We start from the raw sequence: 57,671 nt of genomic DNA, 5'->3' as shown, positions 1-57,671 counted from the left end.
GCGTTCCAGCGAACCTTGCTCGCCGCCCATTTGCGCGAGCAAGCGCTCGTTTTCCGGCGTGGTTTCGGTGTCGCACCAGAGCTTGGCCGGGCGCAGCGCTGCGCCTTGCTCATCGAGCAGGACCAAACCGTGTTGCTGGCCGGAGACGCCAACGCCGAGGATCGCCTGGCCGTCGACGTTCGCCGCTTGCAAGGCCTGGCGGGTGGCGCTGACGAACGCGTCGAGCCATTGCTGAACGTCTTGTTCGCGGCGGCCGTTGGCGCCACTGATCATCGTGTGTGGCGCCGCGCCCAGACCGAGCACCTGGCCGCTGCCGGCATCGAGGATGATCGCTTTGGTGCCTTGGGTGCCGCAGTCGATACCCAGGAAGAGCTTTGTTGTTGTCATGTATGGGCCTGTCAGATTGCGCTGAAGATCAAGAGCTACCCCCTCACCCCAGCCCTCTCCCCCATGGGGGCGAGGGGGAAAGGGAGCAGATTTTCATGCCTTTCACACTCTGTATTCGACTCGGAATTTCAGGTCGATGAATAACGGAAGAACCACGCGGTCGGTTCCCTCTCCCTCCGGGAGAGGGCTAGGGTGAGGGGCTTTTCAGCCGAGCACCCGTTCCAGAGTCCGCGAAACTCCAACCTCGCGCAGACTCTGGCAGCACCACTCGAACGCCGCAACAAACTCCGCCGACTTCGGTATCGCTGTGCCGAAAATCTCTTCAACACCCAGCAACCGCTCCGTGATCAACCCATCGTCCGCCACCAGCCCCTGGCAAAACGCCGCTCGCGGATCCGGAATCGAATACGTATCGCCATTCTCATCCACGCCCTTCAAATACAGCGCCCACGCCGCCACGACCAGCGCTGCACGTTTGGTCTCGCGGCCATCGGCGATCAGGCGATTGATCGTCGGCACGGTGAACTTGGGAAATTTCGACGAGCCATCCGAACACACACGCTCCAGTTGATCGGCAATCGCCTGATTGGAAAACCGCGCGACCAGCGTGTCCTTGTATTCGCTCAAATCAATGCCCGGTACCGGGGCCAACTGCGGCGTGACATCCAGATCCATATAAGCGCGCATGTAACGCACGAACAGCGGATCGTTCATGGTCTCGTGGACGAAGCGATAGCCCTTGAGGAAGCCCAGATAAGTGAGCGCCAGGTGACTGCCGTTGAGCAGTTTGATTTTCATCTCTTCGTACGGTGATACGTCGTCGGTGAACTGCACGCCGACCTTTTCCCACGCCGGGCGGCCGTTGACGAATTTGTCCTCCAGCACCCACTGCACAAACGGTTCGCAGACCACCGGCCAGGCATCGTCGACGCCGTGTTTGTCGGCCAGTTGCAGGCGATGCGCGGTGCTGGTCATCGGTGTGATGCGATCGACCATGGCGTTGGGGAAACTGACGTTCTGGTCGATCCAGTCGCGCAGATCCGGATCACGCAGGGCGGCGAAAGCCAGCAGCGCCTTACGGGCGACGGCGCCGTTGTGGGGCAGGTTATCGCAGGACATCACAGTAAATGCCGGAACGCCCGCCGCACGCCGTTTGGCCAACGCGGCGCAGAGGAAACCGAACACAGTGCCCGGCGCCTCGGGATGGGCCAAGTCGTGTTGAATCTGCGGCAGATGCGCCATGAACTCGCCGTTGCTGTCGTCGATGCAGTAGCCGCCCTCGGTGATGGTCAGCGAGACGATGCGGATCTGTGGTCCGGCGAGTTTGTCGATCAGCGTCTGGGCGTCATCTTCGGCCAGCAGCATGTCGCGGATCGCGCCAATCACGCGCACTTCGGTGTCATCGCTGTCGCCCAGCTCAAACAGGGTGAACAGGTAATCCTGCTCGCGCAGATCATCGCGGGCACGGCGATCTTCCGGGCGCAGGCCGACGCCACAGATTGCCCAGTCCAGCGCTTCGCCAGTGTTCATCAAGGCATCGGTGTAATACGCCTGATGCGCGCGGTGGAACCCGCCGACGCCAATGTGGGCGATGCCTTGGCGGGTGTCGCCGAGGTTGTAGCCCGGCAGTTGCACTTGGGCGGCGAGGCGATTGAGGTTCTGTTGGTTGAGTTTCATCGGATAGTCTCGAAATCAGGCCGCAGCACGCAGCGGACGGGTCAGCGCCACACCTTCGGCATCGAACAGATGGCAGTGGGTCGGGTCCAGACGCAGGCTCAATTGCTCGCCGTAACGGCTGGCCAGATCGCCGCGCACGCGCATGGTCAGGGCTTCGCCAGCGCTGGTGGTGACGTGGCAGAAGGTGTCGCTGCCGAGGCGTTCGCTGACGTCGGCAGTCACCTGGAACGTGCAATCGCCGGGTTGCGCCAGCTCCAGATGTTCCGGGCGAATGCCCAACGTGACTGCGCTGCCGACACTGAGGCTGGCAGCGTTGAACGGCAGGGTGATGCGCGTGCCGGCGTCCAGCGAAACTTCACAGCTCGGGCCGTCGATGCGGGCAATCTTGCCTTTGAGGAAACCCATTTTCGGCGTGCCGAGAAAGCCTGCGACAAACAGGTTGGCCGGGTTGTGATACAGGTCCAGCGGCGAGCCGACCTGTTCGATCCTGCCGCCATTGAGCACCACGACTTTATCGGCCATGGTCATCGCTTCGACCTGATCGTGGGTCACGTAGATCATCGTCGCTTGCAGGTCTTTGTGCAGGCGCAGCAGCTCCAGACGCATCTGCACGCGCAACGCCGCGTCGAGGTTGGACAGCGGTTCATCGAAGAGGAAAATCTTCGGGTTGCGCACGATGGCACGGCCGATCGCCACGCGCTGGCGCTGGCCGCCGGAGAGCTGTTTCGGCTTGCGCTCGAGCATCGGCCCGAGTTCAAGAATGCGTGCCGCTTCGCCGACCTTGCGCTCGACTTCGGCTTTCGGCACGCCGGCCAGATCGAGGGCGAACGACATGTTCTTTTTCACCGTCATGTGCGGGTACAGCGCGTAGGTCTGGAACACCATCGCCAGATCGCGCTTGGCCGGGCTGACTTCGGTGATATCGCGGCCATCGAGTTCGATAGTGCCGCCGCTGACCTCTTCCAGCCCGGCGATCAAGCGCAGCAGGGTGGATTTGCCGCAGCCCGAGGGGCCGACGAAGACCACGAATTCCTTGTCGTTCACTTCAAGGTCGATGCCCTTGATGATGGAAAAGCCTTCGAAGCCTTTTTGCAGATTCTTGATTTTCAGGTTGGCCATGAGATGGGCCTCCGCAATTTATTATTGGGTTAAACCAGATCGGCTTTTCTGTGGGAGCGAGCCTGCTCGCGAAGGGGCCGTGTCAGTCGACATCAGGGTTGAATGACACTCCGCTTTCGCGAGCAGGCTCGCTCCCACAGGGGATAGGGTTGGATTCGGGATGTTCATTTCACGGCGCCGAACGAGAGACCGCGCACCAGTTGCTTCTGGCTGATCCAGCCAAAGATCAGAATCGGCGCACAGGCCGGGTCGATACGGCCGACAACTTGGCCCAGAACAGCCCTTCGGGACTTGAATACGAGGCGATCAGCGCGGTCAGCGGTGCGGCATTCGATGAGGTCAGGTTCAGCGACCAGAACGCCTCGTTCCAGCACAGGATCAGCGACAGCAGCACGGTCGAGGCGAGGCCGCCCTTGGCGATTGGCAGCAGCACGCGGACCATCTCCTGCCACAGCGTCGCACCATCGAGGCGGGCGGCTTCGAGGATGTCCTTGGGGATGTCCTTGAAGTAGGTGTAAACCATCCAGACCACGATCGGCAGGTTGATCAGCGTATAGATCACGATCAGCGCGATGCGCGTGTCGAGCAGGCCGAAACTCTTGGCCAGCAGGTAGATCGGCATCAGCACGCCCACCGGCGGCAGCATTTTGGTCGAGAGCATCCACAGCAGCGTGCCTTTGGTGCGCTGGGTTTCGTAGAACGCCATCGAGTAGGCCGCCGGCACCGCGATCAACAGGCACAGGGCGGTGGCGCTGAAGGAGATCACCACCGAGTTCCAGGCGAAGCTGAAGTAATCGCTGCGCTCGTTGATGTGCAGGTAGTTCTCCAGCGTTGGCGTGAAGATGAACTGCGGCGGCGTGGCGAAAGCGTCGATTTCGCTCTTGAAACTGGTCATCACCATCCAGAAGATCGGGAAGAAAATCACGATCGCGATGGCCCAGGCCAGCGTGCCGAGCAGCAGGCTTTGCAGGCGGCGGGATTGTTGGAGGGTCATGGCAGGCCTCACGCTTTGTCAGTCAGGTTTTTGCCGATCATTCGCACCAGAATGATCGCGGCGATGTTGGCGATGACCACGGCAATCAAGCCGCCCGCCGAGGCCATGCCGACGTCGAACTGCACCAGCGCCTGGTTGTAGATCAGGTAGGCGAGGTTGGTCGAGGCGTAGCCGGGGCCACCGTTGGTGGTGGTGAAGATTTCGGCGAACACCGAGAGCAGGAAGATTGTTTCGATCATCACCACCACAGCAATCGGCCGCGCCAGATGCGGCAGGGTCAAGTGCCAGAAAATCGCGATCGGGCCGGCACCATCCAGGCGCGCGGCTTCTTTCTGTTCCTGATCCAGTGACTGCATGGCGGTCATCAGAATCAGGATCGCGAAGGGCAGCCATTGCCACGAAACAATGATGATGATCGACAGCAGCGGGTAGTGCGCCAGCCAGTCCACCGGTTGCGCACCGAACAGCTTCCAGATGTAGGCGAGGATCCCCGAGACCGGGTGGAAAATCAGGTTTTTCCAGATCAACGCGCCGACGGTGGGCATGATGAAAAACGGCGAGATCAGCATCACCCGCACCAGGCCGCGCCCAAGGAATTCGCTGGCCTCGAGCAACGCGCTGATCAGCACGCCGAAGACCACGCTGATCAGCAGCACACTGCCAACGAGCAACAACGTATTGGTCGCGCCGGGCATGAAACCCGAATCAGTGAGGAAATAGGTGAAGTTCTCCAGCCCGACGAATTCGTTTTCGCCGGGATAGAGCAAGTTGTAGCGGATCATCGAAAAGTACAGGGTCATGCCCAGCGGCACGATCATCCACAGCAGCAACAGCGCCACCGAAGGACTGACCAGAAACCAGCCGGGATTGCGCACCCGCAGCTTGCGCTGCGGTGGCGACAGGTCGATGTGGGCTTTGGCAGTTGAAGTATTCATGGCATTCACAACCGAGTCATACAGACCTATGGAGATCCCCATGTGGGAGCGAGCCTGCTCGCGAAAGCGCTGGGTCAGTGTCATGTGTGTTGGCTGACACGACGCCTTCGCGAGCAGGCTCGCTCCCACAAGAGGCAGGAGCAAGGCATTCAGCGGTTACTTGGGATAACCCGCGCGCTTCATCTCGCGTTCCGTGGTCTGCTGCGCCGCCGCCAGCGCCTGATCCACCGTGGTCTGGCCGATCAGCGCTGCCGAGAACAGCTTGCCGACCTGGGTGCCGACTGCCTGGAATTCAGGAATGGTCACCAGTTGAATGCCGATGTACGGCACCGGTTTCAGCGTCGGTTTGCTCGGGTCAGCGGCTTTCAGCGATTCCAGCGTCACTTTGGCAAACGGCGCGGCGTTCATGTACGCGTCGCTGTAGGTCGAAGCGCGGGTGCCCGGCGGCACGTTGGCGATGCCATCGGTCTTGGCAACCAGTTCGCCGTACTCTTTGGACGTGGCCCAGGCGCTGAAGGTTTTTGCTGCGTCCTTGGCCTTGGAGCTGGTCGGAATCGCCAGCGCCCACGAATACAGCCACGCCGAGCCTTTATCCGTGACTTGATGCGGAGCGAAGGTGAAACCGACGTGATCGGCGACCTTGCTCTGGGTCTTGTCGGTGACGAACGAACCAGCGACGCTGGCGTCGACCCAGATCGCGCATTTGCCGCTGTTGAACAGGGCGAGGTTTTCATTGAAACCGTTGCTGGATGCGCCCGGCGGGCCGGATTTCTTCATGGTGTTGACGTAGAAATTCAGCGCGTTTTTCCACTCCGGGCCGCTGAATTCCGGTTTCCATTGCTCATCGAACCAGCGCGCGCCATAAGCATTGGCGACCGTGGTGACCAGCGCCATGTTCTCGCCCCAACCAGCCTTGCCGCGCAAGCAGATACCGTACTGCTCTTTGTCTTTGTGGGTGAGCTTTTCGGCAAACCCGGCGATCTCTTCCCAGGTCGGCCGCTCCGGCATGGTCAGCCCGGCTTCCTTGAACAGGTCGGTGCGGTAATAGGTGATCGAACTCTCCGCGTAAAACGGCAGCGCATACAGCGAACCCTTCACCGACAGGCCTTCGCGCACCGACGGAAAGACATCGTCGAGGGCGTAACTGGCCGGCAGGTCCTTCATCGGCTCCAGCCAACCCTTGCCGCCCCAGAGTGCGGCTTCGTACATGCCGATGGTCAACACGTCGAACTGGCCGCCCTGAGTGGCGATGTCGGTGGTCAGGCGCTGACGCAGGACGTTTTCTTCCAGCACCACCCAATTGAGCTTGATGTCCGGATGCTCGCTCTCGAAGGTTTTCGAGAGTTTCTGCATGCGGATCATGTCGCTGTTGTTGACGGTGGCGATGGTCAGGGTCTGGGCGCCAAGGCTGACGCTGCTGAGGGTCATGCAGGTGAGAGCGAGCAGAGCTTTTGCAGTGGGTTGCATCGTGCACTCCTTTTCTGACACCCGACGGGGCAGAAGGACAGTTATTGTTTTTGTGTCTTCCGAATGCAGGAAGAATCTGCGCTGATTACAGCCTTCCACGGCGGAGCTGACAAATCATCCCTAGCACTTTTGTCGATACTTTTTTGCACTGGGGTTTGAGCGGGTGAACGCAGGGAAGGGGTTTTGCGCGAGGGGGCGTTAGCGAATGCGTACAGATTTCGCCAGCCGGGGCACGGTTTTTTTTTGGGAGCGAGCCTGCTCGCGAAGATGGTGTGTCAGCCACAGGATTTTTCAATGACAGACCGCTTTCGCGAGCAGGCTCGCTCCCACAGGTGGCGTGTCGTCAGAGATGGTTCTGTTCTGTCAGCCGTTGCACCGCCAGCCGTCGATAGTGCGACGGCGTCATGCCCTTGAGTTGCTGGAAGCGTCGATTGAAGTTGGAAATATTGTTGAAGCCCGACTCGAAGCACACCTCGGTCACCGGTTTGTCACCATCGGCCAGCAGCTCACAGGATTTGCTGATGCGCAGGCGATTGACGAATTCGATGAAGTTGCGCCCGGTGGCCTGCTTGAATACCCGGCTGAAATAGGTCGGTGTCATACCCAGGTGTTCGGCCACTTCTTCCAGTGAGATGTCCCGCGCGTAGTGGCTGAAGATGTAGTCGACCGCGCGGTTGGTGCGGTCGATGTTGTGTTCGTCGGCCAGTTGCGGCGTGGTGGCGCCGGACAACAACTGGAAGTCATCACTGGCCGCGAGCAATTCCATCAGGATGAAAAAGTGCCCGAGGCGAGTGATGCCGGTGCTGTCGGCGATCCGCTGCATCAGTGTCATGGCCTGACGGATCGTGCGCTTGCAACGAAATTCGATGCCGTACTGCGCACGCTCAAGCAGTGGCGCCAGGGATTTCAGCTCAGCGAACACCTGGTGCCCGCTCTCGAACAATTCGTCGGTGAAGTTGACCAGCATGTCGCGCTTCTCCACCACTTCATCCTCGGCGACCTGGCTGATCCAGTTGTGCGGCAGGTTGGGACCGGTCAAAAACAAAGTCTCTGGATAGAAGTTGCCGATGTAATCGCCGATGAACACCTTGCCGGAGCTGGCCACGATCAGGTGCAGCTCGTACTCCTTGTGGAAATGCCAGCGCACCAGCGGGCAGGGGAAGCCGTGCTGGCGGTAGATGATGGACAAACCGTTATGGTCGTCCATCAACTCGTAGGAAGGGTCGGTCACGCGAGCGGTTCGGGTCATGACGGGGCACTTTTTTATTATCGCTGCGCGATCATGCCTCGTTTTTTGCCATTTGTGCCACTTCCGACCGGCCGTCCGTGGTGACCGCTCAACTGAGCTTGTCGCGCGCCTTTTGCAGGTTGGCCATTTGGCAGAAACGCACGATGTTGGAATTTTTGATGAAGTCGAAATTGATAATGTTGCACTTGCGCGCCCAATCGGATTTTTCCGGGTCGAACCACTCGTCAAGACTGTCGAGGATTCGCTGCGGCCCGCCGAGTGTGTAACTGGTTGCCGACAGCGACCATGGGCGAAGCGTACTGACAGGTGTGCTCAGTACGTTGTCTATATAGCCATAAAGATCCGAGGTGCTGACCTGTGATTTGCCGATCCACTTGTGATTGATTGGTCTGTAGAAACGAAAGTCTTCGCTTTCCCAGGTCATCGGCGCGGCCACCATAATGCGTTGCAATGGATTGATGGCTTTGAGTTGGCCAATTGTCAGATGCAGATTGTCGGTGGGAATGATCCGTTCCCCAAGGTGCTCCAGCAAAGCTGTTTTGAATTCCTCATGGTTGAATGGATCTGTAGCGCTGGAAAGTTCATGAAAGTCCAGAATGATAAACTCATTCGGGCTTCTTTCATAAAACCCCTTTAGGTCCCTGATCAGGTCTTCAAGCGTTCGCGAAGAGTTGAATCCATTGTGGTGAAAACGGAATCTCGCCAGTTGTTTCGCCTTGCTGTTGTAAACAAGGCGTACATCAAGTGCGCGAGCGCCGCGATTCAACTGCGAATAAAAGGAAACGTCCTGGCAGGCAAGCCAGTTTTTCCCGGGAATAAGGGCGTAAGACGCTTCCCAGTCACAACCGGCGTTATGCGCGCCGGGCAGGGTCATTTCAAATAACGAAAGATTATCGATTTGTGGTGAATAAGCCATCCATTGATGGGTTGGTATATCGTCGAAGTTTTCCATGTTGCACATCCTGCGAAGTGGTTAGTAAGTTGCGCGCAGGATGTTTATAAGCATGTTCGTGTTATTGCGAAAGTTGGCTTTTAATGCAAGTCATGTAATTGATGTAATCAGCGCTCTGTTGGGCTCAATTGGTTTTTGGCTTCGATCCATTGAGCCATGTATTGAGTGCTTTTGAATGTGTGATGTCGCAACATGGCGCCGGTGAAGTTGTCGTTTCTAAGTTGTGCCAAGTGTTGTCGGCAATCATCTATCCGGTTGATCAGACGCGGGCCATGTACGCTGCGCTGATAACGCTGCTGCAAAAGTGCCGAAGCCTGAATCTGCGCCTGCTGCCAGCGCGCCGGATTTTCGTACAGTTGCACCGCCTGTTCGGCAAAGGTGTTTGCGTCGAGGGCGACGGCTCCCGGCCACGGAGCGTCGCCGTGCATGGCTTCGGCGCCGATCGGTGTGGTCACACTCGGCGTGCCACAGAGCATGGCATCGAGCAGTTTGCCCTTGATTCCCGCGCCGAAGCGCAATGGCGCAAGGCAGACTCGCGCTGCCGACATCACTTCAAGTGCATCTTCGGCCCAGTCCATGATGTGAAAGCCTTGGGCCGGATTGTGCAGTGCGGTGGCTTTGGGCGGCGTATAGGCGCCATAGATATGCAGTTGCGCGCGAGGCAGGCGCGCGCGGATCAGCGGCCAGAGCGTGGTCTTCATCCAGAGCACGGCATCCCAGTTCGGCGCGTGACGGAAGTTGCCAATGCTGAGGAAATGCGCGCGCTCTTCGAAACCTGGCGGGGCGGTGTCCGGAAGATCAATCATCAACGGACACCAATGCAGGATTTGCCGGGGCAGGCCAAATTCCTCCACCAGCAGGTCGATCTCGACTTCGGAAATCATCAGGTTCAAGTCGCAGCGATACAGCGCAGCGATTTCCCGTTTGGCCAGATCGGTGCCGGCCATCAGCTGGAATTCTTCGGGCAATGCCGGTGCAAACAGCCCGGTGAAATCAGTCTGCTCGTCGTTGCTTTTCAGCCGGTCTTTCAGGCGCTGATGACGCGCATGCCGCAGGCTTTGCAGGTCGGAAGTTTCCAGGAGGCGCAGGGCGTCCGGACAGTGTTTCTCCACCCGCCAGCCAAACTGTTCTTCCATCATGAACTGATCGAACAGCACGATATCCGGCGCCAACTCGCTGATGAACGTGTCGAAACTGCTGTTGTTGAGCTCGATCGATACTTCGCGAATGCCCAGCGCCGTCAGATCAGCCTTGTGTTCACCCGGGCCGGCCGGGCTGCTGAACGTGATGTCCCAGCCTTGATCGAGAAATGTCTCGAGGATCTGCATGACATGCCCGCTGGCCGCCGATGAGCGCGGTTCTGGCCAGACGTAGCCGATGACCAGAACTTTGGTGGTACGCGAATGGCTCACGACTGATCCTCTGACCCATGGAAGAAAAAAGGGCGCAATTAAACCACAGCGAAGTGATTGAAATGCACCCTGTCCACCGACCAGCCGTTTCAGCGTTTAAATGACCGGTTTGGTGAGGTTGAGCAGCAGCGGCCCTTGTAGAAACTTGCCTGCAGCGGTGTTGCGCACGGCATCGTCGATGGTCTTCACATTGAAGCTCAATATGGCCGGACGCGTTTGTGCTTGATCGAGCAGCGATACCGCAAGCATGTATGACTCAGCGTTGGCCAGCGCCGGATGGTCCTGGACCAGTTTCGGCAGACTGGTTTTTACCTGGTTGAACTCGACGAATCCCGGTCGGTGCGCCAGAGCGTGATGTGGATTGATCAGGTTGTCCGGATGCGCCTTGCGCGCGTCCCGAGCCAGCTCCAGCAGTCCGACCGCATCGAACTCCGCCTGATGCAACTCCGGGTAGACCTTGCCGTAGTACAGGTCGAGGGTGTCCGGGCCACCGTGGGACATTTCGTGAATCAGCACGTCGGCGACGCTGCCGTCGTCGTAACGCGACAACTTGTAAAACTCATCGAGATTGTCCGGGTAGATCGACAGAAACCGGCCTGCGGACTCATCGATTTTTTCGCCGGTGCGCAGCGCTGTCTGCCAGCGCTTATAGGCCGGTGGCGAAAGCGAGGCGATCACGCCGGGTTGATGCGGGCGGAACGTCACATTGCTGAAGCTGATCGACTCGAGATCCTTGCGCATCGCGCTGAGATGTTTCGACACGTGCTGTGCCACTTCATCGGAATCGTTACCGAACACATGCTTGAGCACCGCGCGAATGTCGTCGTTGGAAGACAGTTGCGACAGCGCGTTGATGGAGTTGTCCAGCTTGGTCCGGGCGCGGGGAATGGCTTTTTTCAGATAACCGCGGGTGTAACTGAATGGCTTGAAGCGGCCGAACAGGCGCTTCAACGGGGCGAAGTTACCCAGGTCGAGCAGTTTCAGGCGCGGGCCCCAGGCACCGCCGGTGCGGATGCTCAGCGCGTGCCAGTCCTGGTTGCGTTCCAGCACTGCGATGTCGATCGCCTCGCCAAGCGCGTCGGCGCCTCGCCAGGTCGCCTGACGCACATCGCCGGTGTGGGAGAGCCTGAGCCAGTCCCGACTCTCGACACCATGGATCAACCTTTTCAATTGCACGCTGGCGGTGTGCGCGGCGTCGAGCGCGGTTTCGCCGGCAAAGACCACGCCGCGTTTGACCAGACGAAAACCTTTGCGGGCGAGGGCGGGCAAACCGTCGAGCGGGTTGATCAGCGACACGGCCGCTCGGGCCACGGCTTTGGCGACTTTCAGCAATTTGAGCGTGGTCGACCCGGTCTTGGCGATGATGCTCGCTGCCGACGCGCCAAGACCGACCAGCAGGCCGATGACCGACAGGCCATCCAGAATGCAGCCACCAATGCCTTCGGCGACACGGTCGGTGCGTCCGGAACGAATGTCTTCAATGCACTGTTTGAACGGCACGATGACGTTGATTGCCAGGTTCTCGACGATCTCCCTGGTGTCACGCCATTCTTCCAGGCCGTTGCGCACATCCAGTGCGGCATACAACTCTTCGCGGCGGGCGACAGGATGGTTGTCCAGTACGCATTGGGCGATCTCATCCAGTTGCGCAGAAAAGAACAGCGGAACCGCGCGCACATCAGTCTCTTGCAGTTGCAACTGCCAGAGCTTCTCCACCACTACTTTGGAAGTCATGCCCTGGCGTGGTTCGCTGCCTTCGCGGTAGGCGGCGTAATCGAGGGGCCACTCGCTGGCTTTGTTCTTGTCCTGAAAATCGTACTTGCTGCCAGTGTATGAAAGGGTCGGCCGTTGATGAATGAGGCCGGTGTCTTGCAGCTTGAGCGCCAGATCCGGACGCTCGTAGCAAACGCCGCGCAGCGTGAACAGTTCGTAAGCGCGCAGCCGATCACCGTTGTCGCAGCAAAGAATAATCCCGTAACGCCCATTGGCCTCATCTCGCTGGATTTGCGTTTCTTGCTGCGTATTCAGTGGATTGACTTCCTTCCTGACGGTGTAGAAGGTCATTTGGCCGCTGGTCAAGGCCTGACGATCATGCTCTGGCATCTGCGTGATCGCCATTTTGATCAGGGACGATAGACCCTCGCGCACGTTCCGGTAGTAACGATCAAACGCCTGATCAAACAGTTGCGACGGCGATTGCAGTTCGGCCAGGCGGGTGAAGGCATCGGCCGGGGGGTGGAAGTTGTCGCGGGTCTTGAATTTGTCCGAAAGTTGCCCGTCTTCAACCAGATCGCCGGAAAGATACAGATCGAGAATCGACAGGCGTAGGCGCAACAGGCCGTTGATCGCGTATTGGTTGTTGTCAGTGGCGCTGGCGAGGAAATTCCAGAACTCGGTGAGAATTCCCGCCGGATGCGCAGCCTTCAACCCTTCGAGCCAGCTACGTTCGCCGAAACTGTCCAGGTACTTTATTTCGAAGGCCGGCTGTTCGAGATAGGCGCCGGCGGGCATCACTTGCTCCAGCGCACGCAGAGCGATTTTGCGCCGGTCCGGTGGCGCGGTGGACAAGCCTGTTTCAGACTGGGCCAGAGCCTCCATGTAACGCGAGAAATACGCGCTGGCCTTGATCACCGTGGTCTTGTCGTAGTCTTTGTCGCTGCGGTAAGGGATGACTCCGTTGAGTACCGCCCAGTCCACCACCGCCGGGATCGCCGCGGCTTCGTACAACTTGTCGAGCTCACCGGAAACCGGGGTCAGCTCGGAAAACGCCTTGAGTTGTGCAAACGTCATTGCACGCGAGCTGCCAGGTGCGGCGTGCTCGACCACGGCAGCGCTCTGGCGTGCAGTTACCCAGCCTGGCTTGTCCAGCGTGAGCCCGGGCGGGATCTGGTCGATCAGCAACTCCGGTGCTGCACCCGCGATCAATAGATGCGCTGCCAGTGGCGCGTTGTGCGCTTCGCTCAGGCCCAGATCAACCAGATGCTGTTCGAACAGGACGCGTACTTCGGCAGCGCTGAGTGTGGAATTCGCCGGTTGATAGAAGTCATAGCCGGCGACAAGAGGCTGATCGGAGCGCAATTGCATGTCGATGATCAGCGCAGCGATGACTAACTCATTGACCTGGCGTTCGCGCACGTCCGCGTTATTGGCTTCCAGATGCCAGCCAAGGCGTGCATGCAGGGTTTCTCCCAGGGCGCGAGCGGTTTTTCGCCTCAGGAAGTTGTGCAGGAACTTGTCCGCGTTGTCGCGTATGTCCTGTGCCGGAATCAGGTTGAAGTTGGCGAACGCCAGTACCTGCAACAGGCTTGTCGCACCTTGGGTCAGCTCATGCACTGTCTGGGTTATGACTTTGCGGTCCGCTATCGATAGATGAAACGGTGACGACTCATCGGCGTGGAGCAATTCGTGGTAGTCGCCCAAGGCGGGTGGCTCGGGCAGTTCGAAGGCCAGCCATTCAATCAGTGCCCGGGTTTCGGCAATGTTCGTCGGCACGTCATAACCGTTGAACTTCAACCATTGCACTATGCCAATCACTTGGCCGGAATAAACGACGCCGCCGATGTTCTTCGCCAAATCGGCGAGCATATCGAGTTCTTCGGAAAACACCGAAACTTCAGCATTATCCAGTGCAATACTGAAACGATGAGATTCGAACTCTGAATCATAAACAACGAGAACCCCGGCGTTGGCATCCACTGCTAGTTGAATATCAGCTGAAAAAGAATGGTTGCGTAACAGCTGCGCAAACTCCGGAGTTGCAATTAAATTTTTCAAGGCATTGCGTGCTGGTTCACAGCGTTCGTCAAAACTGCTGCCGATGACCCGGGGGATGAAGCGATCTTGCAGATTGAATACAGTGGCGACCGGCAGCGAGGCGCTTGCCGAGTAACTGTCGGCCGAGACTTCAAACTCAGTTGCCTTAAGGGCTTCAACAAGTAACTGAACAATAAGCGCGCGTTCCTGTTTGTCGGAAGCGGAGCAATCGACGGCGGCAGGCACGTCAGAAGAAATGAACTGCATGGGCTCTATCCTGAATGAGTATCGAAAGTTCCCTGGCTGTATTTCGTTATTTATTAACGCGGCCAAAGATGATTCAGGATAGAGCTGGCAGGTTAAGCAATGGCAGTGTTAGTTAGTTGCTGATTATTTTCGGATGTGACAAGTTGCATCTGCGACGGACTTTTATCAGGTTTAGTTCAGAATGCTTTTAACTTTGTCGCGCAATTGATCGATGGAGAAGGGCTTGCCGATGACATGCATGTCGCTGGGCACATCAATATTCTCGGCATAGCCGCTGGCGAACAGGATGGGCAGAGCAGGGCGCAGCTCCCGCGCCTTTTCGGCAAGTTCGCGGCCATCCATGCCAGGCAGGCCGTGGTCGGTCATCATCAAATCGATGGCTTTGCCAGGATCCGCAAGGATTTCGAGTGCCGCGTTGCCGTCATCAGCCTCCAATACCGTGTATTCCAGCTCCTCCAGCACATCGACGATAAGCATGCGCACGATGGAGTCGTCTTCTACGACCAGGATAGTGGATGGAGTGGCAGACATGGCAGGACTCTCAGAAAAATGAAATCGGGGGATACCGGGCAAGCGAATTTGCCGGACTCTTGCATGAGTAAGTGGCGCATAGCCACAAGTTCCCGAGCTGATACAAAAAAGAACAGGTCAGTGCGGTGAGGCAAGGATAACCGTTGGCGTCGTCCAATGCGCAGGTGTGCGTAGGAAAATGCCATCATTTGTGTGAGAAAAATGGATCCATGGCGGGGTTTTGGGGCAAACTCTCGGGTTTTCAACAGTTCGACAAGGCTGCCCCATGTCCTCTCCGTCCTCGGTTGATGAACAACGGTTCCGCAAACTTCTGAGTCGCAACGTCAGCCTGCCGCTGGGCGTCGGCGTGCTCAGTGCGGTGTTTTTCGTCTCACTGATCACCTATTTGCTGTCCGTCATCCAGTGGGTCGAGCATACCGACCGGGTGATCAATAACGCCAATGAGGCGGTGAAACTCACTGTCGATCTCGAAACCGGCATGCGCGGCTATCTGCTTAGCGGTGATGAGCACTTTCTCGATCCGTACGAAGTTGCCAAGCCGCGTATCGACGTCGCTCTCAATACGTTGCTGGAGCTGACCGCCGATAATCCGGTGCAGACCGACCGCCTGCGCCGTTTGCAAGCCTTGCAGGTGGAGTGGGCCAATTACGCGCAGTCTATGATCGATCTGCAGCGCAGCAGTGGCGACTATCGCGGTGCGGTCAAGGCCGGGCGGGGCAAGCGCCTGACCGATGAAATCCGCAAGCAATTCGAGGACGTCATCGAGACCGAGCAGGTGCTGCGCGCCACGCGCAATGAGGATGTGCGCCGCACGACGATCTGGAGCATCACCCTTTACCTGATCTTCATCGTTGGCATCAGCGGTTTGCTGGCCTACATCGGCCGCCGTGATCTGCTAAACCTGTCGACCAACTACAGCGCCAACCTCGCCGCCCAACTGGCCAGCGCCGAACGCCTGGAGAAACAGGCGTGGCTGCGCAACGGCCAGACGCAACTGGCCGAGCAGGTGTTGGGTCAACTGACGCTGAACCTGCTGGGGCGCAACATTCTGCAATTCTGCGCGCAATACCTTGGCACTGCCGTCGCTGCGCTTTATGTGCGTGAAGAACATGGCGGCCTCAAGCGTGTGGCGACTTATGGTTTCTCCCGCGAGCAGGAAGAGCTGAACCAGACGATTTACAGCGGTGAAGGCATCGTCGGCCAAGTCGCAGAACAAGCACGCCTGATCCGTCTCGACGCGGTCCCTGGCGACTATTTCAAAGTCAGCTCCGGCCTCGGTGCAGGCCTGCCGCACAGTGTGCTGGTGGTGCCGACCAGCGATGACGACCGCGTCAACGGCGTAATCGAGTTGGGCTTCCTGCGTCCGCTGTCCGAGCGCGACATCGAATTGCTGGAGCTGATTGCCGGCAACATCGGCACGTCGATCGAGGCGGCGCGCTACCGTCAACGCTTGCAGGAAGTGCTCGCCGAAACCCAGCAGCTCAATGAAGAGCTGCAAGTGCAGCAGGAAGAGCTGAAGACTGCCAACGAAGAGCTGGAAGAACAGTCGCGGATTCTCAAGGAATCCCAGGCGCATCTGGAAACCCAGCAAGTGGAGCTGGAGCAGACCAACGAGCAGCTCGCCGAACAGCGCGATGCGATGGACAAGAAAAACACCGAGCTGAATCAGGCGCAGATTCAACTCGAAGAGCGTGCCGAAGAGCTGCAACGCTCGAGCAAGTACAAGTCCGAATTCCTCGCCAACATGTCCCACGAACTGCGCACGCCGCTCAACAGTTCGCTGATTCTGGCCAAGCTGCTGGCGGAAAACCCGCAGCAGAATCTGTCGGCGGAACAGGTCAAGTTTGCCGAATCGATCTATTCGGCCGGCAACGATCTGCTCAACCTGATCAACGACATCCTCGACATTTCCAAGGTCGAGGCCGGCAAGCTTGAAGTGATTGCCGAAAACACCCGCGTCGATCGTCTGGTCGACGGCTTGCGCTCGATGTTCGAACCGCTTGCTGCCGACAAGCACCTTGCGTTCACCGTCGAGGTCCAGCCGGACGCACCGGGCTTGCTGTTCACTGATCGTCAGCGTCTGGAGCAGGTGATCAAGAATCTGCTGTCCAACGCGATCAAGTTCACCGAGCACGGCGCCGTCAGCCTGAGCATCACCGCGCAGCCGAATGATCACATCGCTTTCAGCGTCAAGGATTCCGGGATTGGTATCGCTGCGGATCAGCAGGAAAGTATCTTCGAAGCGTTCCGTCAGGCGGATGGCACCACCAACCGCAAGTACGGCGGTACCGGCCTCGGCCTGTCGATCTCGCGGGATCTGGCAACGTTGCTGGGCGGCTCGATCAGCGTCGACAGCGTACCGGGGCAGGGCAGCACGTTCACCCTGGTGTTGCCGCGTCAGTATCACGAATTCGGCGAAACGCCGGCCGCGCCGCTGACTTTTCATACCGCGCCTGCGGTGGCTACACCAGTGGCCGTTGCGGCACCGCTGGCGTCAGCGATTCCGGCTGTCATCCCGCGCTTCGCCGACGATCGCGACAAGGCGCCGTTCGCCACGCGCTGCATTCTGGTGGTGGAGGATGAACCGAACTTCGCCCGTATCCTCTATGACCTGGCCCATGAGTTGGGTTACATGTGTCTGGTCGCCCACGGTGCCGACGAAGGTTATGACCTGGCCCGCGAATTCGTGCCGGATGCGATCCTGCTCGACATGCGCCTGCCGGATCACTCTGGTCTGACTGTGCTGCAACGTCTGAAAGAACGCGCCGAAACCCGGCACATTCCGGTGCACGTGATTTCCGTGGAAGACCGCGTCGAGGCTGCCATGCACATGGGCGCCATCGGCTACGCAGTGAAGCCGACCACCCGCGAAGAGCTCAAGGACGTGTTCGCCCGTCTTGAGGCCAAGCTGACGCAGAAGGTCAAGCGCGTGCTGCTGGTCGAAGACGACGATCTGCAACGCGAAAGCATCGCGCGGCTGATTGGCGACGAAGACATCGAAATCACTGCGGTCGGCCTGGCCCAGGACGCCCTGGAATTGCTGCGCACGACCATCTACGACTGCATGGTCATCGACCTCAAGCTGCCGGACATGCTCGGCAACGATCTGCTCAAGCGCATGTCCACCGAGGACATCTGCTCGTTCCCGCCGGTCATTGTCTACACCGGCCGCAACCTGACTCGCGATGAAGAGGCCGAGCTGCGCAAGTATTCACGCTCGATCATCATCAAGGGCGCGCGCTCCCCGGAGCGGTTGCTCGACGAGGTCACACTCTTTCTGCACAAAGTCGAATCGCAGCTGTCCCATGAACGGCAGAAGATGCTCAAGACCGCGCGCAGCCGCGACAAGGTCTTTGAAGGTCGCAAAGTGCTGCTGGTGGACGACGATGTGCGCAACATCTTCGCCCTGACCAGTGCACTGGAACACAAAGGCGCAGTCGTGGTGATCGGCCGTAATGGCCGCGAAGCGATTGAGAAACTTCATGAAGTCGAGGACATCGATCTGGTGCTGATGGACGTGATGATGCCGGAAATGGATGGCTTCGAAGCCACCATGGAAATCCGCAAGGATCCGCGCTGGCGCAAGTTGCCAATCATCGCGGTAACGGCCAAGGCCATGAAGGACGATCAGGAGCGCTGCCTGCAAGCGGGCGCCAACGATTACCTGGCCAAGCCCATCGACCTTGATCGTCTGTTCTCGCTGATACGTGTGTGGTTACCGAAAATGGAACGCATCTAGTGGAACGCAGCAGTTCAGCCGAGCGCAACAGCGAAATCGAATTACGCTTGTTGATCGAGGCGATTTACCTGAAGTACAGCTATGACTTTCGCGACTACTCCGGCGCTTCGATCAAGCGCCGGGTGCAGCACGCGCTGAGTCAGTTCGAGTGCGCGACCATCTCGGCCCTGCAAGAGAAAGTCCTGCACGACCCGACGGCGTTCATGCAGCTGCTGCAACTGCTGACGATCCCGGTCAGCGAGATGTTCCGTGATCCTTCGCACTTCCTGGCGATCCGCAACGAAGTGGTGCCGCTGCTGCGCACCTATCCGTCGCTGAAGATCTGGATTGCCGGCTGCAGCACGGGCGAGGAGGTCTATTCGATGGCGATTCTGCTGCGCGAAGAAGGCCTGCTCGACCGCACGATCATCTACGCCACCGACATCAACCCGCGCTCGCTGGAGAAGGCCAAGCAAGGGATTTTCTCCATGGAAAACGTCCGCGCCTACACCGCCAATTACCAGCAGGCCGGCGGCCAGCGTTCGTTTGCCGATTACTACACCGCAGCCTATGGCTACGCGATTTTCGACAAGAGCCTGTGCGAGAACGTGACATTCGCCGACCACAGTCTGGCCACCGACAGCGTGTTCTCCGAAACCCAGTTGATTTCCTGCCGCAATGTGCTGATCTACTTCAACAAGAAGCTGCAGGACCGGGCATTCGGGCTGTTCCATGAATCACTGTCGCATCGCGGCTTTCTGGTGTTGGGCAGCAAGGAAACCCTGGATTTTTCCAACTATTCGAATCAGTTCGAGGCGTTGGTCAAACAAGAACGGATCTACCGCAAATCATGAACGACACCCCGAGCCTGCCTCGCATCGAGGCTGTCGTGATCGGCGCCTCCGCAGGCGGTGTCGAGGCGCTGCTGACCCTGCTCGGGCCATTGCGCAAAGGCTATGTGCTGCCGATCATCATCGTTTTGCATCTGCCGGAAGAACGCCGCAGTCATCTGGCCGAAGTGTTCTCCCGCCGTGTGGCGATGCCGGTCAAGGAAGCTGAAGACAAGCAGGACATTGAAGCCGGCACGGTGTATTTCGCCACGCCCGGTTATCACTTGTCGGTCGAAGCGGATCGCAGCTTGTCACTGAGCCTGGAGGACCGCGTACATCATTCGCGGCCTTCAATCGATTACTTGTTTGAATCCGCCGCTGACGTTTACGGCGAGACACTCGCCGCTGTCCTGCTGACCGGCGCCAATCACGATGGCGCGCGCGGGCTCGCTTACGTCAAGCGTTGCGCCGGCCTGACCATTGTTCAAGACCCCGAGGATGCACAAGTCGCCACCATGCCCCAGGCTGCACTGAACGTTCTGCAGCCGGATCATGTCCTACCCATTCACGGCATCGGCCGTCTGCTAGTCGAGCTGGAACGAATCGCATGCTGAGTAATATCCAAGCCAAACTGTTGATCGTTGACGATCTGCCAGAAAACCTGCTGGCGCTGGAAGCGCTGATCAAGCGCGAGGATCGCACGGTCTACAAGGCTCTGTCGGCGGACGAAGCACTGTCGCTGTTGCTGCAGCACGAATTCGCCATGGCCATTCTCGACGTGCAGATGCCCGGCATGAACGGCTTCGAACTCGCCGAGCTGATGCGCGGTACAGAGAAGACCAAGAACATTCCGATCATCTTTGTCAGCGCTGCCGGCCGAGAACTCAACTACGCGTTCAAAGGCTATGAAAGCGGTGCGGTGGACTTCCTGCACAAGCCGCTGGATATCCATGCGGTGAAGAGCAAGGTCAACGTTTTCGTCGATCTGTATCGCCAGAGCAAGGCGATGAAGCAGCAGGTCGAGGCGTTGGAGCAGGCCCGGCGTGAGCAGGAAGCGCTGCTGCAACAGCTGCAAAGCACCCAGCTGGAGCTGGAACAAGCGGTGCGCATGCGTGATGACTTCATGTCCATCGTTGCCCACGAGGTGCGTACACCGCTCAATGGCCTGATTCTCGAAACCCAGTTGCGTAAAATGCATCTGGCGCGAGACAACGCCTCAGCGTTCACCCTCGACAAGATGCAAGCGATGGTCGACCGCGATGAGCGACAGATCAAAAGCCTGATTCGCCTGATCGAAGACATGCTCGATGTCTCGCGAATCCGCACCGGCAAACTGTCGATCCGACCGAGTCGTTTCGATCTGGTGCAACTGGTCAGCAATCTCCTGCAGAATTTTGCCTCGCAAATGGAAGCGGCAGAAACCAGCGTTTCCTTCGAGGCATCGGCGCCGGTAGAAGGTTGCTGGGACGAGTTCCGCATCGAGCAAGTGGTGTCCAATCTGCTGACCAATGCCTTGCGTTACGGTGGTCGCAGCCCGATTCAGGTGCGCGTCTATCGCGAAGATGACGAGGCCCGGGTCGAGGTCCAGGACCACGGCATCGGCATCAGCGCCGAGAACCAGAAGCGTATTTTTCAGCAGTTCGAACGGGTGTCCGCCAAGACGGTGGTGGCCGGGCTCGGGCTGGGTCTGTTCATTTCCGAGCAGATCGTCGCCGCCCATGGCGGCTCCATCGTCGTCGAGAGTGAAATCAACGAGGGCGCCCTGTTTCGCGTTTGTCTGCCGATCCAGGAAAACGGCATATCCGACGCAACCTCTGAGTGACCACACGGTCGTATCAGCAGCTATTGACCGAACAAAGGCTTCCCATGAGCGTAGATGCGCAAGATGTAGTACTCGTCGTCGAAGACGAACCGGTTATCTTGATGGTCCTGACAGATTACCTGTCAGGGCAGGGCTATCGCGTGTTGCAAGCGGAAAATGGCGAGCAGGCTTTCGAGATCCTCGCCAGCAAACCTCATCTCGACATACTGATTACCGATTTCCGCCTGCCGGGCGGTATCTCCGGCGTGCAGATTGCCGAGCCAGCGGTGAAATTGCGACCGGACCTCAAAGTGATTTTCATCAGCGGCTACCCGCAGGAAATCCGTGAGACCGGCAGCCCGATTACCAACAGGGCACCGATCCTGGAAAAACCGTTTGATCTGGATGTGTTGCAGGAAAAGATTCAGGAATTGCTGGCCTGATATGTAGGAGCTGCCGTCGGCAGCTCCTATCGATTCAGCTATTGATCATCTCGCGCACCTTTGCGGTGAGCAGATCAAAGGTGAATGGCTTGGTGATCATCTGCATCCCCGAGTCGAGGAAGCCTCCGCGCACCGCAGCGTGCTCGGCATAGCCGGTGATGAACAACACCTTCAGACCCGGCCGGTATTGCCGACCGACTTCTGCCAGTTGCCGACCGTTCATGCCCGGCAGACCGACGTCGCTGATCAGCAAATCGATGCGTTGCGTCGAATTGAGAATCGGCATGGCGCCGTCGGCATCACCGGCCTCGACGAACGCATAACCCAACTCACTGAGCACGGCGCTGACCAATACGCGCACCGCAGGGTCGTCTTCAACGATGAGTACGGTTTCGCCATCCATCGCATACGGAGCCTGCTGCGAATCCGAGACGGGAATTTCTACTTCCTCACCCCGGAAACGCGGCAGATAGAGTTTTACCGTGGTGCCTTCATCGATTTCACTGTCGATCGACACATGCCCACGCGACTGCTTGCTGAAACCATAGATCATCGACAGTCCGAGGCCGGTGCCCTGGCCGATCGGCTTGGTGGTGAAAAACGGATCGAACGCACGGCTGACCACGCTCTGGGGCATGCCGCTGCCATTGTCAGTGACGCTGAGCATCACGTAATCGCCTGGCTCCAGATTGCTGTACGCAGCCGTGAATTCGCGATGCAGCACCTGATTGCTGGTTTCCACCACCAGCTTGCCACCCTCGGGCATCGCATCACGGGCATTGATCACCAGGTTGAGCAGGGCGCTTTCCAGTTGATTGGGATCGGCCTCGGCAACCCAGAGATTGTCGTCCAGGCGCATTTCCAGATGAATGCTTTCATTGAGGCTGCGTTGCAGCAGCTCGCCCATCGACAGCACCAGCGTGTTCATTTGCACGGCTTTCGGGTCGAGTGACTGACGGCGCGAGAACGCCAGCAGACGGTGAGTCAGGCCGGCGGCGCGGTTCGCTGACGTCACACCTAGATCGATCAGGCTGTCGAGGTCTTCCGTGCGGCCTCGGGCCAGACGTCGACGCAGCAATTCAAGACTGCCGATGATGCCAGTGAGCATGTTGTTGAAGTCGTGAGCGATGCCGCCAGTGAGTTGGCCGACCGCTTCCATTTTCTGCGATTGGCGCAGGGCTTCTTCGTTGTGGCGAAGTTGTGCGGTGCGTTCTTCGACTTGCTGTTCGAGGGTTTCCAGAGTCGATTGCAGGCGTCGTTCGCTTTCACTCAGGTCGATCAGCCGATCGCGCGCTTCATATTGTCGTCGTCGCCCACGCAGGGCGGCGGAGACCAGGCTGACCAGCGTCGCGGGATGGAAGGGGCGCTCGAGAAACGTCACGTTTCCCAGCAGGGTGCTGAGGCGCGACGGCGGCCCTTGTTCATCACCGCCATGATGAGTCAGCAGGACAATTGGCATGTCCGACCACGCGGGCTGCTGGTCAAGGTAGGCGATTAGCCCTTCCAGTTCAGGTCCGCGCAGCGCTTCAGCAGCAATCACCAGCAGTCCGGCACCGACCTCCAGCTCGGTGCACAGAGCGCCGAGATTCGGCGCCACCATGCCGCCGTAGCCGGCTTCGTTGAGGATCATCAAAGCGATCTGGCTGTCGCGACCCATGGGCGCCAGCACCAGCACCCGCTCGGCCAACGGCGTGTTGACCGTCACAAGCTTTCATCCTCAAGCAATGGATTGCTCGCTCCCATGTAGGTCGGCACGCCACGCAGCACGCCCTGGAAGGATTCCAGCGGTTGGCCGATGGTCATGCCACGCGAGGAAATCCGGTATTCACGGATGGTCGACTCGTGGTTGCCGGTACGTTTCTTGATAATCGAGATCGCCCGGCGGACTTTGCCGAGGGCTTCGAAGTAGCGCAACAGAATCACCGTGTCGGCCAGGTAAGTGATATCGACCGGCGCCTGCATATCGCCCACCAGGCCGTGCTGGGCGACCGTCATGAAAGTCGCCGCGCCTTTGCGGTTCAGGTACAGCAACAGCTCGTGCATGTGCAGCACCAGCGCGTTTTCTTCCGGCATCGCCGCTTGATAGCCGTTGATGCTGTCGATCACCACGGTTTTGATACCCAGCTCATCGACGCAACGCCGCACGCGGTGGGACAACTCGCCGGGAGACAATTCGGCGGCGTCTACTTGTTCGATCAGCAGATTACCGGTGGCCTGTAAGACTTTGAGGTCGATACCGAGATGACGCATGCGTTCGTACAGCAGGCCCAGCTCTTCATCGAAAATGAACAGCGCGGCTTTTTCGCCTCGAGCCACCGCTGCGGCGGCGAAGATCATTGAGATCAGCGATTTACCGGTACCGGCCGGGCCGAGAATCAGCGTGCTTGAGCCGGTCTCGATGCCGCCGCCGAGCAGGGCGTCCATTTGCGGGATGCCGCTGGACAGCTGCAGACGTGGGTAGTCGCCGCGATGTTCCGCCGCTACCAAGCGTGGAAAAACATGGACGCCGTCGCCCATGATGGTGAAGTCGTGGAAACCGCCACGGTATTTCTGCCCGCGATACTTGACCACTCGAACGCGCCGACGCTCAGCGCCGTAGCTCGGTGTCAGCTCTTCAAGACGAATCACGCCGTGGGCGACACTGTGCACGGTCTTGTCTAGGGACTCGGTGGTCAGGTCGTCGAGCAGCAGGACGGTGGCGTCGTAGCGCACGAAGTAATGCTTGATCGCCAGAATCTGCCGACGATAGCGCAACGAGCTCTGCGCCAGCAGACGGATCTCCGAGAGACTGTCGAGCACAACGCGAGTCGGCTTGAAACGTTCGACCACTTCGAAAATCTGCCCGGTCGCCTCACCCAGTTCAAGGTCCGAGGAATACAGCAGACTTTGCTGGTGTTCGGCATTGAGCAGGCTTTCGGGCGGTGTCAGCTCGAAGATCTTGATGTTTTCGTTCAGCTCCCAACCGTGGGAGAGCGCACCTTGACGCAGTTCTTTCTCGGTTTCCGAGAGAGTGATGTACAGGCAGCGTTCCCCGGCCAGCGCACCGGCGCGCAGGAAATGCAACGCCACGGTGGTTTTGCCGGTCCCGGGTTCCCCCTCGAGCAAAAACACATGGCCGCGAGACAAGCCACCGGCAAGGATGTCATCCAGACCTACAATGCCGACGGCGGCCTTTGCACTGATCAACTCGTTTGATGTAGTCAAAAAACGCCCTCTTATGACTAGGGTAATCCGGCGGCTGGCTAGAGTGAGCCGCCTGAGTAACTTGACCTCACGGCGTGTTCACGGTTCCGCTTTTTCTTGGACGGGCGGCCAATTGAGTCCGCCCTGACTGGATTAAAGACCTTGTTGCAAGGCCGGGTCGTCCGGATTCAGCTGCTCCAGTTGCGCCAACAGGATCTGCACATTCTGCAGTTGGCCGCTTTCCTTCCAGTAGTTGATCAGCAACACCCGCGCCTTGCGGTCGGCGGGGTGGCGCTGAACGATTTCCTGCAGTTGTTTTTGCGCCGCTTCCAGTTCTTCCGCGCTGTGCAGAGTGGTGGCGAGGTCGTAGCGATAATCCTTGTTGTCCGGCTCCAGTTCTACCGCTTTGGACAGGCCGAGCAGGGCGTATTCGCGCTGGCCGTGGTGCAGCAGCCACAGGCCGAGGGCATGTTGCAGATAGGCGGAATCAGGCTGCGCCTTGAGTTGACGTGCGAGCAACTGGCGAGCGGCATCGCTCTGGCCCTGGCGGTCAAGCACATCGATCTGCATGACCAGCGCCGGCAGGTTGCCGGGTTCCAGACGCAAGGTATTGTCCAACGCCTGTTGGGCCTGTTTGTATTCGGCGTTGTGGATATAGAGACGGGCCAGTTGCGCATAGTTGGCGGCGCTTTCCGGCTGGCTTTCCAGTGTCTGCTGCCAGCCATCAATAGCCTGCTGCAGCGGTGCGAAGTACAAACCCAATTCATCCGGGCTCAGGCCGAGCAGGGCATTGATCGCGGCGAACCGCACGGTTTGTTCTGCGTCGTCGAGCAACGGTCCGAGCAGCAGACTGCGTTGCCCACCGGGCACCAGACCGACGATGCTTTTGATCGCGGCGACGCGCACTTGCGGCGCTTCGTGATGCAGGTCGATGTCAGCCAGTTTCAAGGCCTGCGGGCTGGGGTAGTTGGGCAGCTCGCCGTGCAGCCAGACCCGGCGTTTGACCGAGATGTCCGGGCGGCCCAATTGCTGGTACAACTGGCGCGCCGCTCCGGGTTCACCAGTGCGCGCGGCGTTCAGCGCTTCGCTGTAGCCATGTTTGATAGCATCGGGAATGGTCGGTGTGCTGCTGCGCCATGACAGCCAGACGACGCCGAGGATCAGTACGAGGCCTAGGCCGATCAGCAGGTTGCGGCGGGACTGAGTCATGCGGGGTTTCCGAAAGCTTCGAACTTGAGCAGAGCGGCAAGCTTCGTTCAGCTTGGCGCGTGAGTCAAACCGTTGCCGGCGAATCGTCCTACAACACGTGTCGACTGTGAAATCCGTCAGGCTTTTGTTGCAATGTCTACGCTTGCAGAAGTCGTTTTAAAGAGAGTGCCCATGTCTGCGCTGTACACCTATTTCAAGGCGTTGATCCATCCCGGTCAGGCTGTTCTGCTGTTTGCCCTGCGGACCATCGCCGCCGGGCTGTTGACGCTTTATCTGGCGTTCATTTTCGATCTCGAACAACCGAAGTGGTCGATCATGGCTGTGGTGATTGTCAGTCAGCCATTGGCAGGGATGGCACTGGCGCGCAGTTTCGGCCAGGTGATCGGCACCACCGTGGGTGCCGCGGTGGCGGTGCTGATCATGGCGATTTTCCTCAGGCGCCGCTGCCGTTCATCACGACATTGGCGTTGTGGCTGGCGCTGTGCACAGCGGGCGGCACCTTGCTGCGCTACACCAGTTCCCAGGCGTTCGTGCTCAGTGGCTACACCGCGGTGGTGGTGGCCTTGCTGGCGATTCCGGACCAGGAAGGCACGTTTTTGCTAGCGGTCACCCGCGTCACCGAAACCCTGCTGGCCGTTGCCTGCGTGTGCGTGGTGAGCCTGCTCACAGCCCGGCCTGAAGCAGTGGCCAAAGGTTATTTCGCCAAAATCGATCAGGTGATCAAACTGGCCGCCAGCCACGCCGCCGAAGTGCTTCGCACGGAAGAAAGCGAAGCCGATTTTCAGCGTCGGCAGATGCAACTGCTCGGCGAGATCAGCGCATTGGAGGGGTTGCGGCGCCATTTGTATTTCGATGCCCCACGTTTGCGCGATGCCGACAATCTGGTGTTGCTGCTCGGCAATCAACTGATGCTGCTGACGTCGCGACTGACCGCGCTACGGCATCAGCGCGAATTGCTCATCGAACGCTGGGAGGGCGATCTGCCGCTGGAGGTGCAGCAACTGCGGGCCGAGGAACTGGCGTTGCTTGAGCAACTGGCGCAACAGGGTCGTGCGCTGTCTGGCGCGGACCGGCAACGTTTCGTCACCTTGCAGCAACAGTTCGAAGCGTTGGCGTACAAGGCCGAGCAGCAGACCGAGAACATGAGTGCGGCCCTGCGTTCACTGGCCTGGGCGCTGCGTTGGGAGCAGGCGCGCCTGCTGCAGCAACTGGAGCAGATTCTCGAACTGAGCGACGCCATTCAGGAAGGGCGCCCGGCCAGTTGCCTCTATCGCGGGCAGAGCAGTCCGTTGCATCTGGATTTCACTCTGGCCTCGATGAACGCCATTCGCGCCTTTACCGCGCTGTTGGTCAGCGGATTGATCTGGATCGAAACGGCGTGGGATGGCGCGCGCGGCGGAATGATTCTGGTGGGGATTCTCTGCTCGCTGATGGCGACGTTTCCGCGTCCGCTGATGGCTGCGCAAAGCTATGCGCGAGGCTTGGGTCTGGCGCTGGTAGTGTCGGCGTTCTATCAATTCATGCTGGTGCCCGCGATCAGTGATTTCGAGCTGCTGGCCTTGCTGCTGGCGCCGCTGCTGTATGCCATTGCCGTGGGCATTTCCAGTCCGGCCACCGCCGGTATCGGCATGGGCCTGGGCCTGTCCAGTTTCCTCATGCTCGGGCCGCAAAATACCGGCACTGGGCAGAACACGGCGATCCAATGGTTCGAATTCGCCGGCGCCTACGTCAGTGCAGCGATGCTGGCCCTGATCGTTTATGCGCTGATCTTCCCGTTCCGCCCGGCCTTGCGCATCCGGCGCCTGTACGGCGAAGCGCGGGAGCAGGTGTACCAACTGAGCAAAATGCCGGCCACCGATGAACAACAATTCGCCTTCGAGAGTCGGATGACCGATCGCCTGACCAGCATGCTCGGCCTGCTGCCAGCGGCAAACGATCGCGCCATGCAACGCTTGTATGAAATCAGCCTGGCTTGCGTAGCCCTGGGCGTGGCCATGCATCAGCTGAGGCAGCAGGCGCAGAACAACGCGTTACTCACCGATGCGTTCAGCCAGCGCCTGGCATCGGCGTTACGCAAGACCGGTCGCCTGGTTGCCGGACGCGCGGATGTGCAGCTCCCGGCGCTGCTGGCGACGTTGCACCAACTTGGAGATGAGCTGGACGAGCTGCACGCCGCCAGTCATGAACATTTATGGTCGGTGTTTCGCATGCGTGTGGCGCTGCTGATTGTGGTGTCGTTCCTCGAGCGCCACGGCGAACATTTGCAACCTCAAGGTCTGGAAGGAGAACCGCAACTTGCCCATTGATTTCGAAATTGGCGGGGTTTATCTGCCGCCGATTGCCCAGGCTCTGCTACTGGCGATCCCGATTTTCATGTTGCTGGACTGGTGCTTGCGCCGCCTGGGCGTACTGCGCCTGGTCTGGCATGAAGCGCTGTTCGAAGGCGCCCTGTACGCCTGTGTCTGCGCCACGCTGATTCTGTTGATGGGAGCCTGATGTCTTGAAAGCACTAGTTGCACGAATGATGACCGTGGCAGTGGTGATCCTGGCGATCGTCCTCGGCTGGTTTGCCTGGGAGTATTACACCCGTGCGCCCTGGACGCGGGATGCTCGGGTGAGGGCGGATGTGGTAACGCTGTCGGCGGATGTTTCGGGGCGCATCGTCAAACTGGCGGTGCAGGACAACCAGCATGTCGACAAGGGCCAGTTGTTGCTGGAGATCGATCCGGCGCGCTATCAACTGGCGGTCGAGCATGCCCGACGCTCGGTGGAGGTTTCCAAGGCCTCGCTGGGGCAATCGCAAGCGGCAATCGTCGCCAGTGAAGCGTTGCTCAAACAACGTCAGAGCGAGGAGCGCCGGCGCCGGACGCTGAAGCAGGGCTTCGCCATTTCCGGTGAAGAATGGGAGAAGGCCAGTACCGACGTAGCGGTTGCCCAGGCGGATCTGTTGCGCAATCAGGCCAACCTCGGCTTGGCCGAGGCCAATGTGCAACTGGCAATTGCCGCGCTGACCCAGGCTGAACTGGATTTGCAGCGCACCCGCGTTGAATCGCCAGTGAGCGGTTACGTGACCAACCTGCTGACCCGCCAGGGTGATTACGCACAGGCGGGCGGGGCACTGCTGGCGTTGGTCGACAGCGATTCGTTCTACGTCAGCGGCTATTTCGAAGAAACCAAGTTGCCGCGAATCGAGAAGGGCGACCGGGTGCGCATTCAATTGATGAGCGGTGAGCGCTTCGGCGGCACAGTGGAAAGCATCGCCTTCGCCATCGCCGACCGCGAAAACGCGCCCGGCAGCCGATTGCTGGCAAACATCAACCCGAGTTACACCTGGGTGAAGCTCGCGCAACGGGTGCCGGTGCGCATTGGCATTGATGGTGACTTTGCCGGCAAGCATCGCCTGCGCGCCGGTACAACCGCCACTGTCACCGTCCTGGAGGATCACCGCTGATCCATTGTGGGAGCGAGCCTGCTCGCGAAGGCAGAGTATCAGCCACCGCTGATATGTCTGACCTGACGCTTTCGCGAGCAGGCTCGCTCCCACAAAAAATCCCAGTGCTGCAAACAGGCATAAAAAAACCCCGCGACCGAATGATACGCGGGGCAAAAAATTTGGTTGGTTGCGGCCAACCAAAGGAGCTCTTTAACAACCTTTACTTGCTGGCGACTGTCTCCGGTTGCCAGCCACCGCCGAGGGCCTTGTATATCGCGACGATGCCGCGATACAGCTCGACTTCGGCCTGTGCCTGACTGTCTTCGGCGTTCAGGCGCTCACGTTGAGCGTCGAGCAGGACGAGGAAATCGGTGGTGCCTTCGCGGTAGCGGATTTCCGCCAGATCAGCGGCCTTGCGACTCGATTCGCTCTGACGGATCAGCGAGATCAAACGTTGCTGACGCTTGCCGTAATCGCTGAAGGCGTTTTCCGATTCTTCCAGAGCCAGCAGCACCTGTTGCTCGTAGTTGGCCAGCGCGCCTTCGGCGTCAGCATTGGCACCGCGCAAACGGGCGCGGACGCTGCCGAGGTCAAACGCAGCCCAGGTGATGCTCGGGCCGAGTGCCCAGGCGTTGGCTGCCGAGGAACCGATCTGCGAGCCACGTCCGGCGGTCCAGCCGAGGAAGCCGCTGAGGCTGACCCGCGGGAACAGGTCGGCCTTGGCCACGCCGATGCGCGCAGTGGCCGAAGCCAATTGCCGTTCGGCGCTGAGAATGTCCGGACGACGTTGCAGCAGTTCACCCGGATCACCGATCGGCAGCGCCTTGGCGATGGCCGGCAGATCCTTCGGGCTCAGGTCGACGGTCAGTTTGTCCGGGCGCTCACCGAGCAGGGTAGCGATACGGTTTTTCTGCCGAACCTGTTCCGCCTGCAACTGCGGCACCGTGGCTTCGACGTTGGCCAGACGCGCATCGGCGCGTTCGACATCGAGCTGATCACCGACACCGGCGTCACGCAGGCTGATGGTGATCTTGCGCGACTCCTGCTGGTTGTTCAGGTTGGCCACGGCGATCTTTTCCCGCAGCTGGGCGCCGCGCAGTTGACCGTAGGCGTCGACCAGTTCGGCAATCATGGTGACTTGCAACTGGTAAAGATCGGCTTCGGCGGCCTGCTGGTCGGCGTCACTGGCTTCCAGATTGCGCTGGATGCGACCGAACAGGTCGAGCTCCCAGGCCATGTCCAGACCGAGGTCATAACGCTCGCTATTGACCCGGTTGGTGGTCTGGCCGGGAATCTGGCCCTTGCCCAGGTCACTGCTGGCGCGGCTGGTGATGGTCGGCATCGCGTCATTGCTGGCGTCGTCGCGGATCGCCCGGGCGGCTTTCCAGCGGGCGAACGCCACGCGCAGTTCACGGTTGCCTTGCAGCGACTGGCTCACCAACTGGTTCAGAGTCGGATCATCGAATTGCTGCCACCAGATGCCTTCGAATTTCGAACGGTCGAAGTTCTTTTGCCCGGCGGCGCCGTCGGTGGCGGTCGTGATGTTGGCCGCCTCCGTAGCTGGGGTCTTGTAGTCGGGGCCGACGGCGCAGGCGCTGAGGGCCAGCACCAGCAGACTCGGCAGGAAGACTTTCAGACTCATTGTTGCGCCTCCAGTGGCTTTTGAAGAGTGTGCGCCTTGGCTGCTTTGCGCTGCTCGCCGCGTTCGACAAAGTTACGGATCAGTACATAGAACACTGGCGTCAGCAGCAGACCGAAGAAGGTCACCCCTAGCATCCCGGAGAACACCGCCACACCCATGGCGTGGCGCATTTCGGCACCGGCACCGCTGGAGAACACCAGTGGCACCACACCCATGATGAACGCGAAGGAGGTCATCAGAATCGGCCGCAGACGCAGGCGGCAGGCTTCCAGCACCGCAGCGAGCGGATCGAGGCCTTCTTCCTGTTTGTCCTTGGCGAATTCGACGATCAGAATCGCGTTTTTACAGGCAAGTCCCACCAGTACGATCAAGCCGATCTGGGTGAAGATGTTGTTGTCACCGCCGGAAATGATCACACCGGTGATGGCCGACAGCAGCGTCATCGGTACGATCAGGATCACCGCCAGTGGCAGGCTCCAGCTTTCGTATTGGGCGGCGAGTACCAGGAACGCCAGCAGTACGCAGAGCGGGAACACGAACAGCGCGGTGTTGCCGGACAGAATCTGCTGGTAGGTCAGGTCGGTCCACTCATAGGTCATGCCGTTCGGAAGTTCTTCCTTGAGCAGTTTCTCGATGGCTTTTTCCGCCTGGCCAGAGCTGTAGCCCGGGGCTGCGGCACCGTTGATTTCAGCGGTGATGAAGCCGTTGTAGTGCATCACCCGATCCGGTCCCGAGGTGTCGCTGACCTTGATGAAGGTCGCCAGCGGGATCATTTCGCCTTTGTTGTTGCGTACTTTCAGCTGGCCGATCTGGTCGGATTCAAGGCGGAACTGTTGTTCGGCCTGAACGTTGACCTGGTAGGTGCGCCCGAAGCGGTTGAAGTCGTTGGCATACAGCGAACCCAAATAGATCTGCAGGGTGTCGAAGATATCGCTGACGGCCACGCCGTGGGTCTTGGCTTTTTCACGGTCGATGGCGGCATCGACCTGCGGCACGTTCACCGTGTAGCTGGTGAACAGGCCGGCCAGTTCCGGCACGTTGTGGCTTTTGTTGATGATGTTCATGGTTTCTTTGTACAGCTCGTCGTAGCCCAGGTTGCCCCGGTCTTCGATTTGCAGGCGGAAACCACCAATGGTGCCCAGACCTTGTACCGGCGGTGGCGGGAAGATCGCCATGTACGCTTCCTGAATGTTCGCGTACTGGCCGTTCAAGGCGCCGGCAATCGCGCCGGCGGACATGCTCGGGTCTTTACGCTCGTCGAACGGTTTCAGCGTCACGAAGACGATGCCGGCGTTCGGGCTGTTGGTAAAACCGTTGATCGACAGGCCCGGGAACGCTACGGCGCTTTCCACGCCCGGCTGTTTCAGCGCGAGGTCGGACATGCGCTTGATCACGTCTTCGGTGCGATCCAGGCTCGCGGCATCCGGCAATTGCGCGAAGGCCACCAGGTATTGCTTGTCCTGGCCGGGTACGAAACCGGTCGGCGTGCTGGAGAAACCGAAGAAGGTCAGTACCATCAGGCCTGCATACACGAGCAGGGCGATGCCGCTGCTACGGATAACCCGGCGCACGGTGCCGACGTAGCCATGACTGGCACGGTCGAAGAAACGGTTGAACGGACGGAACAGCCAGCCGCCGAAGATCTTGTCGAGCACTTTCGAGAAGCGGTCTTTCGGCGCGTCGTGGCTTTTCAGCAACACAGCGGCCAATGCTGGCGACAGGGTCAGCGAGTTGAACGCCGAGATCACTGTCGAGATAGCGATGGTCAGTGCGAACTGTTTGTAGAACTGCCCGGTGAGGCCGGAAATGAACGCCGCTGGAATGAACACCGCACACAGCACCAGTGCGGTGGCCACGATCGGCCCGGTCACTTCCCGCATGGCGCGCTTGGTCGCTTCGACCGGCGTCAGGCCGAGTTCGATGTTCCGTTCGACGTTTTCCACCACGACGATGGCGTCATCCACCACGATACCGATGGCCAGTACCAGGCCGAACAGCGACAAGGCGTTGAGCGAGAAGCCGAACAGGTGCATGACCGCAAACGTACCGATCAACGATACCGGCACCGCCACCAACGGAATGATCGAGGCGCGCCAGGTCTGCAGGAACAGAATCACCACCAGCACCACGAGGATCAGCGCTTCGAACAGGGTGTGCACCACCGCCTCGATCGAGCCACGAACGAAGATCGTCGGGTCATACACGATGCTGTAGTCCATGCCCTGCGGGAAGCCTTTCTTCAGCTCTTCCATCTTGCCGCGCACTTCGTTGGAAATGTCGATGGCGTTGGAACCGGGACGCTGGAAGATCGGAATCGCTACAGCCGGCTGATTGTTCAGCAGCGAGCGCAAGGCGTATTGGCTGGAACCCAGTTCAATGCGCGCGATGTCCTTCAGGCGAGTGATCTCACCGTCGTCGCCTGCGCGAATGACGATGTTCTCGAACTCTTCTTCGGAGACCAGACGGCCCTGGGTGTTGACCGACAGCTGGAAACTTTGCGCGGTCGGGGCAGGGGGCGCGCCCAGTTGACCGGCGGCGACCTGACGGTTCTGCTCGCGAATCGCGGTCACCACATCGGTCGCGGTCAGATTGCGCGAAGCGGTCTTGTTCGGGTCAAGCCAGACGCGCAGCGAGTAGTCGCCCATACCGAACAACTGCACGTCACCGACACCACCGAGGCGAGCAAGCTCATCCTTGATGTTGAGGATCGCGTAGTTGGACAGGTACAGCATGTCGTAGCGCTTGTCCGGTGAGGTCAAGTGCACAACCATGGTCAGGTCGGGCGATGCCTTGTCGACGGTGATACCGATGCGCGTTACTTCCTCGGGAAGCTTCGGCTCGGTCCGGGTCACCCGGTTCTGCACCTGCACCTGCGCGTTGTCCAGGTCAGTGCCCAGTGGCGAAGGTGATGGTCAGGGTGATCTTGCCGTCGGCGGTCGACTGCGAGGACATGTACAGCATGTTCTCGACGCCGGTGATGGCCTGCTCCAGCGGAGCGGCCACGGTTTCACCGATGACTTTGGGGTTGGCGCCCGGGAAGTTGGCGCGCACGACCACGGTCGGCGGCACGACTTCCGGGTATTCGCTGATCGGCAACTGGAACAGCGAGATCGCGCCGGCGATCAGGATCAACAGCGACAGCACCGCTGCGAAGATCGGCCGGGAAATGAAGAATTGGGAAAAATTCATCGGAGTTGTCGTCCCTTAACCGCGTGGGGTCGTAGCAGCCAGCTTCGCAGCCGAACCCGATGCACCCTTGGCAGGGGCAACTTTGGGCAGGTTGCTGGCTTCCAGCGCTTGACGTTGTTGAGCGAGGGCAGCGAGGGTCTGCTCGCTGGCCATCGGAATCACCTCAGGGGTGACCGGTGAGCCAGGACGAACCCGTTGCAAGCCCTTGACGATGATGGTGTCGTCCTTGTTCAGACCGTTGCGGACGATGCGCAGGCCTTCAATCTTCGGACCGAGTTCTACGGCGCGGTAGGCGGTCTTGTTGTCGCCATCCATCACCAGCACGAACTTCTTGCCCAGGTCAGTGCCCACGGCTTCGTCATTGATCAGCATGGCGTTGTAGGTGCCGCTGCCGACCAGTTTCAGCCGTGCGTACAAGCCCGGGGTGTAGGTGCCGTCAGCGTTGTCGAAGACTGCGCGACCACGGATGGTGCCGGTTTTCGGATTGACCTGGTTGTCGACGAAGTTCATCTGGCCGAGGTGCGGGTTGCCGTCTTCGTTGGACAGGCCCATGTATACTGGCGTAGTGGCGCCACGCTGGCCGTTGCGGGCCAGTTGGGTGTATTTGAGGAACACGCGTTCGTCGGCGTCGAAATAGGCGTAGACCTTGTCGGTGGAGACGACGCTGGTCAGTGCGGTGGTATCGGCGGTCACCAGGTTGCCGGCAGTGATTTCGGCGCGGCTGACGCGGCCGCTGATCGGTGCGGTCACGCGGGTGAAGCTCAGATTCAGTTTGGCCAGGTCCAATTGTGCCTGCAGAGCACCGACGGCGGCGCGGGCCTCTTGGGCAGCGCTGGTGCGCGAGTCGGCCAGTTCAGCGGAAATGGCGTTGCTGGTACGCAGACGTTCACCGCGAGCGGCTTCGTTTTCGCTGCGAGTGGCGGTGGCGCGGGCTTGAGCAACCAGAGCTTCGAGGCGGCGTACCTCGGCCTGGAACGGACGCGGATCGATCTGGAACAGCAGGTCGCCTTTCTTGACCAGCGCGCCTTCGGTGAACGCGACCTGATCGATCTGGCCCGATACCCGTGGGCGGATTTCAACGGTTTCCGGCGCTTCGAGGCGCCCGGTAAATTCGTCCCACTCGTTGACCGGTTGTTCCAGCACCTTGGCTACGCTGACTTTGGCAGCGGGCGGGGCGCCAGCAGTCTCCGGAGTTTTGCCGCAGGCGCTCATCACCAGTACGGCCAGCATGGCCAACGGGAAGCGCAAATGTTTGAGTGATTGTTCCATGGATGCAATCCGCCGAAGTATTGAAGATGGGCGGATGATGCTCGGCGCGGGTGTGATGGCACGAATCGAATGAAGCAAAGGTAACTATCATTCGGAATGATATAAGCGCCGAGGCAGCCCTCTAGCATGCACCTTTCGTTAGGAGGCTAACAATCGGCCTGAAGGCAATTCTGTGTTGCTTGATCTGCAATGATTGCGACCGACGCTGCGCGCGGAGGATTATCCGGCGATTAAATACCTCGCTGTTACCAGCACCTCGTCCACTTGCCGGAGCAATACGCCAATATCGCGGAACGGGCAACCAAGGGAGTTTCGCTCTAACATGAGCGCAACCTCATGCTCTGACATTTATCGTCCCCGGATCATTTTTATGCGCGACCTGCCCCCGACCGCGACCCTGCGTGCTTTTGAAGTGGCCACCCGACACCCGACGTTCACCGCTGCCGCTCAAGAGTTGCACGTGACCCAGAGCGCCGTCAGTCATCAGCTCCGGCACCTTGAAGAACTTTGGGGCTTGCAATTGTTCGAGCGCGGCAAGGCGTTGCGCCTTACAACAGCGGGGGCGACGCTGGCGCCGATCGTGCGCGAGTTTTTCATCAGCCTTGAAGCAACGCTGGAGGATCTGCGCGAGCAAAAGGACAGGGTTCGCCTGACTGTCAGCACCACCTATTCGTTCGCGTTGAAGTGGCTGCTGCCACGCTTGCCGAATCTGTCGCGCCTGCACCCGGAGCTGTTGGTGTCGCTGGATACCACGGACAAGATCATCCACTTCGCCAATGGCGAAGCCGATGTCGCAATCCGCTTGGGCAAGGGCAATTACCCCGGTCTGTATTCAGAGTTCCTGTTCGGCGAACAGGTGTTTCCCGTGGCCAGCCCCGAACTGCTGCAGCGCGTCGGCAGGCCGGGCAGTCCCGCCGAGTTGCTGCAGATGCCGTTACTCATTCGCGACGGCGCCGAGTTGGCGCCGAAATGGGAGGTGTGGTTTCAGTCCGTCGGGCTGGAGTTTTTACCGCTGCGCGAAGGCGTCAGGTTTGGCGACACCAACATGACGGTGGAAGCTGCGTTGCTCGGCCAGGGAGTGGCGTTGGTGCGCAGCGGCCATGTCGAAAATGAAATTGCCGACGGCCGTCTGGTGAGGCTGTTCGATGTGCCGTTCACTTCGCCGCTTGCTTATTATTTCGTCTGTCCCAAAGGCATTGAAGCCCAGCCGCATATCCTCAAATTTCGCGAGTGGTTGCTCAGTGAAGCGTTGAAGGTGCAGAGCGCACAGCGCTGAAGTATGAGCAATTGCTCACGGTGTAATGAGGAGACTTCACTGTAATGCCGATGCCAGGGATGCCTAGAATGCTGCATGCCAATCCATCTCGTACTCCTCGTTCTGTTCGCCGCGCTCCTGCACGCCAGCTGGAACGCGCTGCTGCGCGGTGGCGCCGATCGGCTCTGGTCGATGACGATGATGTGCGTGGCCATCGCCATCGTCTGCGCCATCGCCGCCTCTTTCATGGCCCCGCCTGCACCTGAGAGCTGGGGTTACGCGCTGCTCTCGGCACTGCTGCATGTCGGCTACAACCTGTTTCTGGTACGCAGCTATCGGGTCGGCGATCTAGGGCAGATCTATCCGATTTCCCGTGGGTCGTCGCCAGCGCTGATCACCCTCGGCGCCGCGCTGTTTGCCGGCGAAACCATAACCCCCGGCGAACTGCTCGGCATTGGTCTGGTGTCCGGGGGGATCATCTCGTTGGCGTTCCGAGGGGCGCAGCCTGTCGGTGCCGAGCCTGCCATATGCGCTGGGTACCGGTTGTTTCATCGCCGCCTACAGCGTCGTCGATGGCATTGGCGCCGGGCTTTCCGGTGCGCCGCTCGCGTACACGGTGTGGATGAGCGCCCTGTGGGGTGTGTTGATGCCATTGGTGTATATCGGCCTGCGCGACGCCCGCAGTCTGTTTTCCGTGCGGCCCGGCATGCTCGCCGCAGTGGTAGGCGGGCTGGTTTCCTTACTGGCTTACGCAATTGTTATCTACGCGATGAACGAAGCGCCACTGGGCGCGGTGTCGGCCCTGCGCGAAACCAGCGTGCTGTTCGCGGCATTGCTCGGCTATTTGTTCCTCGGTGAAAAGCTCACCGTCCGCAGGATGCTGGCATGCGTGGTCATCGCCAGCGGCGCCATCATCATCGGCTGACATAGGCCAACTGCTCAGGAGAACGTCGCATGGATAAAGTCTCGCAAGCACCGCTGATTCTGATCACCGGCGGCAGTCGCGGAGTCGGCGCCGCCACCGCCCGACTCGCCGCCGCGCAAGGCTACGACGTCGCCATCAGCTACGTCGCCAACGAGTCTGCCGCTCTTGAGGTGATGGCGGATATCGAAGCGTTGGGGCGCAAAGGCATCGCGGTGCGTGCTGACAGTGCTGACCCCGAGCAGGTTGCTGAACTGTTCTCGGCCGTCGATCGCTCATTTGGACGGATCGACGTTCTGGTCAATAACGCAGGCGTTCTGGCAAAACAGTCACGCATGGAGGGCCTCAGCTTCGAACGCATGCAGCGCATCTTCGCAGTCAATGCTCTGGGGCCGATACTGTGCGCGCAGCAGGCGGTGAAGCGCATGTCTCTGCGCCACGGCGGAACGGGTGGCGTGGTGATCAATATTTCGTCTGCCTCCGCGCGCCTGGGCAGTCCCAATGAATACGTCGACTACGCAGCATCGAAAGGCGCGCTGGAAACTTTCACCATCGGCTTTGCCAAGGAAGTCGCGCGCGAGGGAATTCGGGTTAACTGCATTCGCCCGGGGCACATCTATACCGATATGCACGCCAGCGGCGGCGAGCCGGGGCGGGTGGATCGCGTGAAGGAGTCGATCCCGATGGGCCGGGGCGGTCAGCCGGAAGAGGTGGCGCGGGCCATCTTGTGGCTGGCCAGCGCGGAGGCTTCGTTTGTCACCGGGACTTTTCTGGATGTGACGGGTGGCAAGTAGGTCCGGCTACAGGCTATCCGGATCCCCAAAAAACATCTGAATCCGCGACCTCAACCACCGCTCCCCCGGATCATTATCCTGCGACCCACGCCAGGCCATGTGCAATTCAAAGGTCCGGGTCGGCAGCGGTGGATCTTCAGCCCGCAGACCGCCAGCTGCCGTCAGTGCCTCAGCCGTGTAATCCGGCACGGTCGCGACGATATCGGTGCCCGCCAGCAGCGTGCCCAGTCCGTTGAACTGTGGCACCGCGAGCACCACGTGCCGTTTGCGTCCGAGTTTTTCCAGTTCTTCATCGACAAAACCACTGAGGTCACCAGCAAACGACACCAGTGCATGCGGTCGGGCGCAGTAGTCGTCCAGGCTCAGCGGCCCCGGCACGGTGTCGGCGCGCAGCAGCTTCGGTGCGCTGCGGCGCAGGACCTTGCGCTTGGCGTTGGCCGGCAGGTCGGTGGTGTAGCTGACGCCAATCGAAATCTCGCCCGAGGCCAGCAGGCCCGGCATCAATATGTAGTTGACCCGCCGCACCACGAGGACAATGCCCGGTGCTTCGGCGCGCAGACGCTTGAGCAGCATGGGCAGCAGCGCGAATTCGACGTCGTCGGACAAACCGATGCGAAACACCGAGGTGCTGGTCGCCGGATCAAAATCGGCGGCACGACTGACGGCGGTCGAGATCGAATCAAGGGCAGGCGAGAGCAGGGCGAAGATTTCCACCGCGCGCGCGGAAGGTTCCATGCTGCGACCGGTGCGGACAAACAAGGGATCGTCAAACAGGCTGCGCAGGCGCGACAGCGCCGCACTGATAGCCGGTTGGCCGAGGAACAATTTTTCCGCGGCCCGAGTCACACTGCGTTCGTGCATCAATGTTTCGAACACGATCAGCAGGTTCAGGTCGACACGACGCAGGTCATTACGATTCATCTGGAGTCCTGGCAGAGTCATCAAACTTGACGAGGGCGGCCATATGAGAACAATGGCCGGCATGAATCTTACGGGGAAAGGCTGGTACTCTGCACCGGAAAATTCAGCTTTACTGCGACGGTGGCAGGCCTTTTTTCATGGATTTTGCCAATGCCGCCCTTGATGCGGAATCAATGACAGGCATGTCGACTATTAATAGCCACTGATGGTCTTGGGTCGAAAGCCCAGATAGAGTTCATGGCATTAGAGGTTACTTTGACGAGGTTTGCGATGTCCCGCACGATCCGTTTTCACAAGTTTGGTCCGGCCGAGGTGCTCAAATGCGAAGAGCATGCGGCTGCTCAGCCAGGTCCTGGCGAAGTGCAGGTGCGTGTCGAGGCAATCGGCATCAGTTGGTACGACACCCTGTGGCGCCAGAATCTGGCGTCGTCCCAGGCACGTCTGCCTTCTGGCCTCGGTCATGAAATGGCTGGCGTGGTCACTGCGGTGGGCGCTGATGTCGAAGACCTGTCCGTCGGCGACAAAGTGGCCAGTTTTCCCGCGGAAAGCCCGAACGACTATCCGGTTTACGGCGAGTCGATCGTTCTGCCGCGCACCGCGCTGACCCGTTATCCCGATGTGCTCAGCCCGATCGAAGCGAGCGTGCATTACACGCCGCTGCTGATCGCCTACTTCGCTTATGCCGATCTGGCGCGGGTCAAACCGGGTCAATTTGCGCTGGTGACTGACGCCAGCCACTGCGCCGGCCCGTCGTTTGTGCAATTGGGCAAGGCGCTGGGTGTGCGAGTGATCGCGGCCACCAAATCGGCGGAGGAGCGGGAGTACCTGCTGTCCCTCGGTGCGGAGAAGGTCATCGTCACCGAAGAGGAAGATCTGTTGATGCGTATCAACAAGATCACCGACAACCGCGGCGTAGATGTGGTGTTCGATGGTCTTGGCGGTCCGCAGATGTCGTTGCTCGGCGATGTGCTGGCGCCACGCGGCAGTCTGGTGCTGTACGGGCTGCAAGGTGGTAACCAGACCCCGTTCCCGGCGTGTGCGGCGTTTCAGAAGAATATCCAGTTCTTCGTGCACTGCATCGGCAATTTCACCGGCAAGCCGGAGCTGGGCATTGTCCAGGACCACGTCGCTCTGCAGCGTGCTTTGCGTGACATCAACCAGTTGACCGCTGACCGCGTGCTTTTGCCGCTCAAGACTCGTGTATTCCCGTTCAACGAGTTCGTCGAAGCGCATCGCTACATGGACGAATGCCCATGCCGCGAGCGAGTGGCCCTGCAAGTGGAAACCGCGTAAATCCGCTCATCAGAGTCCGTGGCCCCCACGGACTCTTTTCTGTTTATTCCCTTCGCTGTCAGTAAACCCTCCCCGATATCGAAGCATTGGCCTTTTCAGCAACTGAACTGGTTTTTGCCGTTCATCTGTATCTTCTAATCACACTATAAGCACTGATAATTGAATGATTACTTTCATCTCAAGGAATGAGCTATGGCTGTGCATTCAATTTGTCCGAGGCAATATCAAATGGCTGGCTCAGCTGGCTTCGTCAATTTCTGTTTAATTGCTGTAGGGCGATTCGGAAGTTGCTTCTCTTTTTCTTGTAATGATTTGACGTGGGACGTTGTGGGAAGTTTCCTCAGAACATTGTTGAGTGGCGAAAGGCCAATGAATACGGGTGGTTGAGCGTCCAGCCTGGCATCTGGAATGCTTTGTTCAGGTGAAGTGTTTCAAATAACTACAACTTTGTAAGTGTTAGCATTTCAGCGTCTATTACTTATTGATCCAATTGCCGCGCGCCTACTGTCATGTCTGTGCGGCATGAAACTTTTGATACCGGGTAAATACCGATGAGCACGATCCATGATCAGGCAATGAACTATGTCTATCAGCAAGTATTGCAGCGTTTGCTGAGTTTCTTTTCCCGAGCCGAGCGCACGGCATTGCAATTGCTGATACAGCGCCTGGTGGTGGCCGCTGGCGGCATGGAAAACATCGGGCAGTTCAAGGTGCTGGTGCCTCAGTCCGGCCTGCGGGACGGCTGCTATACCCTGGCCTTGCTCCGGGCCGCTCAGTTGACTATTGCCGGCCGTGCTCCGGCGACCTTTCAGCTGCGCGTGGCTTCCCTGCGCTGGAATGGCGACAGCCCGCTCGCCCTGCAAAACCTGCATCGCAGCTACAGCGCGCTATTCCTTTATGACGATCCGCGGGTCGAGGTGCTGATGGTGGATAACCGCGAGGTCCTGCCGTTCGACCATCGCACGCCTGTCAGCAATGAAGGGCGCGAGGCCAGCCGGGTCAATCTGCTGCTGGTGGGGCACTGTCGCACCTGGCTGGAAACGCCTGAATTATGGGATGACGCCTACCTGGCGACGGCCGAGTACTACAGCCAGATCGCGCGCTGGAACAACGGCGTCGATGCCATGATCAGCACCGAAACCAAAGGCAGTCAGCAGCATTTCCTCGAAGGCCTGAACCGCGCGATGCAGCGAGTGGCAATACCGGCTCCAGGCCTGGTCAATGCCGGATTCGAAACGCTTTTTCCTCTGCTCGACGAGCTCGGTGATGACTTTTACCGGGAACTGCGTGCCGATGATGACCGGACCGTGTGGCGACCGGAAGGTGAATTCGAAGCCTGCCGGCGCACCAGTTTTATCGACATCAACGACATGATGGTCGGCAAGCTCGAGGACCGCTGGCCGCTGTTGGGCGAGTTTCTCGGTTATGAACCTGATGATCTGGTGCTATACCAAGGCGAAGCGGTGTTTGCTGATCCTCTGATCTCGGCACATGTGCGAGGTTTGTACGCACGGTTCATCGAGGGGCGCGCCTATGAGGCGGGCATCGACGATTACGTCCGGCACACGCTGGCCGACATGCGGCGAAAGCAGGTTGCCGAAACCGTCTGCGAGCACTTGCTGGCCAGCTACGACAACGCCGGCGGGCCAGAACAACTGCGGATGCTTGCCGAGGATTACCTCAGCAATGGTTTCGGATTGACCGAAACGCAGTTGGCGTGCCTGCTGTTTGCGCCGTTCATCGACAACGGCAAAGGTCTCGAACGCTTCCTGCGCAACTGTCATCCCGGCATGCTGGTCGCCATGCCGGACCTGCACCGCGCCATGCAGGGTCTGCACGCACCCGAGCAGGTGATGAAGTGGCTGACGGAAGTCAGCGGTTTGCCAGTCAGGCTGTTGAACCGCCTGTATGCGATGGGTCCTGTGCAGATTGATGCACCTGCGCAATTCTCCTCGGAGAGTTCGGGTTCGGACGAGGCGCGTTCGGCTGCGCCGTTCGAGCGGTCGACGGAGCGCTGACGGTGAGCCAGAGCCTGGATTGTGAACCAATATCTACGGAAATGAGGGTGTGAAGGGCGCGCGGGACAACGACTTTGTTTATCAGGCAGTTTATCGATATCTGACAACGCTGATTGATGCTGCCGGAGGTGGTGGGGCGGTACGCATGCCTTCCTTGCGACAACTGGCGGACCGGCTGAATGTCTCCATCTCAACTGTGCAATACGCCTATTCGCTTCTGGAAAAGGAAGGCCGGGTCTATTCGATCGCCAAGTCAGGGTATTACGCGCAAGCGCAGTTCAGCATGGATGCACCCGGCAACGGCAATGACCTGCTGGAGACCCTGTACGTCAACGCCAGGGCGTCCCGGGATGTGTGTGTTGAGTGCTGACGAACCGGCCTCGCTGCAACCGTTGGACAGTCCGTTGCTGACCTCGGAACGTGAGCTCTTGCGTCAATACCCGCGTCAGTTGCAGACATTCGTGCAGCCTTGCGGTGAACTGGAACTGCGGGTTGCGCTGGCGGCGCGGTATACCAGCTCGACAGAGCACTTCTGGCACGCCGATGACATTTATATCGGTGCTGATCTGCGCGGGGTCCTGGAGATTCTGATTTCGGTGCTTGGATTGCGTCAGGCCACCGTGATTGTCGAATCACCGTGCGACTGGGTCATCCTGCGCCTGCTCGAGTCGTGCGGAGTACGCGTGATCGAGTGGCCATTGCTTGCCCGAGGCGTGCTCGATCTGTCGGCACTCGAATCACTGCTGAAGAACGAGCCGGTTCGTTTGATCCTGCTGTCTTCCGTGCTGAGCATGCCCCAAGGCAACGGTTTCACTCGCGAGTGTCAGCAGGCCACGGCGCAGTTGCTCAATCATCATGGCGTCTGGGTACTGGAAAACGACTGCTACAGCGAGCTTGACGAGCGCAATGATTCGCAGCGTTTGCGCAGTTGGCTCGATCCTGATCGTCTGCTGGTGTTTTCCACTTTCGAGAAATTCATCGGCGCCGAAGCACCATTCGGCTTTGTCTTGTCGCGTCACTGGCGCGAGGAATTGCAGCGCCATTTTCTGCTGCGGGCGTTTCGCTTGTCGCCCATTCGCCAAAAGGCGATTGCGCGGCTGTTGAATGGCGGACGGCTTGATCAGCATTTATTCGTGTTGCGGCGAATGCTGGGTGAGCGGCGAGCCGTGTTGATTCAGGTACTGCGCGAACGTCTGGGCGATACCCTGCAGATTGTCGAGCCGCAGGGCGGGGCGACGGTGTGGGTGCGTTCGTTACGCCCGGTCGACATGGCAAGCGTCTTTCATCGCCTGCTCAAGCAACAGATCATCGTGGCGCCGGGCGAGCTGTTCAGTCTGCAGGGCTTGCACGCGGACCATCTGCGTTTGAGCGCGCTGAACCATGGCGAGCGGGATTTGCCGAGTGTCATCGGCTTGCTCGGCGATGCCTTGCGCCTGTCGCCCGGTCAATAACGTTAAAAAACATCGGGCGAGTTTCGGATACATCCCGTCGCACAGTGGTCAAACTGCCAGTAAACTGCGCTGCATTTCCTGAACCACTCCGATTTCAGAGGTTTTTGCATGACACTCAGTCCTTTTGCGGGCAAACCGGCACCGGCAGAACTGTTGGTCGACATCCCGCGACTGGTTACGGCCTATTACACCGGCCAGCCTGATGCATCGATTTCTACCCAGCGAGTGGCGTTCGGCACGTCCGGCCACCGCGGCAGTTCGTTCGATTTAAGTTTCAACGAATGGCACGTTCTGGCCATCAGCCAGGCGATCTGCCTGTATCGCGAAGCCCAGGGCATCACCGGCCCGCTGTTCGTCGGCATCGACACCCATGCATTGTCGACCCCGGCCGGCGCCAGCGCGCTGGAAGTCCTCGCCGCCAACGGCGTCACCGTGATGATCGCCGAAGGCGATGAGTACACGCCGACCCCGGCAGTTTCTCACGCCATTCTCTGCTACAACCGCGGTCGCACCTCCGGCCTGGCGGACGGTATCGTCATCACGCCGTCGCACAACCCGCCACAGAGCGGTGGCTACAAATACAACCCAACCAACGGTGGCCCGGCCGATACCCACATCACCAAGTGGATCGAAGCCAAGGCCAACGAGCTGCTGGCGAACAAACTGGCCGGGGTTAAACGCATCAGCTACGAGCAGGCGCTCAAGGCCAGCACCACCCATCGCCACGATTACTTGAACACTTATGTCGCCGACCTGATCAACGTCATCGACTTCGATGCCATCCGCGACGCCAAGCTGCGTCTGGGTGTCGATCCGCTGGGCGGAGCAGGGGTGCGCTACTGGTCGGCCATTGCCGAACACTATCGTCTCGACCTGGAAGTGGTGAATAAACAGGTCGATTCAACGTTCCGTTTCATGACCGTCGACTGGGACGGTCAGATCCGCATGGACCCATCGTCCAGCCACGCGATGCAGGGCCTGATCGGCCTGAAAGAGCGTTTCGACGTGGCGTTTGCCTGCGACCCGGATCACGACCGCCACGGCATCGTCACGCCGTCCGGTGGTTTGCTCGCGCCGAACAACTATCTGGCGGTATCCATCGACTACCTGTTCCAGAACCGTCCGCAATGGCGCGCTGATGCCGCTGTCGGCAAAACCGTGGTCAGCAGCGGCCTGATCGACCGCGTGGCCAAGCGCCTGGGCCGTCGTCTCTACGAAGTGCCGGTCGGTTTCAAATGGTTCGCCGATGGCCTGTTCGATGGTTCGCTGGGTTTTGGCGGTGAAGAGAGTGCTGGCGCTTCGTTCCTGCGCAAGGATGGCGGCGTATGGAGCACCGACAAGGACGGTCTGATTCCTGCCTTGCTCGCCGCTGAAATGACGGCGCGCACCGGGCGCGATCCAAGCCAGGCCTACCGCGCGCTGACCGACGAACTGGGCGAACCGTTCTCGGTACGCGTCGACGCCAAGGCCAACCCTGAGCAGAAGGCACTGCTGAGCAAGCTGGCGCCGGAGCAGGTCACCTCGACCGAGCTGGCAGGCGAGAAGATCCAGAGCATCCTCAGCCATGCACCGGGCAACGATCAGGCCATTGGTGGTCTGAAAGTCATGACCGAAAACGGCTGGTTCGCCGCGCGCCCTTCGGGCACTGAAGACATCTACAAGATCTACGCCGAAAGCTTCCTCGGCGACGACCACCTCAAGCAACTGGTGGCCGAGGCGCAAACTTTGGTAGATGGCGCCATTTCCAGCAAATGATGCGCACATGAAAAAGGGCAACCGTAATGGTTGCCCTTTTTTATTGCCTTGCCGATCAAGCCAGGTCGACCAGTACGATCTCGCTGTCCTCGATCGCCGTGACCGTCAGCACTTGCTCATGGGCTACCGCCACACCGTCACGCGCTTGGGCACGCAAGCCATTGACCTCGATCACGCCGGTGGCCGGAACCAGATAGGCGCGACGCCCTTCGTCGAGCCGGTATTCGGCGGTTTCACCGGCCTTGATGTTCGCCGCCACCAGGCGCGCATTGGCGCGAATGTGCAGGCTTTCATCGTCGCCGTCCTTGCCGCTGGCCAATGTGACAAAACCTTCGCGCTCGCCTTTGGGAAACGGTTTGGCGCCCCACGACGGCGGCGCACCGGTTTCGGTCGGCAGAATCCAGATCTGGAAGATCTTGGTTTCCTTGTCTTCTAGGTTGTACTCGCTGTGGGCGATGCCGGTGCCGGCACTCATCACTTGTACGTCACCGGCTTCGGTGCGGCCCTTGTTGCCCAAATTGTCCTGGTGCGTGATGGCACCTTCACGCACGTAAGTGATGATTTCCATGTCGCGGTGCGGATGCTGCGGGAAACCGGTGCCTGCGGCGATGATGTCGTCGTTCCACACGCGCAAATTGCCCCAGCTCATACGCTGCGGATCGTAGTATTCAGCAAACGAAAAGTGGTGATGCGCGTCCAGCCAGCCATGATGGGCGCCGCCCAGCGAGCTGAAGGGTCTGAGTTCAAGCATGATCGTCTCCTTAAATTAGGTTCGTCAGGGGGCGGGCCCCGTGGTTGATGACGACGATCATCTATCAGCCAATCATCGATAAAAAGCGCAAAAACTGCCGCATCATGATCAGGTTATTTGATAGGAATTTGCCTCAAAATCGTCTCATCCGACTTTCAATTCGTCGCCTAAACCGATGACCTGTAAGCATTTCGCTAGAACTCATCAGCAAATCCAGACACCATAGCCGCCACAGCCTCACACCCTGGAGTCCGTCAGCGTGGCGCAACACACCCCCGATCTTCCCCCTGAACTTCGTCCACTGGCCGAGATGCCTTGGTTCAAGCGTCTGGCCGCGCGATTCTTTGGTCACGGGTTGACCAAGCTGCGCGCCCAACACCGGGCATCGTGGCTGCACGGGCAAGCCGACGGATTTCGCAGCGGGCACACCGCCGGCGTCGAATATGGTTTCAGGGAGGGCAAGCTTGAGGGTCTGGAGGAAGGCCGCCAGGTTCTGCTGATTCGCGACAGCCGCAACACCGAGCATCGGCCGCCCAGCGTCGATAACCACCTGTTCGATGACTGGCGCCTGCCGCTCACCGCCGAATTGAAAAAACGCATCAAGGCTGACGTCGCTCGTTTGCTCCCGGCCCACGCCCAGCCCAGCGCCGCGCAATGGAAAATGATCTTCAGCGATACGCCGTCCACCTCGGTGGTCGCCGGTGCGGGCGCCGGCAAGTCGACCACGCTGGTGCTGCGCATTCTGTTACTCAGCCATTATCTGGGTTTTGAGCTGGATTCGATGACTGTGGTGACCTTCACCCGTGAATCGCGCAAGGACTTCATCAACAAGCTCATCGAAATATTCACGCTGTGGGGTCAGCCGTTGAACCTCAAGCAGGCGCGCGAACTGGTGCGAACCTTCCACTCGCGCATCCTGCCGATGGTGCGCAGCCTGCCGGGTTTCGAGCGCTTGCAGGCCTTCGAGAACCTCAGCGATCGCCCGCAAAGTGGCGCAGAGGAGGTCGACAGCAATCCGTTTGACCTGCGGATCAACGACGCGCAACGGCAGCAACTCAATGCCTGCTACCACCGCTTGTTCAACGAGGATGAGCGTTTCCGCCAATTGATCCAGCCGCTGTCCCGCGCGGGTTTGCAATTAAAGGAACTGGAACGCGACCACCCCGATGTGCAGAAACGCATGGCGGTCACCGAACTGGCGGCCAAGCGCGATGAAGAGCTCTGCGATGTGATTGAAGATTTATGGTTTCGTGCAGGGGCGTGGCCCATTAAAGGCATCGAGCCGAATCGGCAGGCCTTCGAAATCAATGGCTCGAAGTTCCACGCTCACGGCTATATTCCCAGCCTCGATGCCTGGGTGGTGCTCGGCTTTGATCCCAAGGAAAACGCCCAGCTGACCCGACCCAACGCCAAGCTGAGTGTCCGTGCAGAGTGGGCGGTCAAGCGCACCCTGTTTCAAGCTTTCTGCCGTAAGCCATTGATATGGATGGATAGTTACGAGTCATCCAGGCGCGTTCTTGCGACGTTGGCCGGAGATGCTAGCGCCGGTCCCGGATTTGATTACAAGGTCAAGGGCGAGCTGGCATCCTCGCCATTGCTGGACTGTTTTGTCGCCGCGGCGGGCTTCATCGAAAACCTCGGCCTGGATGTGCCGGACGCGGTCAGCCGGATGAGCTTCGCCAAGGACGATCCTGATCGTTTTTTCTTTGAGGCCCTGAGCCTGTTCTGGCGCGCATTTGAAGATCACCTGCTGGATCAGAAACCGCCAGTGATGACCTACAACCGCATGTTCGCGTTGTTCAGCGAACACTCGCCGGACAACCTCAAGCTGCTCAGCGATGAGTTGCTGCGGCCGATGGCGCATTTGATGATCGACGAATTCCAGGACGTATCGCCGCAGATCGTTTCGTGGATTCGCGCCAGCCTCAATGAAATCCGCAGCCGTGGCCCGGCCATGCACGTTGGGCGAGGGGCGCAGCGGTCGTCGCTATTGTGCGTCGGTGATGACTGGCAGTCGATTTACGGCTGGCGCGGCAGTTCTCCGAGTTACTTCATGGAGTTCAACAAGGAATTTCCGTCGCCGAGCACCACGCGGGTCATGCTCAGTGACAACTACCGCAGCCACCAGCACATCATCGACGCCGCTGAACACATTGTCCGTGCAGCGCCGGCGATCGCAGGCAAGAAGGCCAAGGCCAGTGGTGAGCCCAAGCCGCTTCACCCGGTAAACGTGCTTGAACGGGATGATGAAGCATTGGGGCAGCGCCTGGCCGAGCATTACCGGCGGGGAGATTCAATCCTGATGCTCTATCGAAAAAGCAGCGATAAGTTATTGATTGAGCAGCATATTCAGCCTGTACTTAACGTGGATTCGAGCTTGCCCTATGAGGCGCGGCGGCTGAAACAGCTGACCTATCACAGCGCCAAAGGCTTGCAGGCTGATGCGGTATTCCTGCTGGGTGATTGTCAGCATCTGACCAGTTCTCCGTACAAGAACCAGGTGTATCGCATGGCGGGATTGGGCAAAAGTGGCGATAGCGAGCCGTACGACAATGCGCAAAAAGACGAAATCCTGCGCCTTGCCTACGTTGGTATCACGCGCGCCGTCAGCCATTGCTACTGGTACGTCGAACCGCAGGAAACCCAAGCGGTAAACATGCCGAGGGCATCGGATCGAGTTGCCAAGGGCAAGCCGTTCTTCGTCGATCATCGAACCGAGGAGGCCAGCGCCTGATCAATAAAAAAGCCCGCATCGCTGCGGGCTTTTTGTTTTAAATCAGGCGGTTATGCGTAGTTCTTGAGAGATTCCGGAGGAGTGAAAGCTTCCAGCTCATCTTCGATGGCCTCGATGATGCGCTCGACGTCCGCCGCGTTCATCACCGTTGCGCAGGGAATGCCAGCGATGGCGATCATGGTTTCGCCGCTGGCACGATCAAACAGACGGGCGATCAGGCTGCCCGGCGCATCCATCGTCGCCTCGAAACCCATGGGATGGAAATGCCAGCGCATCAGCTGGCAAGCGTTTGGAAAGGTGACTTTGCTGAACCCTTTATTCATGGTGTTGCCCGCCTGCTTCATCGAGCGCTTCCTTTTGCTCATGTTAGGTGGGAAGAGCCTTCATTGGCTCAACCAGTGCTTGAGCTTTAAAAGTAGCATCCGTGTGTGAAAAAACTGTGAGTTTTTTCAGTCCGTTTAGCGATTGATTCGCATTTTTTGATGTAAGTCACTGGCTCATCGATTATCGCCAAAACGCCACCATGGATTTTTCATTGAAGCGGCAGAGGAAGTTGGGCAAGCTCGGTTCTTTTTCGCCGAGCCGCTTATGCACGCCGATGAAGACGGCCCAGAACAGACCCAGGCCACGGCCGCCACGGTCATGCGCTATCACCTGAGCTGGAAACACCGGGATCTGGACAGCGTCATGGCGCTTTATCACGCCGATATCCAGTACAACGATTTCTTTCAGAATCGCGTACTCAGACTGGATGAGTTACGCGAGTACGTGCGCGTGAGCATGCCGCGAGAATCCGACGAACTGCTCGAGCATTGCGACCGCATTCGGGTGGATGGCAATACCGCGTTCATTCAGTACGAAGTGACCTTGCGTGGCGGCGATGGTTTGGTGTCGTTCCGTTCCAGCGAAGCGATCACGGTCAAGGACGGCCTGATATGGCGCGTCAATGAATACGCCTCGCTGGTGCGTACCCAAACCGACGGCAGTTCGGCACCGAGCCGTCCGGCGGTCAGTCGTCTCGGTCTGTCACCGCGCCAACTGAGCTTCATGGCCGAAGACCTGCAGCAGTATTTCGAGAAGCAGCAGCCTTATCTGGACCCTGAGCTTGACCTGCAAAGGGTGGCGAAGGAGTGCGGGTACAGCCGCAATCAGATTTCCTATCTGCTCAATCAGGTACTCGGGCAAAGCTTTTATCGCTACGTCAACCAGGCGCGCCTGCAGCATTTGCTGCGTGCACTGGACAGCGCCGCACCGCCATTGCGCGTCGACGAGTTGGCGTTTGCCGCCGGTTTCAATTCGCTGTCGGCGTTTTACAAATGCTTTCGCGATCACACCGGCCAGTCGCCCAAGGCCTACGCCAAACAAATTTCTCTGCGGGCACGCGCGCAAGACATCCACTGAAGGCAGCCACTAGGATCGACGCCATCGAAGGTTTTCAGTGGCGGAGTCTGGCATGTCGGCGTGGCGCACGATCAGTTTGTGGATGGATCAGCTCGATGAGCCGCTGCTGGCGCGCCCTGCGTTGGAGCGGGATCTGGATGTCGACGTGGCGATCATCGGCGCCGGTTACACCGGACTGTGGACGGCGTACTACCTGAAAAAACAGGCGCCCGGCCTGGATATCGCCATCATCGAGGCGCAAACCGCCGGGTTCGGTGCGTCCGGACGCAATGGCGGCTGGCTGATGGGGAATTTGCTGGGCGAGGATCGCTTGCTCGCAGGCTTATCGCCGCAGCAACGGCGGGCGTCGTTTGATCTGCTGCACAGCATTCCTGATGAAGTAGAGATCGTCGTTGAACGCGAAGGCATCGACTGCGATTACCGCAAGGGCGGGGTGCTTTATTGTGCTGCGCGCTACCCAGAGCAGGAAACCGTTCTGCGCGATTACCTGAGCAAGCTGCATGCCCAAGGTCTGACTGACGACGATTACCGCTGGCTGAGTCCCGAGCAACTGGCTCAGCAGATCCGCGTAGCCAAGCCCTACGGCGGCATCTTCGCTCCCCATGTCGCGACCATTCACCCGGCGAAACTGGTCCGTGGCCTGGCGCGGACCGTGCAGCAGATGGGCGTGAAAATCTACGAAAACAGCCCGGTTACCCACTGGCAAACTGGCAGTTTGCGCACCGCCAAGGCCAGCGTGCGCAGCCGCTGGATCGTCCCGGCCGTAGAAGGCTATTCGGTGACGTTGCCGCCGCTGGGCCGCTATCAGCTGCCGGTGCAAAGCCTGATCGTCGCCACCGAGCCGCTGTCCGCCGCGACCTGGGACGAAATCGGCCTGAATCGTGGGCAAGCCTTCAGTGAGTTCAGCCGTCAAGTCACCTATGGCCAGCGCAGTGCCGACAACCGCCTGATTTTCGGCGCCCGTGGCGGTTATCAGTTCGCCGGCAAGCTACGCCATGACTTCAACCTCACTCGCGATGAAGTCGAGTTGCGCCGCTATCTGTTCGGCGAACTGTTCCCGCAGCTGAAAAACGTGCAAATCACCCACGCCTGGGGCGGCAACCTCGGCATGTCGCGCCATTTCAAGCCGCACATGCTTTGCGACCGCGCCAACGGCATCGCGCTATCGGGCGGTTACGGCGGCGAGGGCGTCGGCGCCAGCAACCTTGGCGGGCGCACCCTGGCCGATCTGATTCTCGAGCGCGACAGCGAGCTGACCCAACAACCGTGGGTCCTGCCCGACGGTGGCATTCACGCGCTGCGTGCCTGGGAGCCAGAGCCATGCCGCTGGCTCGGCTACAACGCGATCATCAAAAGTTTCGTGCATGAAGACCAGACGCTGGCCAATCCGGCGACTGCGCCCTGGCGGCGCAAGCTCGCCAGCCAAGTCGCCGGGTTCATGGAAGGTTTCATGCACTAAACGCCGTTTCCCTCAATAAACAGGTCACGTCATGAGCATCACCCAATTCAAGAACACCGCCGCGCTCGAACTCGAGGAGTCCAACCCGGTCGCCGTGCCCCTCGGCGAGCCCGTCGCAATTGCCTCGACCACCAGCGTCGAGCGCGATGACGGCGTTGAAACCGGCGTCTGGGAATGCACCCCGGGCCGCTGGCGGCGGCAGATCACCGCGCAGGAGTTCTGCCATTTCATTTCCGGGCGCTGCACCTTCACCCCCGACGGTGGCGGCGAAACCCTGCACATACAAGGCGGCGACGCACTGATGTTGCCAGCCAACACGCTCGGGATCTGGGATATCCAGGAAACCGTGCGCAAGAGCTACGTGCTGATTTTCTGATTGTTCGATCCTTTGATTGCCTGCCAACAAAAAAAGCCCATACAGGAATCGCCCCATGATCCAGAAAACCCTCGCATTGGCGCCGCTGCTGCTGGCCGCTTCCGTCAGTCACGCGGCCGAGACGGTCAAGGTCTACAACTGGTCCGACTACATCGCCCCGGACACCACGAAGAATTTCCAGAAAGACACGGGCATCGGCGTCACCTACGACGTCTACGACAGCAACGAAACCCTCGACGGCAAATTGATGACCGGCAAATCCGGTTACGACGTGGTGTTCCCGTCGAACCACTTCATGGCGCGGCAGATTCAGGGTGGGGCGCTGAAGAAACTCGACAAGAGTCAGTTGCCGAACTGGAAGAACCTCAACCCGGCACTGCTCAAAGCCTTGCAGACCAACGACCCGAACAACGAGCACGGTTTCCCTTATCTGTGGGGCAGCACCGGCATCGGCTACAACATCGCCAAGGTCAAAGCGGTGCTGGGCGACGACGCGCCGGTGGATTCCTGGGATCTGATCTTCAAACCCGAATACATGGAAAAACTGCAAAAGTGCGGCGTGGCGATCCTCGACAACGGCCCGGAACTGCTCCCGGCGGCACTTAACTACCTCGGCCTGCCACACCACAGCAAGAATCCCGAAGACTACAAAAAAGCCGAAGCTTTGCTGATGAAAGTGCGGCCCTACGTCAGCTACTTCCATTCCTCGAAGTACACCAGTGACCCGGCCAACGGCGACATCTGCGTAGCAGTCGGCTTTTCCGGCGACATCCTGCAAGCGGAGAACCGCGCCAAGGAAGCCAAGAACGGCGTCGAGATCGGTTACGCGATTCCCAAGGAAGGGGCGGCCATCTGGTTCGACATGGTCGCCATGCCCGCCGACGCACCGGACGAAAAGGCCGGCTACGCCTTCATGAACTACCTGCTGCGCCCCGATGTCATGGCCGGCATCACCAATTACGTGCATTACGCCAATGGCAACGAACAGGCGGACACGCTCATCGATCCGGCGATCAAGAACGACACCAAGGTTTACCCGAGTGCGGAAATGATGGGCAAGCTGTTCGCGCTGGAAGCGATGCCGCTGAATATCGACCGGATCCGGACGCGGGTTTGGAACAAGATTCGTACCGGCAGCTGAGTTTTTTCAGGCCAACGTACAAGACCCCTGTGGGAGCGAGCCTGCTCGCGAAGCGGTTTGTCATTCGACTCTTATGTTGACTGGCTTGGCGCCTTCGCGAGCAGGCTCGCTCCCACATTTGTTATTCAATGAATCAGCATAGTTGATATCAAAGCACTGGCACCGCTGACTGAAAGTGTGACTTGCCCAACAAATTCAAACTTAGCGATATTTAATATTTAAATAGAAAATCGTCAGACAATTTCCGCCCTCATCGCAACTAAAAACAATCTTTCCTCCCCGCACGCTTTGTTTACGGCAGTTTCCTGATACCACCAAATTGGATCGCAAAAAAATCCTTTACGACAGATTTCCAATTGTGTCAGGTTCGTTACGCCTTCATTGGGCGAGTGATAGGACGATCTCGCCAAAGATCGTCCTGTCGGACAAAAACTGTTCCATTGCTAAACAAGGAAGTGTGTTTATGTCGAAAGTTAAAACCAATGCTGTTGATTCCGCCGAACAGGCTTTCCAGCTGGCTGCCTTCAGCTCGGCGTACAACCAGATCAATAGCTTCAGCCATCAGTACGACCGTGGCGGCAACCTCACGGTCAATGGCAAACCCTCGTACTCCGTCGACCAGGCGGCTACGCAATTGCTGCGTGACGGCGCTGCCTACCAGGACAAGGACAGCAGCGGCAAGATCGAACTCACCTATACGTTCCTGACCTCGGCCTCGAACAGCACGATGAACAAGCACGGGATCACCGGGTTCAGTCAGTTCAGCGCGCAGCAACAGGCGCAGGCCAAGCTCGCCATGCAGTCCTGGGCCGATGTGGCCAATGTCACTTTCACCGAGAGAGCCTCGGGCGGCGACGGGCATATGACCTTCGGTAATTACAGCGGTGGCCAGGATGGCGCTGCGGCGTTTGCCTATCTGCCGGGGACCGGCGCCGGTTATGACGGCACCTCGTGGTACTTGATCAACAGCGGTTACACGCAGAACAAGAACCCGGATCTGAACAACTACGGTCGTCAGACCCTGACCCACGAAATCGGCCATACCCTGGGCCTTGCTCACCCTGGCGACTACAACGCCGGCAACGGCAACCCGACCTACAACGACGCGACCTACGGCCAGGACACCCGTGGCTACAGCGTCATGAGTTACTGGAGCGAGAGCAACACCAACCAGAACTTCAGCAAGGGCGGCGTCGAAGCCTATTCGTCCGGCCCGCTGATGGACGACATCGCAGCCATCCAGAAACTCTACGGCGCCAACACCACCACCCGCACCGGCGACACCACCTACGGCTTCAACTCCAATACCGGCCGCGATTTCCTCAGCGCGTCGTCGTCGAGCGACAAAGTGGTGTTCTCGGTCTGGGATGCCGGCGGCAAGGACACCCTGGATTTCTCCGGTTTCACCCAGAACCAGAAGATCAACCTCAACAGCGCTTCGTTCTCCGACGTTGGCGGCATGGTCGGTAACGTGTCGATCGCCAAGGGCGCGGTCATCGAGAACGCGATTGGCGGTTCGGGCAGCGATCTGTTGATCGGCAACAGCGTGGCCAACGAGCTGAAGGGCGGTGCCGGCAACGACATCCTGTACGGCGCTGGCGGTGCCGACAAGCTGTGGGGCGGCGCCGGTTCGGACACTTTCGTGTTCGCCGCCAGCTCGGACTCCAAGCCGGGTGCGATCGATCAGATCCTCGATTTCGTCAGCGGTCTGGACAAAATCGACCTGACCGGCATCACCAACGGTGCGGGCCTGCACTTCGTCAACAGCTTCACCGGTTCGGCCGGCGACGCAGTGTTGACCTCGTCGGGCGGCAATAGCCTGTTGTCGGTGGATTTCTCCGGGCATGGCGTGGCTGACTTCATCGTCAGCACCGTGGGCCAGGCTGCGACCAGCGACATCGTGGCGTGATGTGAAAGGAAAGCGGCGCCTCGTGCGTCGCTTTCTTCGCTTGCATCGGCCTGATCCCCGAGCAAGGCTACGAGCGGAAGTGAAATTTCCTATGACTCGATACGTTTTAACTGACACGACGATGGCATGGCTGATGGCAGTCACGCTGATGATGACCGGAGCGACAAGCATGGCAAGCAGCCTCAGACTCGAAGAACCCTCGGCATTCGCCGGGCGCTGGCAGGCCACATTGACCGGTCACAACGACACACCTGAAACGCGGTTGCTGCAAGACAAGCCGTCGAACACTTGCGTTGTCGATCTTGCGCCAAACAAGACCTTGGGCGAGGGCGCCGATTGTCTGGGCGCGTGGTTGAGCGAAGCCCCGATTGGCTGGTTTCCAGAACCCGATGGCATTGCCATCACTGGCAAGGAGGGTTCGAAAATCGCCTTTTTCAGCCGCCGGGGGGATGGCTCTTACACAAGCAGGTTGAATTCGCAATTGCTTATCTTGCTCGAACGCGTCGGGCACTAAGCGGTGGCTGGGTAGTTGCGCGAAGTTGATGTACTGCGATAACTGAGCGTTATAACCGCGAAGCCGATCAACTTGTTATGAAATTGTAAGCACTACTTGCAAATGATCTTTGGCAGGTACGCGAAATATCAATGGAATGCTCGTCCGCACCGACGAGACTATGAACTCAGGAAGAATCAATGAAGATGGCGAAGTCTCCGGCCGCTCCGTTAATCAAGGCATTGGGCGACTATAAAAGCATTCTGATCAGCGTCGGTTGTTTCACTGCGTTGATCAACGTGCTGATGCTGGTGCCGTCGATCTACATGCTGCAAGTTTACGATCGGGTGCTGTCGTCACAGAACGAAACCACTCTGGCGATGCTGTCGTTGATGGTGGTCGGGTTCTTCGCCTTCATCGGCCTGCTGGAAGTGATCCGCAGCTTTATCGTCATCCGCATCGGCAGCCAGTTGGAGCGGCGCTTCAATCTGCGCGTCTATCAGGCCGCGTTCGAGCGCAACCTGTTCAAGGGCGAGGGTAACGCCGGGCAGTCGCTGGGCGACCTGACCCACATTCGCCAGTTTGTCACCGGACCGGCGCTGTTCGCCTTCTTCGATGCGCCGTGGTTCCCGGTCTATCTGTTTGTCATTTACCTGTTCAACGTCTGGCTTGGCGTGCTGGCCACGGCAGGCGCGTTGCTGCTGATCGCACTGGCCTGCCTCAACGAATACATGACCAAAAAACCGCTGGGCGAAGCCGCCGGTTTTTCCCAGCAGTCGAGTCAGTTGGCTACCAGCCACTTACACAACGCCGAAACCATTCAGGCGATGGGTATGCTCGGCTCGCTGCGCAAGCGCTGGTTCGGGGTGCATTCGCGCTTTCTCGGCTTGCAGAACCAGGCCAGCGACACCGGCGCGGTGATCAGTTCGCTGAGCAAGACCTTGCGTCTATGCCTGCAATCCCTGGTGCTGGGCCTGGGCGCGTTGCTGGTGATCAAGGGCGACATGACTGCGGGGATGATGATCGCCGGTTCGATCCTGATGGGGCGCGTACTGAGCCCGATCGATCAGTTGATCGCCGTTTGGAAGCAGTGGAGTGGGGCGAAGCTGGCTTACCGGCGCCTTGATGCGTTGTTGCAGGCGTTTCCGCCTAGCGACGAGGCGATGGCACTGCCGGCACCGAAAGGCCAGATCAGCTTCGAACAAGTCAGCGCCGGCCCGCCGGGGCAGCGTGCGGCCACTTTGCACATGGTCAATTTCACGCTGGGCGCTGGCGAAGTGCTCGGTGTGCTCGGCGCTTCAGGCTCGGGCAAGTCGACGCTGGCTCGAGTGCTGGTCGGCGTGTGGCCGGTTCTGGGCGGCACGGTGCGCCTCGATGGCGCTGATATTCACCGCTGGAACCGCGACCAGCTCGGCCCCTACATTGGTTATTTGCCGCAAGACATCGAGTTGTTCAGCGGCAGCATCGCCGAGAACATTGCGCGCTTCAGCGAAGCCGACCCGCAAAAAGTCGTCACCGCCGCGCAACAGGCCGGTGTC

The 57,671-nt window shown here is 59.3% G+C and carries 38 protein-coding genes and 5 pseudogenes (2 of these 43 cut by a window edge); 23 read left to right on the top strand and 20 right to left on the bottom strand.

All coding sequences use genetic code 11. The annotated features are described in order from the left end of the window. From xylB to AB4O12_RS09150, 11 genes and pseudogenes are all read right to left on the bottom strand, one after another. A protein-coding gene (gene xylB / locus AB4O12_RS09200) for a xylulokinase (RefSeq protein WP_460061519.1) crosses the window boundary here: on the bottom strand, positions 1-387 show its beginning. The gene continues 1,110 nt to the left of window position 1, outside the view; 387 of the gene's 1,497 nt are visible here — the first part of the coding sequence; the start codon lies at positions 385-387; its stop codon lies beyond the left edge, outside the window. A gap of 204 nt (positions 388-591) precedes the next feature. Beyond that, entirely contained in the window at positions 592-2,064 is a 1,473-nt protein-coding gene (locus AB4O12_RS09195; protein ID WP_460061517.1) for a mannitol dehydrogenase family protein, read from the bottom strand. A 15-nt stretch (positions 2,065-2,079) separates the two neighbouring features. After that, positions 2,080-3,183, bottom strand: a complete 1,104-nt coding sequence (locus AB4O12_RS09190; protein ID WP_310216221.1) for an ABC transporter ATP-binding protein — start codon at positions 3,181-3,183, stop codon at positions 2,080-2,082. Positions 3,184-3,347: 164 nt separating this feature from the next. Further along, positions 3,348-4,177 (bottom strand): annotated as a pseudogene (locus AB4O12_RS09185) (carbohydrate ABC transporter permease). 8 nt (positions 4,178-4,185) lie between these two features. Further along, positions 4,186-5,112, bottom strand: coding sequence for a carbohydrate ABC transporter permease (locus AB4O12_RS09180; protein WP_041480415.1), 927 nt, complete (start codon positions 5,110-5,112; stop codon positions 4,186-4,188). A gap of 156 nt (positions 5,113-5,268) precedes the next feature. Then, positions 5,269-6,579, bottom strand: coding sequence for an ABC transporter substrate-binding protein (locus AB4O12_RS09175; protein ID WP_236169056.1), 1,311 nt, complete (start codon positions 6,577-6,579; stop codon positions 5,269-5,271). 343 nt (positions 6,580-6,922) lie between these two features. Next, complete coding sequence (locus AB4O12_RS09170; protein ID WP_056789758.1) at positions 6,923-7,828, bottom strand: AraC family transcriptional regulator; 906 nt, start codon at positions 7,826-7,828, stop codon at positions 6,923-6,925. Between the two features lie 88 nt (positions 7,829-7,916). Next, the gene (locus AB4O12_RS09165) at positions 7,917-8,780 is read right to left on the bottom strand and encodes a PI-PLC domain-containing protein (protein WP_315435115.1); all 864 of its coding nucleotides are present in this window, start codon (positions 8,778-8,780) and stop codon (positions 7,917-7,919) included. Positions 8,781-8,887: 107 nt separating this feature from the next. Next, positions 8,888-10,192, bottom strand: a complete 1,305-nt coding sequence (locus AB4O12_RS09160) for a glycosyltransferase (RefSeq protein WP_460061512.1) — start codon at positions 10,190-10,192, stop codon at positions 8,888-8,890. Positions 10,193-10,288: 96 nt separating this feature from the next. Then, the gene (locus AB4O12_RS09155; protein ID WP_460061510.1) at positions 10,289-13,777 is read right to left on the bottom strand and encodes a hypothetical protein; all 3,489 of its coding nucleotides are present in this window, start codon (positions 13,775-13,777) and stop codon (positions 10,289-10,291) included. 606 nt (positions 13,778-14,383) lie between these two features. Continuing rightward, on the bottom strand, positions 14,384-14,743 hold the full coding sequence (locus AB4O12_RS09150; protein WP_460061508.1) for a response regulator: 360 nt from the start codon (positions 14,741-14,743) through the stop codon (positions 14,384-14,386). 265 nt (positions 14,744-15,008) lie between these two features. Between AB4O12_RS09150 and AB4O12_RS09145 the strand changes: the two genes are divergently transcribed. From AB4O12_RS09145 to AB4O12_RS09125, 5 genes are read left to right on the top strand one after another with little or no spacing between them, the layout of a single operon-like run. Continuing rightward, positions 15,009-18,482, top strand: coding sequence for a response regulator (locus AB4O12_RS09145; protein WP_460061506.1), 3,474 nt, complete (start codon positions 15,009-15,011; stop codon positions 18,480-18,482). Further along, positions 18,482-19,315, top strand: a complete 834-nt coding sequence (locus AB4O12_RS09140; RefSeq protein WP_016774863.1) for a CheR family methyltransferase — start codon at positions 18,482-18,484, stop codon at positions 19,313-19,315. Before AB4O12_RS09145 ends, AB4O12_RS09140 begins: the two co-directional genes overlap by 1 nt. Then, entirely contained in the window at positions 19,312-19,905 is a 594-nt protein-coding gene (locus AB4O12_RS09135) for a chemotaxis protein CheB (RefSeq protein WP_041480259.1), read from the top strand. Before AB4O12_RS09140 ends, AB4O12_RS09135 begins: the two co-directional genes overlap by 4 nt. Further along, entirely contained in the window at positions 19,899-21,113 is a 1,215-nt protein-coding gene (locus tag AB4O12_RS09130) for a hybrid sensor histidine kinase/response regulator (protein WP_041480260.1), read from the top strand. Before AB4O12_RS09135 ends, AB4O12_RS09130 begins: the two co-directional genes overlap by 7 nt. A gap of 44 nt (positions 21,114-21,157) precedes the next feature. Beyond that, positions 21,158-21,535, top strand: a complete 378-nt coding sequence (locus AB4O12_RS09125) for a response regulator (RefSeq protein WP_041480262.1) — start codon at positions 21,158-21,160, stop codon at positions 21,533-21,535. A gap of 34 nt (positions 21,536-21,569) precedes the next feature. On the opposite strand, the gene AB4O12_RS09120 is transcribed toward AB4O12_RS09125, so the two are convergent. From AB4O12_RS09120 to AB4O12_RS09110, 3 genes are all read right to left on the bottom strand, one after another. Continuing rightward, positions 21,570-23,240: an ATP-binding protein gene (locus tag AB4O12_RS09120; RefSeq protein WP_150635167.1), complete on the bottom strand. Its 1,671-nt coding sequence runs from the start codon at positions 23,238-23,240 to the stop codon at positions 21,570-21,572. After that, positions 23,237-24,739: an ATPase domain-containing protein gene (locus AB4O12_RS09115; protein ID WP_460061502.1), complete on the bottom strand. Its 1,503-nt coding sequence runs from the start codon at positions 24,737-24,739 to the stop codon at positions 23,237-23,239. Before AB4O12_RS09115 ends, AB4O12_RS09120 begins: the two co-directional genes overlap by 4 nt. 132 nt (positions 24,740-24,871) lie before the next feature. Next, complete coding sequence (locus AB4O12_RS09110) at positions 24,872-25,927, bottom strand: tetratricopeptide repeat protein (RefSeq protein WP_252867681.1); 1,056 nt, start codon at positions 25,925-25,927, stop codon at positions 24,872-24,874. Between the two features lie 171 nt (positions 25,928-26,098). On the opposite strand from AB4O12_RS09110, the pseudogene AB4O12_RS09105 reads away from it, so the two are divergent. The 3 genes and pseudogenes from AB4O12_RS09105 to AB4O12_RS09095 all read left to right on the top strand — a co-directional run bounded on the left by AB4O12_RS09105 (position 26,099) and on the right by AB4O12_RS09095 (position 29,378). Next, positions 26,099-28,233 (top strand): annotated as a pseudogene (locus AB4O12_RS09105) (FUSC family protein). Next, a complete protein-coding gene (locus tag AB4O12_RS09100) occupies positions 28,223-28,423 on the top strand; it encodes a DUF1656 domain-containing protein (protein WP_016774855.1) in 201 nt (66 codons plus the stop codon). Before AB4O12_RS09105 ends, AB4O12_RS09100 begins: the two are co-directional and overlap by 11 nt. A 25-nt stretch (positions 28,424-28,448) precedes the next feature. Then, on the top strand, positions 28,449-29,378 hold the full coding sequence (locus tag AB4O12_RS09095; RefSeq protein WP_460062435.1) for a biotin/lipoyl-binding protein: 930 nt from the start codon (positions 28,449-28,451) through the stop codon (positions 29,376-29,378). A 202-nt stretch (positions 29,379-29,580) separates the two neighbouring features. Here AB4O12_RS09095 and AB4O12_RS09090 read toward each other — a convergent pair whose 3' ends face one another. The 3 genes and pseudogenes from AB4O12_RS09090 to mexE all read right to left on the bottom strand — a co-directional run bounded on the left by AB4O12_RS09090 (position 29,581) and on the right by mexE (position 35,460). After that, on the bottom strand, positions 29,581-31,002 hold the full coding sequence (locus AB4O12_RS09090) for a TolC family protein (protein ID WP_315435108.1): 1,422 nt from the start codon (positions 31,000-31,002) through the stop codon (positions 29,581-29,583). Next, positions 30,999-34,191: pseudogene (locus AB4O12_RS09085) on the bottom strand (efflux RND transporter permease subunit). Before AB4O12_RS09085 ends, AB4O12_RS09090 begins: the two are co-directional and overlap by 4 nt. A 15-nt stretch (positions 34,192-34,206) precedes the next feature. After that, the gene (gene mexE / locus AB4O12_RS09080) at positions 34,207-35,460 is read right to left on the bottom strand and encodes a multidrug efflux RND transporter periplasmic adaptor subunit MexE (RefSeq protein ID WP_039761553.1); all 1,254 of its coding nucleotides are present in this window, start codon (positions 35,458-35,460) and stop codon (positions 34,207-34,209) included. Positions 35,461-35,830: 370 nt separating this feature from the next. Between mexE and gcvA the strand changes: the two genes are divergently transcribed. From gcvA to AB4O12_RS09065, 3 genes and pseudogenes are all read left to right on the top strand, one after another. Further along, positions 35,831-36,736, top strand: coding sequence for a transcriptional regulator GcvA (gene gcvA, locus AB4O12_RS09075; protein ID WP_252882094.1), 906 nt, complete (start codon positions 35,831-35,833; stop codon positions 36,734-36,736). 75 nt (positions 36,737-36,811) lie between these two features. Continuing rightward, positions 36,812-37,640, top strand: a pseudogene (locus tag AB4O12_RS09070) (EamA family transporter). A 29-nt stretch (positions 37,641-37,669) separates the two neighbouring features. Continuing rightward, positions 37,670-38,431, top strand: a complete 762-nt coding sequence (locus AB4O12_RS09065) for an SDR family oxidoreductase (protein ID WP_460061497.1) — start codon at positions 37,670-37,672, stop codon at positions 38,429-38,431. Positions 38,432-38,437: 6 nt separating this feature from the next. Here the strand turns inward: AB4O12_RS09065 and AB4O12_RS09060 are convergent, their stop codons facing one another. Next, on the bottom strand, positions 38,438-39,352 hold the full coding sequence (locus tag AB4O12_RS09060) for a LysR family transcriptional regulator (protein ID WP_016774850.1): 915 nt from the start codon (positions 39,350-39,352) through the stop codon (positions 38,438-38,440). 270 nt (positions 39,353-39,622) lie between these two features. On the opposite strand from AB4O12_RS09060, the gene AB4O12_RS09055 reads away from it, so the two are divergent. From AB4O12_RS09055 to pgm, 4 genes and pseudogenes are all read left to right on the top strand, one after another. After that, complete coding sequence (locus AB4O12_RS09055; RefSeq protein ID WP_095180096.1) at positions 39,623-40,645, top strand: zinc-dependent alcohol dehydrogenase family protein; 1,023 nt, start codon at positions 39,623-39,625, stop codon at positions 40,643-40,645. 551 nt (positions 40,646-41,196) lie between these two features. After that, positions 41,197-42,663 (top strand): hypothetical protein, encoded by a 1,467-nt coding sequence (locus AB4O12_RS09050; RefSeq protein WP_460061494.1) that lies wholly within the window; start codon positions 41,197-41,199, stop codon positions 42,661-42,663. 49 nt (positions 42,664-42,712) lie between these two features. After that, positions 42,713-44,114, top strand: a pseudogene (locus AB4O12_RS09045) (aminotransferase-like domain-containing protein). Positions 44,115-44,222: 108 nt separating this feature from the next. Beyond that, entirely contained in the window at positions 44,223-45,869 is a 1,647-nt protein-coding gene (gene pgm / locus AB4O12_RS09040) for a phosphoglucomutase (alpha-D-glucose-1,6-bisphosphate-dependent) (RefSeq protein WP_095180093.1), read from the top strand. Between the two features lie 55 nt (positions 45,870-45,924). Here pgm and AB4O12_RS09035 read toward each other — a convergent pair whose 3' ends face one another. Continuing rightward, entirely contained in the window at positions 45,925-46,620 is a 696-nt protein-coding gene (locus tag AB4O12_RS09035; RefSeq protein WP_016774845.1) for a pirin family protein, read from the bottom strand. A 259-nt stretch (positions 46,621-46,879) separates the two neighbouring features. Here AB4O12_RS09035 and AB4O12_RS09030 point away from each other — a divergent pair, with 259 nt between their 5' ends. Then, a complete protein-coding gene (locus tag AB4O12_RS09030) occupies positions 46,880-49,354 on the top strand; it encodes a UvrD-helicase domain-containing protein (protein ID WP_460061491.1) in 2,475 nt (824 codons plus the stop codon). Positions 49,355-49,404: 50 nt separating this feature from the next. Here AB4O12_RS09030 and AB4O12_RS09025 read toward each other — a convergent pair whose 3' ends face one another. Next, on the bottom strand, positions 49,405-49,677 hold the full coding sequence (locus AB4O12_RS09025) for a DUF1652 domain-containing protein (RefSeq protein WP_041480416.1): 273 nt from the start codon (positions 49,675-49,677) through the stop codon (positions 49,405-49,407). Positions 49,678-49,942: 265 nt separating this feature from the next. Between AB4O12_RS09025 and AB4O12_RS09020 the strand changes: the two genes are divergently transcribed. The 7 genes from AB4O12_RS09020 to AB4O12_RS08990 all read left to right on the top strand — a co-directional run. Next, positions 49,943-50,755, top strand: a complete 813-nt coding sequence (locus AB4O12_RS09020; protein WP_460061489.1) for an AraC family transcriptional regulator — start codon at positions 49,943-49,945, stop codon at positions 50,753-50,755. A 52-nt stretch (positions 50,756-50,807) separates the two neighbouring features. Continuing rightward, positions 50,808-52,214, top strand: a complete 1,407-nt coding sequence (locus AB4O12_RS09015) for an NAD(P)/FAD-dependent oxidoreductase (protein WP_460061486.1) — start codon at positions 50,808-50,810, stop codon at positions 52,212-52,214. Positions 52,215-52,245: 31 nt separating this feature from the next. Further along, positions 52,246-52,590: a cupin domain-containing protein gene (locus tag AB4O12_RS09010; RefSeq protein ID WP_252867673.1), complete on the top strand. Its 345-nt coding sequence runs from the start codon at positions 52,246-52,248 to the stop codon at positions 52,588-52,590. 55 nt (positions 52,591-52,645) lie between these two features. Next, positions 52,646-53,731 carry a polyamine ABC transporter substrate-binding protein gene (locus tag AB4O12_RS09005; RefSeq protein WP_460061484.1) on the top strand — a complete coding sequence of 362 codons (1,086 nt, stop codon included), beginning with the start codon at positions 52,646-52,648 and terminating at the stop codon, positions 53,729-53,731. Positions 53,732-54,194: 463 nt separating this feature from the next. Then, a complete protein-coding gene (locus tag AB4O12_RS09000; protein ID WP_095180087.1) occupies positions 54,195-55,640 on the top strand; it encodes a serralysin family metalloprotease in 1,446 nt (481 codons plus the stop codon). A gap of 91 nt (positions 55,641-55,731) precedes the next feature. After that, positions 55,732-56,154 (top strand): AprI/Inh family metalloprotease inhibitor, encoded by a 423-nt coding sequence (locus AB4O12_RS08995; RefSeq protein ID WP_236169108.1) that lies wholly within the window; start codon positions 55,732-55,734, stop codon positions 56,152-56,154. A 179-nt stretch (positions 56,155-56,333) separates the two neighbouring features. Next, a protein-coding gene (locus AB4O12_RS08990) for a type I secretion system permease/ATPase (protein WP_236169041.1) crosses the window boundary here: on the top strand, positions 56,334-57,671 show its 5' portion. 435 nt of this gene lie beyond the right edge of the window; the window shows 1,338 of its 1,773 coding nt (coding positions 1-1,338); the start codon lies at positions 56,334-56,336; the stop codon falls past the right edge of the window.

It is taken from the genome of Pseudomonas sp. S2_A05 (assembly GCF_054668485.1).
This window is presented reverse-complemented; position numbering and strand designations above follow the sequence as displayed.

Coding starts and splice junctions, on each gene's coding strand:
- AB4O12_RS09195 (WP_460061517.1), bottom strand. CDS start 2,064: ATGAAACTCAACCAACAGAACCTCAATCGCCTCGCCGCCCAAGTGCAA.
- AB4O12_RS09190 (WP_310216221.1), bottom strand. CDS start 3,183: ATGGCCAACCTGAAAATCAAGAATCTGCAAAAAGGCTTCGAAGGCTTT.
- AB4O12_RS09180 (WP_041480415.1), bottom strand. CDS start 5,112: ATGAATACTTCAACTGCCAAAGCCCACATCGACCTGTCGCCACCGCAG.
- AB4O12_RS09175 (WP_236169056.1), bottom strand. CDS start 6,579: ATGCAACCCACTGCAAAAGCTCTGCTCGCTCTCACCTGCATGACCCTC.
- AB4O12_RS09170 (WP_056789758.1), bottom strand. CDS start 7,828: ATGACCCGAACCGCTCGCGTGACCGACCCTTCCTACGAGTTGATGGAC.
- AB4O12_RS09165 (WP_315435115.1), bottom strand. CDS start 8,780: ATGGAAAACTTCGACGATATACCAACCCATCAATGGATGGCTTATTCA.
- AB4O12_RS09155 (WP_460061510.1), bottom strand. CDS start 13,777: ATGCTCGCCGATTTGGCGAAGAACATCGGCGGCGTCGTTTATTCCGGC.
- AB4O12_RS09150 (WP_460061508.1), bottom strand. CDS start 14,743: ATGTCTGCCACTCCATCCACTATCCTGGTCGTAGAAGACGACTCCATC.
- AB4O12_RS09145 (WP_460061506.1), top strand. CDS start 15,009: ATGTCCTCTCCGTCCTCGGTTGATGAACAACGGTTCCGCAAACTTCTG.
- AB4O12_RS09135 (WP_041480259.1), top strand. CDS start 19,312: ATGAACGACACCCCGAGCCTGCCTCGCATCGAGGCTGTCGTGATCGGC.
- AB4O12_RS09130 (WP_041480260.1), top strand. CDS start 19,899: ATGCTGAGTAATATCCAAGCCAAACTGTTGATCGTTGACGATCTGCCA.
- AB4O12_RS09125 (WP_041480262.1), top strand. CDS start 21,158: ATGAGCGTAGATGCGCAAGATGTAGTACTCGTCGTCGAAGACGAACCG.
- AB4O12_RS09110 (WP_252867681.1), bottom strand. CDS start 25,927: ATGACTCAGTCCCGCCGCAACCTGCTGATCGGCCTAGGCCTCGTACTG.
- AB4O12_RS09095 (WP_460062435.1), top strand. CDS start 28,449: ATGATGACCGTGGCAGTGGTGATCCTGGCGATCGTCCTCGGCTGGTTT.
- AB4O12_RS09090 (WP_315435108.1), bottom strand. CDS start 31,002: ATGAGTCTGAAAGTCTTCCTGCCGAGTCTGCTGGTGCTGGCCCTCAGC.
- mexE (WP_039761553.1), bottom strand. CDS start 35,460: ATGGAACAATCACTCAAACATTTGCGCTTCCCGTTGGCCATGCTGGCC.
- gcvA (WP_252882094.1), top strand. CDS start 35,831: ATGCGCGACCTGCCCCCGACCGCGACCCTGCGTGCTTTTGAAGTGGCC.
- AB4O12_RS09065 (WP_460061497.1), top strand. CDS start 37,670: ATGGATAAAGTCTCGCAAGCACCGCTGATTCTGATCACCGGCGGCAGT.
- AB4O12_RS09060 (WP_016774850.1), bottom strand. CDS start 39,352: ATGAATCGTAATGACCTGCGTCGTGTCGACCTGAACCTGCTGATCGTG.
- AB4O12_RS09055 (WP_095180096.1), top strand. CDS start 39,623: ATGTCCCGCACGATCCGTTTTCACAAGTTTGGTCCGGCCGAGGTGCTC.
- AB4O12_RS09050 (WP_460061494.1), top strand. CDS start 41,197: ATGAGCACGATCCATGATCAGGCAATGAACTATGTCTATCAGCAAGTA.
- pgm (WP_095180093.1), top strand. CDS start 44,223: ATGACACTCAGTCCTTTTGCGGGCAAACCGGCACCGGCAGAACTGTTG.
- AB4O12_RS09035 (WP_016774845.1), bottom strand. CDS start 46,620: ATGCTTGAACTCAGACCCTTCAGCTCGCTGGGCGGCGCCCATCATGGC.
- AB4O12_RS09025 (WP_041480416.1), bottom strand. CDS start 49,677: ATGAATAAAGGGTTCAGCAAAGTCACCTTTCCAAACGCTTGCCAGCTG.
- AB4O12_RS09020 (WP_460061489.1), top strand. CDS start 49,943: ATGCACGCCGATGAAGACGGCCCAGAACAGACCCAGGCCACGGCCGCC.
- AB4O12_RS09015 (WP_460061486.1), top strand. CDS start 50,808: ATGTCGGCGTGGCGCACGATCAGTTTGTGGATGGATCAGCTCGATGAG.
- AB4O12_RS09010 (WP_252867673.1), top strand. CDS start 52,246: ATGAGCATCACCCAATTCAAGAACACCGCCGCGCTCGAACTCGAGGAG.
- AB4O12_RS09005 (WP_460061484.1), top strand. CDS start 52,646: ATGATCCAGAAAACCCTCGCATTGGCGCCGCTGCTGCTGGCCGCTTCC.
- AB4O12_RS09000 (WP_095180087.1), top strand. CDS start 54,195: ATGTCGAAAGTTAAAACCAATGCTGTTGATTCCGCCGAACAGGCTTTC.
- AB4O12_RS08995 (WP_236169108.1), top strand. CDS start 55,732: ATGACTCGATACGTTTTAACTGACACGACGATGGCATGGCTGATGGCA.